The following is a 53,260-nucleotide window of genomic DNA, read 5'->3' on the forward strand; positions in this document are numbered from 1 at the left end:
ATGATGTTTTCTTATTGATAAAGTGAATTTATAGTGGTAATCTGACGTAAATCAGTTACTAGTAATAGAAATAAAACGCCTTTTCAATTAGGTATAATTTGACGTTTAACATTGCAGTAATTGCAAAGGTTTTTCCAAATCATCCATCTCTAGATTTAGCTATAGAATATTGGTGTTCACATATAAACAATGAAGGTTCTTTGCAAGATGGAGACATGCTATCAGCTGAGGGATCGTATACTGTAGCGTATCCACTTGCAGTTTTAGCCAAACTGCGAAATAGAGATGATTTAGCTAAACTTGCAATTAGGCAACTGATGATTGCAAAAGAAAAACTCGCAGATGGTGATAAGTTACATCTAAGGACTTTTTCAGACAATACCCATAGTTTTACTAATTGGGGAAGAGCTTATTCATGGTATATGTTAGGACTGGTGCATACGATAATTGAACTTGATGGTAGATATGATGTTAATGAACTAAAGAAGGAGTTTGTGAGAATATCAGACCTTGCATTATCATTTCAGCAAAAGGATGGACTATGGTGCTGCTTTGTAGATGATGTATCAACGCTTATAGATAATTCTTGTTCTGCAGGGATTGCAGCAGCTATTGCGCTTGGCATAAAAAACAATATACTTCCTAATAAATATTTAATTTTCGTAAAGAGTACACTAGAGGCATTGCAGACATATTTTACTCCAGATGGACTGCTGACTGGAGTGGCTCAAAGCAATAAAGGTGGAGAAGAACTACAAAGAAGTGGTTATAGAGTAATATCACAGATGGCTATGGGGTTAATGGCTTTATTAGTTAGAAATAGTAATGAATGATATATAGTCATTTAGATAATGTATAGTATTTTTTGTAAGCCTTATAATAATTGGATAGATTGTTAAAACCACTTTCCATTGCAATCTCTGTAATAGACTTATGGGTAGTATTTATAAGCTCTAATGCATGATTTATTCTTAATCTGATTATATACTCTTTAAAAGATAAACCTAAAGTATTACTGAAGAATGTAGAGAAATAGCTAATACTCATACATGCTATAGAAGCTCCTTGAGCTAATCTTATATCATTAATATAATTAGAGTTTATAAATTCAAGAGTTGAGTTTAATCGTTCTATCTTACCTTGCTTTATATGAACATCTTCAAAAGCTTTAGTGTTATCCTGAAAATGCCTTATTAGGGTCGTTATTATTTCAAGAAGTTTTGCTTTGAGCATAAGCTTATAACCGATTTGTTTATTTTCATATTCTATTGACATTGATATAAGTAAATCAAAAATATTCTTAGTTGCAGGGTTGTTATGTGGAAGTTTGTTACTAAAATTAGTAATCTTTTTTGAAAATGGTTCTAAATATTGATAATCGAAAATATTAGTTTCTCCAGACCAGATAAGAGAAGAAGAAAATAGTAATACCGGCTGAATCATATTTTCAGGTGGAAAGACTTCCCAGCAGTGAGGTTCTAATGAGTTAACTATTATTACGTCACCAGGTTCCATAATATATTTTTTCCCATTCACAACATAAAATCCACGACCTTTTTTAACATAAGAAATCTCTATGCAATCATGCCAATGGAAGATTGGAGATTCTAAGTGGTCAGGTTCAATTATAGCTGTGTGTATTTTAAGCGGGAAAGTTGAATCAAGTTTTATATTTTCTTTAATTATTTGCATAGAATCACCTTCAAATCACAAATTTTTATCGCTTTATAAACTCAGATGGGTTCATACCTGTCTTTTTTTTGAATAATCGGCTAAAGTAGTATATATCATGGTATCCGACTGTATCAGAGGCCTCACTTACATTGCAGTTACCACTTAGAAGAAGATCACGGGCTTTATTTATACGTATATGATTTTGATATTGTACGGTAGTAAAGCCTGTTATTTTTTTAAAGAGCAAACGAAAGTGTGAAGGGCTAAGGTCAGATAGTTTTGCGAGTTCCTCCACTGAATAATTGTTAGCATGATTAGCTTGAATCATATTCGCTATTTTTTCAATAGTTTGATAGTGAGTTATATCCCAGGAAGCAGAGTTGTTCTCTTTTATAAGGTAATATAACATATCCATTATAAATGATCTAGATTTAATTAAATATCCAGGCCTTTTTCCTGTCCAGGTATTGTTGAGCCCAGACATTAAGGAGGTCATGTGATATGAGGTTGGGGATGATACTATGGGGCTAAAGGATTCAAATTTTGATTTACTCCATTCATCTGCAAATTCAACATTAAATGAAATTGTATAGAAGTGCCAAGGATTTCGTGGATTACTAAAGGCAGTATGCAAAAAACCCTTCTTAAAGAATATGATGTCTCCTTTTTTAACGTTATAACTTTTGTTATTAAATAAATAGGTTGCTTCGCCATCAATGACATAGGCGAGAATATAAAGGTCAGCATGTAATATATTGCTAATTTTCCAATCGGCATTTGGTAACCTTTCAGCTACATGACCAATTGTGGTGACTAAAAAATCATAATCATTTTGAGTTTTCATAAAAACCTCCACGAATGTAGTATTATTAAAACTTTATTTTTCTATTTTTGTAATCTTAAACATTATATTGTTCCTTTACCTTTCTTCATTTCTATACCATGATAAATTGCATTATTTTTTAAGTTTCATATTATTAATGCATGTAAACTTTAAAATAATACACCACATCCTGTATTATTAATATAATAACCTTTACCTTCATAATATTCAATAACAATTACTAAATATGATTTTAAAGATGCTTTAACAGTAAAAGGTGGAGCTGATATGAATATTATGAACATTCATAATTTATTCATAAAATATATAATTTTAACCTTATTATTGTATACTTTACACCTTAACAATAAAGCACTTAGTTATATAATTATATTAAAGTAAACGTAAACAAAATTTAAACATTGAAAGGCGGTTGTTTGTTTGACATCTTCATTGATTAAAAAACAGTCAAGATTGATCCAAACACTATTATAAAAAAACTACTTTTAAAAAAGAATTAAGAAAGAATGGACCATTTTTTATTATAATATTAAAGAATACTTTTCCATTTGTTTTTGTAATTACACTTCTAAATAACTGGGAACTAGATAGAAATGTCTTAGTTGACTTACACAATAAATACGGAATTTGTTCGTACAAGATGGATGGAATCAAGTTTACCTCAAAAGTGGGTGAAGAAAATTTATCTGAAACTAAGAGCAAGAAAAACAATAAATATAACACAAAAAGCAAAGAAATTGTATATGTAATATAATATAATTAGTAAAAAGCATAGAAAATAGTCTTAATTATTTATTTGAGAGGATGGGAATTGTATGACTTATTCAGGATTTGCCGATGAGGCAGGACAAGACATTGAAACGCAGATAAAAGCAACTAAAGATATTGGATGGAGTAATATTGAAGCTCGTGATATAGACGGAGTAAATATTACTGATATGTCTGAGGAAAAATTTGAAGAAATTTGTGGTAAACTTAATGACGCTAAAGTAAATATTCACTGTTTTGGAAGTGCTGTTGCAAATTCAAGAAAAGAAGTAAGAAACGCAGAAGATGTTTTATATTCTAGAGAGGCATTAAAACGTGCTATTCCAAGAATGCAAATTCTAGGTACTAAGATTATAAGAGGTATGGCATTTAAACAAGCTTTAGATGTAATTCCAGATAGCCCAGAGATTGAAAAGATTATATTTGATAACATCAGTTATATGGTAAAAATGTGCGAAGATGCAGGTATTATATATCTATGTGAGAATTGTAGTGATTATTCTGCATTATCTTACCATCATGCATTAAGACTAGTAGATAAAATTAATTCACCTGCATTTAAGCTTATATATGATATGGGCAACACTGTTGGAGCTGATAACCGTATAGGAAACTCTCCTTATGCTAAGCAAAGTGCTTGGGAATTTTACGATAATGTAAAAGAATTTATTTATCATGTGCATATAAAAGATTCATTTATAGATAGTGAATCTAAGGCGAAGATACATACTTTTCCTGGTGAGGGTAGCGCAGAGGTTAAGCGAATTGTAGCAGATCTTATAAAAAGAGGTTATGATGGTGGGTTTTCTATAGAACCTCATATGTATAATGGCAGTGAGGGGTATGTTGAATATGGAAGAAGGTTTATGAATATTATTAAGGAAATTAAGTCTAAGTAGTTTAGAAAATGTTTTCTTAACATTATATAACCATGCAAAGAATTTACTTTGCATGGTTATTTGTTTAATTAACGATTGAATTCACTGAAGTTAATTCAGTTATTAAAACAATAAAAGCTAAGGTGGAAAATAACTCCACCTTAGCTTTAAATATTGTCATAATCTTTGACATTTAACAAATAAAATTCTTTATATATTAAAATAGGGAGGACAATTGTCTATGAAAAAATCATGGGTACAGGACAGCTTGAAGCCGAAATATAAATATTACTATCTAAAAAAATACCCGCAAAAAAGGAGGCCACTGAAAAACTATATAAAAAAGCTGCAGAACTTATTGTGAAACGTATAAATGGTAATTATGAAGGGATTAAACAGATAATAAATTTTGCGATTCAAGGCTAGCGCCTAAGTAACTAAATAAATCTTCCATGGTCTCTTTTGGAATATTAGAAAAATAAGTTTGATTTATAAAATGAAAAAGCATATGCGTATCAGGATCTAGGGTATCCATGGTATAAACACAATTTTCTTCCATTCATATAACTCCCTACAAATACTACCTAATTATCCAGTTTATTTCAAAACAAACTAATTTCAAAATAGCAGTATAGCACAATAATTAGACATTATAAAACAAGAAGACTAAATTAAATTAAGCTATAATTATGGTAACAACATATAAGAAAAATAAATAAGGAGTTGTTATTATAAATAAAAAATATGACTTTTCAGCTGAAATTAAATTCACAAATACCTATAAAAAATATAAAGAAGCCCATATTGCAAATGGTTTGACTGCTTTGCTTAATTCCCTAGTTAAATTGAAATCTGAAATACATGCAGGTGCTGTTCAAAATATGATGTTTTCACCAGAATTATTTAAAAACAATGGAGTTATTATAAAAAGTGTATTAAAGAGCTACTTTCAAAATGGTGGCACGCAAGCAATGATATCTGTAGTTAATAAAAATGATCTTCAGAAGGCGATGATTGAACCAGAAAATTACAGCAATTTGTTTGTTCGTGTGGAAGGTTTTAGTGCTAGGTTTGTTACGTTAGCTCGAGAGGTACAACTTGAAATATTAAGTCGAACACATTATTAAGTTAGGGGATGAATAAATGATTAAAAAAGGTAATATATTTGATATACAAAGATTCTCCTTATACGATGGACCAGGTATACGAACTACGGTTTTCCTTAAGGGATGCCCACTTCGTTGCATATGGTGTCATAATCCAGAATCTTGGCATTTAAAATCTCAACTTATGTTTAACAAGGAAAAATGTACGAATTGTGGGGAATGTTCTTTAGTATGTCCTACTGGGGCGCAAATCATGAAAAATAATATACATGAATTCTTACAGCAAAAATGTAATAAAAGTTTTAAGTGTGTTGATGTTTGTTCTTATGGTGCTTTAAAAATATCAGGTCTTGAAAAAGATGTTCAAGCTGTTATGAAAGAGGTGGCAGCAGATATTACTTATTATGATAATTCTGGCGGTGGACTTACTATATCAGGAGGAGAACCAACTGTTCAATGGGAGTTTACACTTGAACTATTAAAGGTAGCTAAGCAAATGAATATTCATACAGCAATTGAAACTTGTGGATTTGGGCAGCAGGAAGTTTTCAATAAAATTAGAAACTACACGGATCTTTTTCTTTTTGATATTAAAGACACAGGCAGTGCTCGTCATGAAAAATTAACTGGAGTTTCAAATATAAAAATACTTAAAAATCTTGATTTTTTATATAATCAAGGATCAGAAATTATACTTAGATGCCCAATGATTCCAGGAATTAATGATACAACAGAGCATCTTCGTGGAATTTCAGCGTTGTCAAGAAAATATCCCAATTTAAAAGGAATAGAGATTTTACCGTATCATGACATGGGAAGAGGCAAATGGAAAGAGATGCAAGTAAAATATACACTTGAAGGTTTAAAAATGCCAGATGATAAAACTAAGAAGGGTTGGATGGATACACTTATTAGAAAGATGGGTTGCCATAATGCAGTGCTTTTATAAGACGAAAACACCCTCAAATATTGATGGTGTTTTCAATTTTAAAAAATACTTGGTTAAAGGCCTTATATATTTTTCATAAGAATTTCTTTTCTGTAAGCGGATGGAGATGACCCGCTGTAGCTTTTAAAAATTTTATTAAAGTAATTTAAGCTTGAAAATCCTGTTTCAGACATTATTTGTATAATGCTCTTTTTTGAGGTAAGCAAAAGCTTTTCTGCATTTTTAATTCTAACAAAATTCAGGTATTGTATAAAAGTTTTACCTGTTGCAGCTTTAAACAATCTACAAAAATAATGATAATTTAGAGATAATTCTTTACAAGCCATTTCAACCGTAATAGGTTCATAGTAATAATTCTCAACTAATTTTAAAGCTTTATTAAGTTTTGAGAGCATATCTTTATTTTTATTGAGTATATCTAGTGATGAAAAATTAATAATGTTGTTTCTATATAAAATAGTTATAATTCTGTAAAGGCAAGATTTAATATACATTTCATAAGCAATCTCTTTTTTTACGATTTCTGATTGTATTTCAATTATTAAATTTGTTACATTAATATGTTGATGTAAATATTTAATATCAAGTAACTGATAGTCAAAGGTATTTTCGTTCAAAAAGGGTACAAGATATTTATAATCGGAGAGCAAAGTATTTCCTAAAATTAGACATGGGTCAAACTGTAGTAGATACATTTCTACAATGTTCTTGTTATCATTTACTATTGATGAATGAGCTATCATTCCATTTATTAAAAGTACATTACCGCTATTAACCTTAATTGTATCGTTATTTATAACAAACTCCATCTCGCCTTTTGTAACATATACCAATTCCATCTCTTTATGTAAATGAGGACTAGAAGATAAATCTTCCATAGAATTAATTGTAACACTAGCTCTAATTGGGAATTCTGGATCTGAAATTTTTATATATTCTCTTTTAATCTCCATTGATGCACCATCCTTTATAAAAGTCACAATTGATACAATTACTAAGCACAATATGTGTAGAATTATCAGCATATAAGTTTATACTTATATTATATACTATATCATTATAAGATGAAATTTATAATGATAAAAAATATTATATTATAAATAAAAACTATAAGTAAGGATTAAATATGGAGAGAAATGTAGAGGGGAGATTATAATATGAATAAACAAAAATTACATCAATTCACTAATGGTGGGAATTCATGTATTATTAAAAATTCAAAGACACCAAGGTATTGGTCTAATTATCTTTGGAGTGAAAAGGGATATTGCGCTCAAGTATCTCAGATAGGTCATGGAAGAAGCTATTACTTAAATGAAAAGGCTGACATGTGTATGGTTAATAACAATGATGCTAGGTATATTTATTTTCGTGATGAGGATAACAATACTTTTTGGAATATTGGTGAAGGTCCTTTGAATGAAACCGTTGATAATTTTGAATGCGAGCATAGCATCGGGTATACAACTTTGAAGTCTGAAAAAGTAGGAATAACAGCAGAGTGGCAATTGTTTGTACCACAAAATGGCTATAATGAGGTTTGGACATTAAAGATTAAAAATAATACTGATAGAGAAAGAAATTTGAGCATATTTTCAGCTGTGAGTTTTGATCTTGAAGGATTTAACTATCCTAGGTATTATGAAATGTACAGAAGTTTAGAGACATATTTTGATAGTGAACTTAATGGTGTATATTGTAAGTCTAATCATCCGTTTGCTCCTCATAAAAGATATAATGGGTATATATCATGTTCAGAAAAAGTACATGCTTATGATGGTGACTTAGCGAAGTTTCTTGGAGCTACAAGTTCCATAACCAAGCTTGATGCTAGTTCAATTGGACTATTTCAGAGGCCGGATGTTGTTATAAAAGGTATGGATTGTACCAATTCTTTGGCTGCGCTTTTTATACTTGGTGGAGTTTTGCAGAATAAAATTACTTTGGGCCCAGGAGAAGAGAAGGAAATAAGTTATGTTTTTGGAGTTAGTGAATCTCTAGAAGAAGCAAGGGAGGTATCTTTAAAATACTCTAATAAAATAAACCTTCAAAAAGAATTCGATGAAACACAGAAATATAATTATAATAAATACAGTTCAATGAACGTTAAGACTCCGGATGAGAAAATTAATAATATTATGAATAACTGGCTGAAAAAGCAGGTAGATTGTTGTATTGTGGGAAAAAAAGGAGTTAGAGACAACCTTCAAATTTCAGTGGCATTACTTAGTTATAGACAGGAAAAAGCTAAAGAAGAAATAATTGAATGTTTAAGACATCAGTTTAAAGAGGGTAATGCTGTACTTACTTGGTTCCCTTATGATGATACAAGATATTCGGATCAACCTTTTTGGATTATATGGGCGGTTTGTGAGCTAATTAAGGAAACTGGTGATTATGATCTGCTTAAAACAGAGATTGAATACCAAAATGGTGGAAAAGGTACTATGATTGAGCATGTCAAAGCTGCAGTTAATAGACTTATTGAAGATAAGGGACGTAATGGTCTTATTAGGATTTTTGTTGCTGATTGGAATGATGCACTTAATATCACAACAGATGAAGAGGCAGAATCAGTAATGTTATCTGAGCAATTTTGTCTTGCATTAAAGGAATTAAGTGTGTTGATGAAGAAAATAGGGGAAGAGAGTTATGCGGGATCACTTTTGACTGAATATGAAATACTAAAGGATACAATCAACAAGGTTGCCTGGGATGGAGAATGGTACATGCGCGCACTAAGCGAGAAAGAAAATATAGGTTCAAAAGAAAGCGATGGCAGTAAAATATACATTAATGCACAGACATTTGCAGTACTTGCAGAAATACCGGACGAGGAAAGATTAAAATCGGTAATAAAATCAATTGATTCTATGGAACATGACTTTGGTTTTCCATTAAATATGCCAGCATATCCTGAGTATTCGCCTAATGTAGGCCGTATGTCAGGGATGCTTCCAGGACTTTTTGAGAACGGAGGAGTGTATTGTCATGCAACTGGTTTTAAAATAGTTATGGATTGTAAAATTGGGAGAGGAGAGCAAGCATTAAAAACATTAAAAAAGATAATGCCAGACAGTGACTTGAATCCATCAACAAGTTCTGGTGCAGAACCTTATGTTTTCACAAATTGTTATTCAACACATCCTAAATATTACGGAAAATCTTATTGGTCTTGGACAACAGGAACATCTGCTTGGACAATGATGGGACTATACGAGGGTATACTTGGAATTCAAAGAGATTATGATGGATTAAAAATAAATCCATGTATGCCACCACAATGGGACAAAGCTGAGGTAAACAGGGAATTTAGAGGCGATAAGTATCACATTGTTATAGAAAATCCAAAGCATTTATCGAAATCAGATCTAATTGTAACAGTAGATGGTAATAAAATTGAAGGTAACATATTACCATTATTTAAAGACAGAAAAATTCATGAAGTTAACGTAGTTATGAAAGGAAGCATTTAAAAGCTTTAAATGAAATAGAGGATGTGAAAAACTTAGGAATTTGTTTTTCACATCCTTTTTATTATAAAAATTATCTAAATAAAAGAATAACGATTTATTTCAATTAGATACTTTTTCTTCAGTCCATAGTAGGATAATTCCAGATTTAGTCGCAATAGTAACTTCACCATGAGAGGAAACTTTAATTTCATTACCACTCCATAAATCTTTATAAGTGCCTTTTGGAGCTTTTATAGTTATATATTGTTCGTATTTATTTGATTTATTTGGAGCAAAAATAGCCCATAAAGAACCTTTTTCTACTTGTACTGGAATAACAAAAGTATATGTTGAACCTGTAATTGGATAAACCTTTTCCCTGCAGCTACTAGAAGCTCTTTTAATTATATATTTAATAGTAGGCATTGTATCCCAATTATGAACTAATGAGGGTCCCAAAATTCCTCTACAGATGATAATCTTACCTATTCCAAAAGCTCGTTCCCATACGCAGGGTTCTCCATCTTGAACAAATCTTAATTCTTCCCAGGGTTTCCAGCCAGCATCTTCATCAAAGACAGCATCCAATCTTGTTAATAACCATTTGCTAATGGTTATTCCGTTCAAGGAAACCTCATAGCCCTACCAGGAACCTGTGGTAAGTCTTTTCCTTCTACCCATTCAATAGCTTGAGAAGAGGGATCGTATGCTATAAATGATTTTGACTTATAACTACTCCATTCTCCAGTAATATTAAGAGCATACTGTAACCGTTCATTAACTAATGCTAACATTTTACTTCTAGGTGTTGGATTATCATTATCATCTAGCAATCCCCAGTCACCAGCTTCGAAATCCTGACTACGAATATTTAAACACCAACCACATACAGACTCTGCACCGGCAGCAATACATGCAATGAAGAATTGTCCGATTTCACTTGCAGAAGCTTCACAAGGCTTAAAAGCTGAATTAAAGGTATTTCCAGTCTGAACTTCAGTAACCTCAACTCTTTTTACAAAAGAATGAGCGGCTTGCTTTCTTAAACCTGTTGCCATTAAAGCAGGAAATAGCTCTCTATTGGCATATCTAAAATTCCAGGCAGGATGGTAGCTTGCTCCAACTATGTCTACTACTTTTCCCATGCCATCTAGATCAATACCTCCTTCAGCTTGATTGTTCAAAAATGGTATTGGGTTAATGCAAGTCTCAGTGGTTGCATCAAGGCTATGTAATATATCTTTCGCCCAATTTAATTCGCTTATTAACCATTCTGAGCGGCTTATCCAATCGTCTAACCAAGGTCTATAAATATTCCACCAAGATGCTCTATGCACTGGGTTTGGAATATTCTCTGGGAAAGGAACTTCATTAAAATAGTTATAGCCTGTAAGCCAAAGTTTCTTTAAGGTTTCTATACAGGTTTGTTAGTAATATTATGATATCTACCCGGTAATGATATAAAAAGGGTTCCAGCATTTAAATCATAATTGACTTCGTTTTCAGAATAGGTACCTTGTCCTTTCAAGATATAGCAAACTTCAAAAAATGAATGCTTATGAACTAGATTGGTTTTATGGTTAGGTGCAATTCCCCAATATATATTAAAAGCACATTTTTTATCACTAGTTATTTTTATCTTTTGATTCAATATCATTTCAACTTCTTTTGATTTTATAGCTAACATATCTATGCTCCATTCAAATTTTTATATCACAAAATGTATTAATATGCTTTAATTATGAACTGAAACGTTAATTATATCAATATTAACTTAATTAATAAAAATTGGAAAGATTCTATTGAAGTTTATGTCAGTTCCATTTACAATGGTTATAGATAGTTAAAGGTTACAAATTTTATTACGTTAAGTAACAAAAAACATAAACATATATGGAGGAAAGCTAAATGTCTAAGAGAATTACAATGCAAGATGTGGCAAATAAGGTTGGAGTTTCTAAGGTAACAGTTTCCAAAGCTTTGACAGGTAAAGGTGAAATTAGCGAAAGTATGAGAGAGAAAATTAAACAAGTTGCAAAAGAACTTGGATATTTATATAATCACACGGGTAAGAATCTGGGTAATAGTCTAACCCGAAGTATTGGAATTATAACTTCAGAAAGATATTTTGGACAGGATGCTAATTTTTATATAGACATGTACAAAATGATTTCTGATGAATTGGAGAATTTAAACTATACAACTATATTACATATTCTTAGTCCAGAAAATGAAAAGAATTCTATTATACCTCGAATGATTCTAGAACAGAAGATTGAGGGAGTTATAATACTAGGGCAATTGGCAAGGGATTATTTGAAGAAAATAAATCAATATCAATTTCCTATGGTATTCCTAGATTTTTATTATAATAACTTTGATGTAGATTCGGTTATTACAGATAACTTTTTTTCAGCCTATGAAATAACCAGCTATCTTATAGAAAATGGGCATAGAAACATTGGATATGTCGGAAATATAAAGCTTACAAGTAGTATTCAAGATAGATATCTTGGATACTACAAGTCCATGTTAGAATATGATCTTGAAATTAAACCTCAATGGATAATTAGTGATAAGGATGATGATGGAGAGTGGAAGGAAATAGAATTACCAAAAGAAATACCAACTGCGTTTGTATGCAATTGTGATATTGCTGCTAATAATTTAATAGAAAAACTTAAAGCTAGTGGATACAACGTTCCAGAGGATTGCTCTGTAGTAGGTTTTGATGATAGTATACACGCAACATTATCTATACCTCAAATTACTACAATACGTGTAAATCTTCAGGAACTGTCAAAGGTAGCTATAAAAAAGATTATTAAGAGAATAAAAGATTTTCATAGATACAGTAGTAGAGTAATGGTTAAAACCAAGTTGATAAAAAGAGATTCAGTAATAAAAATATTATGAAATCATTCCAATATTAAGCTTGACCAAGAAAATAATTTATAGTAAAATATTTATGTAAGGTAACAAGTAAGGTAACAAATAAATAGGTAAGGTAATTAGAAGTTAGACGAATATAAAGTAGTTGTATTGTATTAATTTAGAATTAATAATTTAAAAGGAGCTGTAAAAATGTTTAAAGAAGTTTATGAACTTGAATTAAAGAAATATAACGACCTTATAATAAGAAAAAATGAAAAAACAGGAGAATATAATGGTATTTATGACCGCCATAAGTATCCAGTTTTAACAAGGCATCATGTACCTCTAGCTTGGAGATTTGACTTGAATGAACAAACTAATCCTCTATTTATCGAGAGATTAGGTATAAATGCAGTATTAAATTCAGGAGCTATTGAGCTTAATGGGAAATTCTATCTTGTGGCTAGAATTGAAGGGAATGACAGAAAATCCTTTTTTGGAGTGGCAGTAAGTGATAACGGAATCGATAATTTTAGATTCTTGGATTATCCTATAGAATTTGCTGATGTGGAACCTAATGAAACCAATGTCTATGATATGAGACTTACAAAACATGAAGATGGATGGATATACGGAGTATTTTGTTCTGAGAGCAAGGATACAGATCCAAATACAACTGATCCCTATGCAGCAGTGGCTGCAGCTGCGATAGTAAGGACTAAAGATTTAATAACTTGGGAAAGGTTGCCTAATATTAAGACTCTTTCACCTCAGCAAAGAAATGTAGTACTTCATCCTGAATTTGTTCAAGGCAAATATGCTTTCTATACTAGACCTATGGATGCGTTTATGGAAGCAGGGAATGCTGGCGGTGTCAGTTTTGGGTTATGTGAAGATATAAATAATGCAGAGATAAAAAATGAGGTTTTGGTAAGCCCAAGACAGTATCATACTATAACAGAAGCGAAAAATGGTTCTGGGTGTGTACCAATAAAGACTGAAAAAGGGTGGATTCATATTGCGCATGGTGTAAGAAATACTGCGGCGGGCTTAAGATATGTGCTATACGTATTTGTTACAGACCTTAAGGATCCAAGCAAGGTTATAGCAACTCCAAGTGGATATTTTATGGCGCCACTAGGAGCTGAAAGAACTGGAGATGTATCTAATGTACTATTTGCAAATGGTGCTATAGCTAGTGAAAATGGTGATGTTTACATATATTATGCATCTTCAGATACAAGAATGCATGTAGCAACCACAACACTTGAGCGCTTAATTGATTATGCTTTTAATACTCCATCAGACCCTCTACGCTCTGTGGATTGTGTAAAGCAGAGAAAAGAATTGATTAGAAGAAATCTTGAATTATTAAAAAAATAAATAAAAAGTTAATTAGCTCCATAACTATATCTGTAGTATAGTTATGGAGCTAATTCTATATACTAAATTCAATTAAATAAGTGAAAATTTAACCTTCGACGATTACCGAAGGATTATTATATTGCAAGGAGGACTTTAATTGTTATTGAAAAAAATATTTATAAGTTTACAATATAAGGTTTTTATATTTAGTTTATTCCTAATTATTATTCCTCTTACAACCATAGGTATAATTTCAACTTTGCAGAATACTAAGATTATTAAAGAAAAAATAGGAATTTCAAATTCAAATACTGTAAGTCAGATTGGAAATAATATAGAGATGATTCTAAAAGATGCACATGGCATTTCACTTTATCTTATTCAGAATGAAGAAGTTCTTAATTTTTTTAAATTAACCGATAAAAATTTAGACAACATAATAGATGAACAAAAGGTGAAAATTTATAATTCATTAGATCACTTAATTTTATCTAAGCCATATATAGAATCAATATATTTTAAGAATTTTAATGGAATAACACTTGATACTAGTGGATATATTAATGAAATTGATAAGAAAACCGAGGAACAGATAACAGATCTTAAGGGAGGATATATTTGGACCTTTAGTACTTTAATAGACCGTGATAATAATAAAAGTAATGTTTTTTCATTAGTGCGAAATGTAAATGATATAAATAGAATTAGTAATCCTGTTTATATTCTTAAAATAAATATAAATACTAGTAAATTAATTGAGTTATATAAAAATAAAATTATAGGAAACAAAGGAGATTTTTTGATTTTTGATAATAACAACACTATCATATCATCAATAGATAAAAGTAAAATAGGGAGTAAAATTCAAAGAGAAATTTCAGACCTAAGTTTATATAAAAATAGTAATGGTTATTTTGAGATTGATATTAAAGGTGAAAATTATCTTGTTAGCTATTATAGTATTAATAATACTGATTGGAAATTAGTTAACATGGTGCCTGTAAGGGATTTGCTAAAAGAGAATATAGTAATAGAGAAAAATATGCTATTAGGGAGTATTATAATATTTTTTCTTTGTTTATTATTTTCCATCATATTTTCTCGTAAAATTATTAAGCCAATAAAGCAACTTATGGGTGAAATGGATACGCTAGAAAATGACAACTTTGATGTAGTTATTGAAACTAAGGGAAATTATGAAATTGCGCTTTTAAGTAGGAGCTTTAATAGTATGGCAATAAGACTCAAAGAATTGATTAATCAGGTCTATATTGTGAAATTAAAACAGCGAGAAGCAGAACTTCAAGCATTACAGGCACAGGTAAATCCACATTTTTTATATAATACATTAGATACAATATACTGGATGGCAAGAGTTGAGAAGGCTTATGAAACTAGCAAACTTGTTGAAGCACTTTCAAAGCTTTTTAGGTTAAATCTTAACAGCGGTAAAGATGTAACAAAGGTAAAATATGAAATAGAGCATCTGAAAAGTTATATTGTTATCCAGGAAAAAAGACATGGTGACTTAATTGAATTTTCATTAAATATAGACCAGTCGTTACTTGAACATAATACAATTAAGCTTGTTCTTCAACCAATAGTGGATAATGCTATATATCATGGAATTGAAAAAAAAGGAGAACATGGACATATAGATGTAACAATTAAAAGTGATAATAACAAACTTATATTTACGATAAAAGACGATGGTATAGGTATAGATACTATTGAATCTAGTAAGTTTCTTCAAAAAGTTGGAGAAAACAATAGAGGATTTTCCATTAAAAATTTAAATGACAGGCTTAAACTATATCATGGGGAAGAATATGGAGTTGAATTTATAAATACAGGGGCTGGTACTATAGTTAATATTTATCAACCCTTAAGTGAGGGAGAAATATAGATGCTTAAATTAATTATTGTTGATGATGAAGCTGTTATAAGAAAGGGAATAATAACATCTATTGATTGGTGTAGTTATGATATAGAGGTGGTAGCAGAAGGTATAAATGGGAGAGATGGAATGGATAAGGTTCTTATTAATGAGCCCCATATTTTAATTACAGATATTAGAATGCCTGTAATGGATGGCCTTGAACTCTCAAGAATTGTTAAAGAAAAACTTCCAACTACGAAAATCATTATTTTGAGTGGATACAGTGATTTTCCTTATGCAAAGGAAGCCCTAAAAATTGGTGTAAATGAATACTTATTAAAACCAGTAGGAGCAGAAGAACTAATAAGCACAGTTGTAAAGCTTAGAGATCAAATATTACAGGAACAAGAGAAAATAAATTTGGAACTTTCCTCATATATATTCTTCAACGAAAATTTACCATATATGCAATCAAGATTTTCAAATGAACTGGTAAATAGTGAGATTCCACTTAATGACTCAACTTATTATGAAGGGAATAAATTTGGTATATCAATAAATGGTCCTGAATATCAAGTTTTAGTTATAGAAATCGATAATTTTGTATTGTTAACTGAAAACTATTTAGAGAAACATAAAAACTTACTTAAGTTTGGAATTATAAATATCATTAGTGAAAATTTAAATTTGATTGCTACAAGTGCCGTTGTCTATGGTGAAGGTAATTCTGTCTTAGCACTAATAAATATTAATTCTGATAACAAAAGGAACATTAAAGATGTTTGTATTGAGATTCAATTTGATATAAAAAAATATATGAAGGTAACAGTCTGCATAGGAATGGGGGGAGTATATGCCAGTTTAAATAATATACCAAAATCCTACGTTGAGGCTAAGAAGGCTTTAAAATCTAAGGTATTTAAAGGGAAAAATCAGGTTATTATATTTGATGAATTAGGGGATGATTTTAAATTCATTTCTATGACTTTCCCAACTCAACATAGTAAACAACTACTTGATTGTATAAAGTCTATGGATTATTTAAATTTAAATCATATAATTGATCAAATATTTATTAAGTTTTTAGAAACAAAACTAAATTATGAATTGATTAAAAATATAATAGTTAAAATAATAATTAATGCCTTAAATTTATTGGAAGAAATAGGTGTAGATTTTGAAAAAGACTTAGGAAAAGCATTTGATCCGTTTATTGAAATTGAAAAACATGAAACAATAGAAGATATACATGTTTGGGTAAGTGGTTTATTTGAACATATTATAGAATTAGTGAAAAAAAGTAAAAGTGAAAGTTACAGAAAAATTATAAATATAGCAATGAATTATGTTAATGAACATTATAGTGAAGATATAAAAATTCAAGATATAACAAAAGGAATTTATATAACACCCAACTATTTTAGTACAGTTTTTAAAGAAGAGGTAGGAGAAACATTTGTAGATTGGCTTAATAGCTTCAGAGTAGAAAAAGCAAAAGCACTATTAAAAGATATAAAACTTAAAACATATGAAGTTGCTGAAAAAGTTGGATATAATGATTATAAATATTTTTCAACTGTTTTTAAGAAATATACTGGTTTTACACCGAAAGAATTTAAAGAGGCTAATAATATTTGACGGATACAAGAAATTTAGATACTTTAGTAGAATATCAAGTTTATTTTTAATTCCATTTATTATATAATTATTTTAAGAGCAAAGGGCCCTTAATTATAGAAAAACTATTTAATATAGGAGGAAAAGAAATGAAAAAAAAATCATCTAAAATATTAAGTTTAGTACTTGGAGCTTCAATGATTATGACGCTTACAGCTTGTGGACCCAAGGTGAGTAAAACTAGTGAAGCTGGCAATAAAAATGAAAAAATAAATTTATCATTCATGAATTTTTTTGTAAGGGATAGTATGGATGGGAATGGTAAAGCTTTTGTAGCACAATTAGATAAATTCAAGGCAAAATACCCGAATGTAACTATTGACGAAGAATCCTTAGCTCCAGCTTCCTATGAAACAAAAATAAAAACTTTAGCAGCAGCAAATGAAATGCCAGATTTATTCTACGTTAAGGGATCTATGGTCCAAAATTTTATTGACAATAAGCTTATTAATAATGTAGATGATATTCTTGCAACGGATAAGGAATGGAAAAACGGATTTGTAGATGGAGCTTTTGGAGATTTTACAGTGGATGGAAAAACTTACGGCATACCTATTTCAATGGTAAGTACACATACAATTTACTATAATAAGAAGTTATTTGCTGATGCCGGAGTAAACGTATTCCCAACAGATTGGAACGGGTTTAAAGAGGCAATTGCTAAAATCAAAGCAACAGGTGTAATTCCAATAGCGCTTGGAAACAAGGACAAATGGGTTGCTGAATCATGTATTCTAAGTACACTTGGGGACAGATTTACAGGAACAGAGTGGTTTAACGGTATAAAAGATAAAAAAGGTGGGAAATTTACGGATCCTGATTTTGTTAAATCACTTGCTGCATTACAAGACCTTTCTAAAATAGGGGCTTTTAATTCAGATTTAAATAGTATTGACAACAATCAACATCAGGCTCTTTATATGAACGGCAAAGCAGCAATGATTATCGAAGGGGGTTGGGCTACTTCTCAATTAATTGATAAAGCCCCGGCAGATGTACTTAGTAATACAGAATTTGCACTACTTCCAGCGGTGGAAGGTGGGAAAGGTGATACGATGACTACATCTGGCGGTTCGGGTTGGGCATTTAATATAAATTCAAAGTTAACTGGAGCAAAAAAAGATGCTGTAATTGAATTGATGAAAATGGGAACGGGCAAGGAGCAAGCAAAGCTTGCAGTAGAAAATTCTTCAACGCCAGCTCAGAAAGCTGAAAATGTAGATAAAACGAAAATACATCCACTATATGCAAAGTATATTGAGTTTATATCAAAGGCTAAATACACCCCTGTATATGATGTTCAGCTCTCGCCTCCTGTTATAGAAGTTATGAATAGTGGTTTGCAAACGCTTCTTTTTAATAAAACTTCGCCTGAAGATTTAGCTAAACAAATTCAGAAAGAGTATGAAAAGAGTAATTAAGATATTAAATATAAAATAAATTTCTCCGGAATGTTTATTTTGGAGAAATTTTACTAAGGAGGATGGTATTACTTGAATAGCACATTATTTAAACCTAAAGCTAAAACGTTAGTGTCATTTCTATCATTGGGGATTATAGTTTATAGTTTTATTATAATTATTCCGCTTGTAATGTCTTTAAGATATAGCTTCTTTAATTGGTCTGGTGGTCCAAATATGAAATTTGTAGGTATTAATAATTATATTGAACTTATAAAGGACATGGACTTTTGGTTATCATTTAAGAATAATGTTATAATCATTGTCTTATGCGTTATTGGTCAAATAGGTACTGCTTTGATACTTACTTCTTTAATGATGTCTAAATTATTAAAATTTAAGGAATTTTATAGGACAACTATATTCATTCCCGTTGTAATATCTACTGTAGTTGTTGGATTTATATGGAATTTAATATACAGTAAGGATTTTGGCTTACTCAATTGGCTCTTAAATTCTTTAAATTTGAAAGCTTTGATAAAGCCATGGCTGGATGACCCAGATATAGTGTTATATTCGGTTACCGCACCACTAGTTTGGCAGTTCATAGGTCTTTATCTGATTATATTTATGTCTGCAATACAAGGTATCTCAAAAGAAATATTTGAAGTTGCTGAATTAGATGGTGCAACTGGTATAAAAAAGGCAATTTATATAACAATTCCTATGCTAAAAGATGTAATAAAAGTAACAATAATGTTATGTATTGCTGGTAATATGAAAGTTTTTGACAGCATCTATGTAATGACAGGTGGAGGGCCAGGTAAAAGTTCTATGGTTATGGCACAATATGCTTACAACAATTCATTTACAATGTTTAAGCTAGGTTATGGTAGTACCATTTCTATAGGAATACTTATCTTAAGTTTTTCTTTTATTTTTATAAGCAGAAAACTAATGGGAGGGAATAAAGATGATTGAAAAAATAATTTCAAAACCGCTTGGGTTTTTAGTAAATGTAATGGTTTTTTTATTTTCAGTTACTTGTGTGTTCCCCCTAATATGGGTAATTTATTCATCTTTAAAAACACAACAGGAATTTAGTTTAAATATAATTTCGCTTCCTAAAGGGTTGCAATTTAGTAATTATATTGAAGCATTTAAAATAGGTAAAATGCAGATCTATTTTTTAAACAGTATGTTTAATAGTATAGTTGCTGTATCGTGTATAATGTTTATAGCCTTTATAACTGCCTATGCTTTGGCTAGATACAAATTTAAAGGACGTGACCTAATATATTCAATGTTTATGGTTGGAATGCTAATACCTATACAAAGTTTACTAGTTCCTGTTTTTGTGGAATTTAAAACTTTTGGACTTTTAGATAATCGTATTACATTATTATTACCGTATATAGCTTTCGGGTTACCTATGGCAATATTTTTGATTGAGAGCTTTATTAAAACTATTCCAATTTATATGAAGGTTCAATGGAGTAACTTATATTGTGATCTAAATAATAAAAATAGTTTTTCCTGCAAAGGATACGATGATGATAATGAAATTCGAATTCGATAATGTGAAATACGTTATTAATATCTAAAGCTATTATTGATGAAAATCAACTGCCAGTAAACAAATAATATTGTTGCAAAATTTCAGTACAAAACGCTTACCATTTCCTGTGAATGGTAAGCGTTTTTTAGCCTCAACAATTATTGGCCTTTTCTCTAAATTCTTTTGGGCTCATTCCCTCAAATTTTTTAAATACTCTGCTAATAGTTAGTCTTATTGAACCAGTTAAAGGTCGGTATAGTTCTAGTTGTGCAAGACTTAACCTAGGGAAAACTGGAGCATACTATAGTGGAAGAATTGCAACATTTGAAGCATTCTCTAGAATTTTATGGGGACTAGTTCCACTAACAGCTGGTGGTTATGAAAGTGGTTCAATTTCTACAAGAGGGCGCGCATATACGTTGTATAATGGATGGTATGGTAGTAATAGATACATTTGACAATGCCTTCTCTAATGGTGGTCCTGTATTAAATTTTGGAGGAATTGCTATCCGATGCATGGTGAGGACAAAAGTTTTATTCAGAAACCTTAAGGTTTTTAATAAGTAGCATAAACATTGGCTTACCCCATTAAAGTTTTGAGTACCTACCAGGAAGAATTCCAACAGTCTTTTTGAATATTTTTAAAAAGTTAGAATAATCATTAAAGCCTGATTGGTTGCAGGCCTCTGTAACAGTACAGCCATTAATAAGAAGCTTCTTAGATAGTGCAATTCTCTTATATATAATATACTCATGAAGAGTGCTGCCTGTATGTTTTTTAAATAACTTGCTTAAATAAAATCTGCTTATGAAGAAATTTTTTTCTAGTACTTCAAGAGATAAATCTTCACATAGATTCTTATCTATATAGTCAAGTATGGGAATTAATTTCTTATGAATGCACATTGGATTAGCAGTAACTTTTGTTTTTGTAAATAGTACATTAATGTAAACTAATAGTTCAATAAAACAATTAAGTTTTAATATATTTATGCCATTAGTAGTAGTTTGTTTTAAATATTCATATCTATGAAATAAATCTAGTAAATCTGAAATCTCCTTTTCAGTGAGGGAGATTTTGTTTTGCTGACCTTTTTCTCTATTAAAAAAACAACTAAGCAAATCATAATCAGAATAATTAAAGGCTTTAGCTAGGTTATAATCAAATTCAATTGTTATCCGCTCATAAATTACGGCTGAGTTAAATGCTGGTTTATGTACTTCGTTATTGTTTGTAATTATCAAATCACCAAATTTTATGGGGAAAATGGTGTTTTCAACAAAGTAGTTTACATCTCCAGAAATTAAAAAATATATTTCACAACCTTCGTGTAAATGAAAATCGACATAAGGTTTTTTTGTCTGTATATGTTGATAGTTAATATTTTTATCTATTTCATTAATAAAGAAATCAAGCATATTATAATCAACCTTTCTTAGAGACCATTTATGGACAAGAAAAACAATAAATATAACAAAACAAGCAATAATATATCTTTAGTATACACTATAAATTAATTTAATGAACTTAACTTTACATAATTATTCACTCCTAGTTTATTTTATTAAGATGAAAATGACTTGGACATATCGGCCTCTACATTATCATTTACTACTTTAACGAATTTTGAAGTTTTTATAAGTTCTTTGAGTTTGTTTTCATATTCGTCTCCATTAAAGGGAACGTCAACTATTTTTCCTGTGAATGAAGAAAGCATAATGCCGTTTGCTAAAGTTACTGACTTGATTCCTTCATTACCATGAGCTACAAACTCTCCTGCGGTGTTAAGTATAACGTCTACAAACTTGCTAGTTACAACGCTATGGCCTTGTGGTTCATTTTCATTTACAGGAATTTCTGTATACCAACATTCAACGTTGCCGAAACTTTCCTTAGTTTCCTTACAAAATTTGAGCATAGATATACGGTTTCTATAGAATACAAGCTTGTTATTCTCGAAAATTAATTTTCCGTTTTCACCTACTATTTCCATACGGTTTGTTCCAGGTGTTTCTCCTGTTGTAACAATAAAGTGTCCTACCATACCATTTTCATGTTCAAGGTATGCTGTAACTTCATCTTCCACTTCGATATCATGGAATTTTCCAATATGTGCGTGACCACTAATTTTATTTGGAACACCAAACATCCATTGATACAGATCCAAATTATGAGGACATTGATTTGTGAGAATTCCGCCACCTTCTCCACCCCAAGTAGCTCTCCAACCACCGCTGTTATAATAAGCCTGAGATCTAAACCAAGCTGTATTAATCCAGGAAACTCGAATTAGTTTACCTAATTCTCCGCCATCTAGAATATCTTTTATCTTTTTGTGTATTGGATATGTTCTTTCTTGAAACATAAGAGCAAAGCCTATATTTGGATTTTTCTCTTTTGCTTTCTCATAAGCATCCATGATTTTCTTTGCATCGTTTATATGCACTGCTATTGGCTTTTCACAAAGAACATGTAGTCCACGATTAAAAGCCTCTACAGCGATTGGGGTATGATCATAATGAGGAACGGCTATAATAACTGCCTCCAGACCCGAATTATCAAAAAGATCTATATAATTATAGTATGCCTTTGTATTACAATCCGCTGCAAACCTATCTGCTTTTTCTTTGATTATGTCACAAACTCCCACAACTTCAACGTTGTCCATCTTTGGTAAGTACTTAATATGTTGACCTGCTCCAATGTTTCCAAGACCTATTAAACCAATTTTTAATTTCTTTTTAGTTTCCATTTAAATTCCTCCTTGTTTGTTTGGTTGTTTATTATTTAATTTTTAAAAATATTGTTTACTTAAATATTTATCACTACAAGAATTATTATAGAATATAAACTAATTAATAATATTGATTAAATTGGTTAATATATTGCTTATCTTGTGATAGCGCTAAAACGTTTTCTAAATTGAATTTTGAAATTAGATGGTATTATTATAACAGCAACAAGATGTAAGACATTAAGACTTAGATATATAAAATTTTTTATATTGAGAAGGGCTACATCCTTTGAATTTTTTAAATGTTCGATTAAAATAGCTAAGGCTTGAAAAGCCCGTTTCAAAAATAACATCAGTTATGGTCATATCTGTAGTTACTAGTAGATTTTCAGCAACGGAAATTCTTACAAAATTAAGATATTGTATAAAAGTATTGCCAGTTGCATTTTTGAAAACTCTACAAAAATAATAGTAATTTATTTTTAATATATCACAGGCTTTTTCTAAGGTTATATCGTCCTTGTAGTTATTTTCAACATAATTTATAACTGGTTCTAGTCTTTTAAAATTTTCTTTTTTCTTATAAAGATTAATCATATTGTTTAGATTAAATATTCCGTTTCTGTAGAGGATTGTTAAAATTCTATAGATAATAGATTTTATTGATAATTCATAGGCAATTGTTTTTCTTGTAAATTCAATTACTATTTCGTTTAAACATTTAGTTAGCTCTTGGAAATCTTTACTAAGTTTTGAATCAATTATTTGATAATTAAGATCACCTTCTTGTAAAAAAGGTGCTAAATATTTAAATTCTGAAAAATGACCTGAGCTGTATATGACATCTGGTTTGAATTGCAAAAGGCACATTTTAACATAAGGGTCAGAGGTAAGCGATGAAGCATGAACAGCCATACTATTAATCAGTAGTATTTTACCTTCATTTACAACTACATCACATCCACTTATCCTAAATGTCATAGAACCTTTAATCATATATATTATTTCAATTTCAGGGTGGACATGATAATTCGCAGCCAGTTTTAAGTTTAAATTGTCAACTATATACGTTTTTATGGGAAATGATGGATCGGGCATTTGAATAATCTCAGTTTCTATATACATATATAATTTCTCCTTATGAAATTTTATTAAAAGTCAAAATTGTACAAGTGAGTATCAAAATAGGGCTAGTAGTAAAATCTTTAGTGGAATATAATAATATTATATATGTAGTATTGTTAAATAACAATATACATTAAACTAAAATACTGAAAAAGGAGAGATTAAGATGAACAAAGATGCAACGAAAATACTTACAAGACATCCTCAAAATCCACTATTACATGTAAAGGATTTTCCAGGAGTAGCTCAGATATACAATCCATCTCCAGTTAAATTTGGCGATGAAACAATTCTTTTAGTATCAGTAGTAGAACATGCTGCAACTAAAGGATATGGAAGAGATGTTGGACAAACTAGAGTGGCAAGAAGTAAGGATGGAATTAATTTTGAACTAAGTTCTGAAAATTTCATAGACACTCAATCAGAGGAATATCCATTCCCTTTATATCATCATTTTATAGATAATAGAATTACAAAAATAGATGATACTTATTATATAATCACTCCAGTTATGGTTAAGGGATTTGATTCACCAGTTGGAATGCTTGGTAAAACTAAGGATTTTATAACATATGAAAGAATTGAGATAATTACAGCTCCTAAAAATAGAGGCGCATCATTATTTCCAGAAAAGATAAATGGTAAGTATTATAAATTAGATAGACCAGGTGGCGGAGATGGAAGTGGTGGCGACATATGGATTAGTGCATCACTAGATCTAATACATTGGGGAGAATTTAAACCAGTAATTGCAGCTGGATATAGATTTTGGAATGTAGGTAAAATAGGACCGACACCTCCAATTAAAACAGATAAAGGTTGGCTAGACATAACTCATGGAGTATTTTCTCCAGCGGGTGGAACTTACTATTATGTAGGAGCTATACTTCTAGATCTTGAAGAACCGTGGAAGGTAATAGGAAAAACAAACAGTTATATCTTAGCACCACAGGAAGAGTATGAAAAACATGGTAACTGTGATAATACAGTATTCCCATGCGGGGCAATTGCAGACTATGAAATTGATCAAATTAGATTATATTATGGTTCATGTGATAACTTCATTTGCCTTGCAACGGGATGTTTAAGTGAACTTGTTCAAGCTTGTATTGACGGTATTTAATAAATAAAATGGGTCAGTTCATTGGTAGAATTATCAATGAACTGATCCATTATCTTTCGAGTTGCACTATTTATTTAATGTTACTTCTCGTCTAAATTAAATTTTATTTTAAATTGTTTAGGCGAGAGGTTTTTATAATGCTTAAATTGTTGGATAAAATAGCTAGAAGTTGTATAACCAATTTCCATAGCGATCTCAGTAATATTTAAGTTAGTGCAAAGTAATAGTTTTTCTGCCTCTGTTATTCTTACGTAGTTTAGATATTTACTGAAAGCTTTTCCAACAGAAGCTTTAAAAAATCTTGAAAAGTAGCTATAACTCATGTTGAATTTAGATGCAACAGACTCAGTTGATATATCAGACATGTAATTTTTATCAACGTAATCAAAAATTGCTTGTAATTTCTTTAAAGTATTTTCGTTTATATTTGTATTTATGTTTAAATCAAGACCTTTATCATACCAATTACGAAGGATTAATAAAAATACACCACCAATATTATTTCTTATAGCTAATTCAAAACCATAATTTTTATTGTAATATTCTGTAAAAATTCCATGAAGAAGTTGTGGTATATAGGTATCTTTGATTTCGTCACTCGTAAAAACTTTTTGATGGGTTGATTTGTTTAAAGTAAAGGGAAAAACATATTTAGTTTCAAATACAGTTATAGATGTTGAATATAAAACATTTGGATCAAATTTTACCACGATATATTCAACGGCATCCTCTGACGTTTTATAAACAGAGTGTACTTCTCTTGAATTGATTAGAATCATATCACCTACATAAAAATTATAACTTTTACCTGCAATAAACACCTGTGCTTTACCGGATATACAATAGAGTAGTTCAATGTAATAATGATAGTGGGCATTAGCAAGAATGCCTTTACCTAAACCGTTTTGAACGTGACATTCAAAGGGATATAGTACACCTTCATTTAAATAAGTCTGCTCTTCATAAAAAGTTTCCATAAAAATCACCTCTTTTATTATGACAAATATTTGATACTTTTATTGCAAATTTATTATATCATATAATACCTTATTGTGTTAATTTATAAGCATAAGAAAATAATATTTAGATAAGTTATAGGAGGACAATATTATGCAAAGCGAGAAGAAAATAAGAATAGGAATTATAGGATGCGGTGGTATTGCAAATGGAAAACATATGCCAGCACTGAAAGCGTTATCAAATGTAGAAATGGTTGCATTTTGTGATTTAGTATTAGAAAAAGCAGATAAAGCAGCAAAAGAATATGGTAGTGTTGGTGCAAAGGTCTATACGGACTATAATGAATTATTACAAGATGAAACTATTGATGTTATTCATGTCCTTACTCCCAATAAATCACATGCAAAATTATCAATTGCTTCTATGAAAGCAGGTAAACATGTTATGTGTGAAAAGCCAATGGCTAAAACATCAGTCGAGGCATTAGAAATGGTTAATGTAGCTAAGGAAACAGGTAAAAAACTAACAATAGGATATCAACACAGACATAAAGCAGAAAGTACGTATTTAAAAAAAGCTATAGATCGTGGAGATTTAGGAGAAATATATTTTGCAAAAGCTACTGCAGTTAGACGTCGTGGTACACCTACCTGGGGAGTATTTTTAAATGAAGAAGAACAAGGCGGGGGTCCTCTTATAGATATCGGTACTCATTCACTTGACCTTACGCTTTGGCTTATGAATAATTACAAACCTAAAATGGTAGTTGGTACAAAATATAAAAAAATTCTAGACCCTGATTGTGGTAATCCTTGGGGACCATGGGATATAAAAGAAAATACTGTAGAGGATTCTGCTTTTGGGTTTATTGTAATGGAAAATGGCGCTACTATTATACTTGAATCAAGTTGGGCGCTTAATACCATAGAACCTATCTCAGAGGGAAGTACTGTTCTTTGTGGATCAAAAGCAGGAGCACAAATTAAAAACGGTCTTAGCATAAATAAAGATGAGTTTGGTAAGCTTATTGAGATTAAACCAGATTTAAGTGCTGGTGGAGTTGCTTTTTATGATGGAGTAGCTGAAACACCTTCAATAGTTGAGGCTAAACGGTGGATTGATTCCATTTTAAACGATACTGAGGTTGTAGTAAAACCATATGAAGCATATATTGTTTCCAAAATTCTTGAAGCGATATATGAATCAGCAGAGGCAGGTAAAGCTATATACTTATAATATAAGGAGGATAAGAATATGTTAAATAAATTATCAGCACAGCTTTGGTCTGTACAAGATTATACAAGTAAAGATTTTTTTGGAACACTTGAGGAAATTTCTAAAATGGGGTATACAGGGGTTGAATTTGCAGGATATAAAGATATCTTGGCAAAGGATATGGATAAAAAACTTAAAGAGGTTAATTTAATTGCTTTGTCAGCACATGTTGGAATAAACAGCCTTAAAGAAAACCTAGATGCTGAACTTGAGTATCTTAATACTTTAGGTGCAAAATATATAGTATGTCCACATGCAGAAATAAATACAGTAGAAAGTGCAATGAAGCATGCAGAATTATTTAATAAGATAGGAGAACAAAGTGCAAAAGCTGGACTAATATTTGCTTATCATAACCATGCACATGAATTTAAGATGGATGATGGTCAGTATCCATTAGAAGTTCTTTTCAATAATGTAGATTTAAGATATGTAAAACAACAACCAGATGTATTTTGGGTTGCATATGCGGGACTTGATGTTAATGAATATATGAAAAAAAATATATCTCGTTGCCCTGTTATCCATTTAAAACAATTAGAAAATAATGAAACAAAAAGAAATGTAGATGCAGGGAGTGGGATAATTGATTTCAAATATCTTATAAATCTATCGCCAGATGCTGATTATGTATATGAACAAGAAGAATTTGTAGGTACAAGCTTAGATAATATGAAAAAATCATTTAAAGATATAATGAATAGGTAGGTGTATTAAAAATGTTTAATTTAGGGATTATAGGGTTTGGAGGTATGGCTGAGTATCATTTCAAATCTCTTAAAGGATACGAGAGGCTAAATATAAAAGGTGTATTTGATATAAATCCAGAAAGATGTGAGTTTGCAATAAAGCAAGGTCTTAAGGCATATGAGTCAAAAGAGGAGTTATTCTACGATCCTGATATTGATATAATTCTTGTTGCTACAACTAATGAGGTGCATAAAGAACTATTAATTGAGGCAATGAAAGCTGGAAAACATGTTATTAGTGAAAAACCTGTAACTTTAACGTCCATAGAACTTGAAGAAGTAATTGCGGCGTCTATCAAATATAAAAAAATATTTACTATTGATCAAAATAGAAGAACAAATAAAGACTTTGTTTTGATGAAAAGAAGTGTTGAAGAGGGACTCCTTGGAGAAGTGTATGCTATAGAATCTAGGGTTGAGGGTTCGAGAGGAATGCCAACTGGATGGAGAACTATCAAAAGGCTTGGTGGAGGCATGATGGTAGATTGGGGAGTACATTTAATTGATCAAATGCTGTATATGATTGATCAAAAAGTTACTAATGTATTTTGTAAAATGTATAACATTGAGTATAGTGATGTGGAAGATAACTTCCGTCTTACACTGACATTTGAAAGTGGTTTAACAGCTCATATTGAGGTATCTACAAACAACTATATAACACATCCAAGATGGTATGTCCTAGGGAAAAAAGGCACACTTCAAATAGATAATTGGGATTGTGATGGAAAAATAGTAAGATGCATAGATAAAGAATGTGTTTGGGTGGATGAAATTGTTTATACAAAAGCTGGACCTACTAAAACTATGGCACCTAGAAACGCAAACTCTATAGAAGAAATAATTTTATCAGAACCTATGGATGTTGTAGATAATTTAACAGTTGTATATGATGGTTTAATAGATGCTATTGAAGGAAAAGCACCGCTTAAAATAACACCTGCAGAGGCGATGCGTGTTATGAAAGTAATGGAAGCAGCATTTGTTTCTAGTGAAACTTCATGTGCGGTTAATGTTGAAATATAGAAAAGCTTTAATCTAAAAAGTGGAGGAATAATATATGAAGATTGCAATGATAAGCTCTTGGCATGTGCATGCTAAAGACTACGCAAAACAAATTATGGAATTACCACAATGTGAAATAATAGCAGTGTGGGATGAAAATAAAGAAGTAGGACTTCAATGGGCAAATGAATTAAATTGTGAATTTATTGAAGATTATGATATGCTCTTAAGCGATGATTCTATTGAAGGTGTTGTTATCAATTCTCCAACCGTTAAACATACAGAATTAATTATTAAGGCTGCTACTGCTAAGAAACATATTTTCACAGAAAAGGTTCTTGCGTTTACAGTAGATGATTGTATAAAAATAAAAGAAGCAATTGAAAGAAACAATGTTAAATTTTCAATTGCATTTGTTCATAAATGCAGGGCAGAAATGATTTTTGCAAAGCAAATGGTTGAAAGTGGAGCATTAGGCGATATAACATATGCCAGGGTACGCAATGCACATAATGGAAGCACCGCAAATTGGTTGCCTGAGAGTTTTTATAATAAAGAAAATTGTGGTGGAGGAGCGATGATTGATTTAGGTACTCACACTGTATATTTATTAGAATGGCTCTTAGGTAAAGCAAAAAATGTTAGTGCAACTTTTACAAAAATAACTAATAGACAAGTTGAGGACAATGCAGTTTCATTATTTGAATTTGAAAATGGTGCTATTGGTGTAGCTGAAACAAGTTTTGTTTCTGTTTATACACCCCTAACTCTTGAAATTAGTGGAACTACAGGTTCGCTTATGATAAGAGATGGTGTTAGTTATGCAAATGCAGATACAGATGGAAAATGGATTGCTGAGAAAAACTTACCGCAATCACTTCCAAATCCACTAATACAATGGATTGAAGGAGTTACTGAAAATAAACAAATACACTTAGGAATTGATGAAGCAATTTCTTTAACTAGATTATTAAGTGCAGCATATAAATCAGAAGAAACTGGGCAAAAAGTTGAAATAAACTATTAAAAGAAGGAGGGGATTATGATGAAACTAGGATTTGTTAGTGCTATATTGGGAGAGTTAGGTTTTGAGGAAGTAATTAATTATGCTTCTGAAAATGGATTTTCTTGTGTTGAAATGATGTGTTGGCCAGTAGGAAAGGCAGAAAGAAGGTATGCTGGTGTAACACATATCGATGTTGATGGTATGGATGAAAAAAGAGCGGCGTATATTAATGACTATACGAAATCAAAAGGAGTTGAGATATCTGCACTTGGGTATTATCCTAACCCTTTAGACCCTGATGCTGAAAAGAGCAAATTTTATGGAGAGCATATTAAAAAGATAATTAAAGCAGCAAATATACTTGGAGTTAAAACTGTTACAACATTTATAGGTAAGGACAAAAATAAGACTGTAGAAGAAAATCTTATTAAATTCAAGGAGGTTTGGACTCCTATTATCAATTATGCTCAGGAAAATAATGTTCAAATAGCTATTGAAAACTGTCCTATGATTTTTACAAAGGATGAATGGCCTGGTGGATTGAATCTGGCCACAACTCCTGATATATGGAGAAAGATGTTTAAGTTAATACCAAATCTTAACTTTGGATTGAATTATGATCCATCTCACTTTGTATGGCAACAAATAGACTATATAAAACCTATATATGAATTTAAAGATAGAATATTCCATGTGCATTTCAAGGATATAAAAATATACAAAGATAAACTTGATGACGTGGGTATTATGGCTACGCCACTACAATACATATCACCTAAACTTGTAGGACTGGGAGATGTAGATTGGGGTAAATATGTATCAGCTTTAACGGACATCGGATATAGAGGATTTGCTTGTATAGAAGTAGAAGATAAGGCATTTGAAGATTCGATTGACTCAATAAAAGAATCAATAACTATAAGTAGAAATTATATGAGACAATTTATAATTTAAGGCTTTTAAAAACATAAATGGGCTGTTATAAAATTTTAATTTTATAACAGCCCATTTATATTAAATTATAAAGTAAAAATTGTTTGCATATGTTTCCGAATTTTAGAAACAAAATCTGGTAAGAATCAAATATGAGGCTTATATCGAATTGCACCTCCATGCACTAGGAGAAACTCCCATAAGTTTTTTAAAATGTCTATTAAAGCTTGAAATCCATGGAAAACCTACAGTGTTTGAAATGTTTAATATGGAACTCGAAGTAGATTTTAATAAAGAACAAGCCATTTGTATCCTGAATTTAATTAAATACTCTTGTGGTGATGAATTAAGATTTTTAACAAATAATCTTCTAAGATTTCTATCACTAGTATGGCAAAGATCCCCTAAAAAAGTAATATCGATATTATTCATATAATTGCTCGATATGTATTCTAATGCAGGAACAATAAGATCAAAATTTTGCCTTGAGTATTGCACATTATCGATAATATAATTACTAATTCTGTTTATTTCAATTATTAATTGCCATACTAAAGATTTCACATAAGATTTATAACCTAAGTGTTTATTATCCAATTCGAAAATTAAAGCTAAGATTAATCGGCAGATATTTGGATTTAATGAAGGAGTCAATATATTATTAAAAGTATTTACATTAGAAAGTATAGTAGCTAAATTATTTATTTCACCTAAAGGTAAATCTGATAAAAGCATTTTTTTGTCAACAAATATAAATTTCCACTTACTTACATTGTTTGAATCGCTTTGGGCAATATGTACTTGATTTTTAAAAATAATTGAGATATCACTAGCAGAAAAGTGAAATATTTTACCTTCCACAAAAAATACACCACATCCTTCGTAACAATAACCTATTTCCATGGAATTATGAAAGTGCATAGTAGATATTGGTTCAGCACTTGGACTATGGGTTAGTGTATCAGGAAAAGATATAGGAAATTCTTTGGGTGGATTGTCTGGAATATAGAGTACTTCTAAATTATTTGTCCGATTTCGCATATAAATTGCCCCTTTTCAAGTGGAATAGCATCTATGGTTCTATTATAATTGAAGTATAAGAAAATTAAAAGATATTTACGAATTTTAAAATAATGGAGGGTTACTATGTCTGGATGGACAACATTAAAAAATTTGGTAAAAGGAGAGATAAAGCAAAGAGAAGAAGAGGGTTGTAATGTAGAAGGATTCTATGAAAGATTTGAAAAAATAGGTGAGGATGAAAAGCAGCTTATGTCTTTTTATAATGAATTAGCTTGTTTAGAAATATCTAAGGATTTTCCTTTTTATGAGCCAATAGAGTTAGAAGAAATTAGAAAAAGTAGAGACGCAGGAACAAGGAAATTTAATATTTCAGAATCAGAAGATCAACTCAAAGATAGATTCAATGGTGCATGGCTGGGACGTTCTATAGGATGCGCTTTAGGTAAACCTATAGAATATGGTGATTATATGGGTGGTAGTAATGGAAGACCAGGGTGGAAAAATGTTGAACTTTGGTTTAAAGGTGCAAATGCTTGGCCTATTTCCAATTATGCACCAACTACATCTACAGCTAAAGAAGAATTTGGTTTAAATATTAGCATGGAGAGTAAAGACAGTCTACTAGAAAATATTAAATTTATGGAAACAGATGATGATATAAGATATACTGTTCTTGGACTAAAACTCCTTGAAGAAAAAGGTCTTGACTGGGATAGTTGGGATTTAGGAAAATTTTGGCTCGAAAATCTTCCCTATCAAATGCTTTGTACAGCTGAAATTCAAGCATATTTAAATTTCTCTACAATTACAAATCATTCCGAGGTGAAACCGGACAATTGGAAGGAACAGATAAATTGGGTTAGAACTCATATTAACCCATACAGAGAATGGATTGGTGCTCAAATTAGAGTAGATGGTTATGCTTACGGTGCAGCAGGTAATCCTGAACTCGCAGCAGAACTAGCTTATAAAGATGCAGCTTTCTCTCATGTAAAGAATGGAGTTTACGGAGCTATGTTTTTTAGCGCTGTGATTTCAGCAGCCTTTGTTGAAAAGGATATAGATAAGCTTATTGAAATAGGATTAAGCCAAATCCCAAATAACTCTAGACTGTATCATGATTTAAAGAAGGCTATTAAAATTGGAAAAGAAGCTAAAGACCAACTTGAATTAGCAGACAATGTATACGAAGCCTTCAAACACTATCATTGTGTTCATACAAATAATAATGCTGCCTTATGTGTAGCTTCATTAGTGTTTGCTAAAGGAGATTTTGAAAAAGCTATAACTACGGCTGTTATGGGATGGGATACAGACTGTAATGGGGCTACCGTTGGGTCGATTATGGGAGCGCTTGTAGGAGCAAAAAATATTCCTGAAAAATGGAGTAAACCATTAAATGATACTTTATATTCAGCAATACTAGGTTTCCATCCAATTGCTATTTCTGAGTGTGCTCAAAGAAGTTATAATGTATTTAATAAGATAAGGAATTCTAGTTCAAATAGACTTATATAACTTAATAAATAAATTGGTTAATAAATAAAATATAAAGGGCTGTAAATCTGCCCTTTATATTTTTTGCTTTAATTTACATATTTAAAAAGGAGTATTTCTAAATTCGCTAGGAGTTACACTTGTATTATTTTTAAAACAGGTTGTAAAATTTGATTCAGAGTTGAATCCTGTAGTAAAAACTATTTCTTTAATTGGTATATGCTTCCTGAATAGATCAGAGAATATAATTGTTTTAAGCAAAGTTCAATATTTAAATTTGAAAGATTCAAAATCTTTATATTACCTGGGAAATCTGTGGTATGACAAAAAACAATATGATTTAGCAGCGAAGTGCTAGGAAAAATCTAGAGAAATAGATGATAAGTTTCCAACAGTTCATCGTAATTTAGCATTGGCTTATTACAATAAACAAAATGATTTTGAAAAGGCGAGAGTATCTTTGGAAAAAGCATTCGATCTTAATAAGATGCATGCACGGGTATTTTTAGAGCTTGATCAGTTATACAAAAAGCTTGGAGTTAGCCAAGAGAAAAGAAATGCAACCTTTGTATATCCACATAACCTTGGAGAAGGTAAGCTTCCGGGAGCTCAAGAAAACAATGCAAATTATTTTCTAGGGTGTGCTTATGAATCCCTAGGTAAATTAAAGGTTGCAATGGAATTTTATAATAAAGGTTCTGTAGGACTTGATGAACCAGCGGGAATGATGTTCTACAACGACCAACCAGCTGATATGATATTTTATCAAGGACTTGCATTTTTAAAGATTGGGTACAACAATATAATAAAGGATGAAAAAGTTGAACTTTTATTTGAAAGTGCGATATTACCATATATCTATAAAAAAGTCATATATCTAAAAGAACAAGGATTATTTGTTGAATATGAAATTGAAAATAAGGGGCAGTAAATCTGTCCCTTATATTTTTGTTTATTATAATCTCAAAATCTTGTATGTTGTTATAACCTCAAATATGTATAAGGAAGCATTTCTTTGTTAGTTCTAAATTCACCAGGTGACACCCCTAGATAACCTCTAAATACTTTTATGAAATGATTTCCATTGGCTGGCGTATCCAATGGTTTTTGCAATTTCGTCTATATTCAGATTTGTATTGTGTAGAAGTTCTACTGATTTTTGAAGACGAACTTTAGTTATATATTTTGCAAGGGTTATTCCTAGGGTACGCGAGAAAAGTCTAATAAGATAAAACTTGGAAACTCCTATTTTCACAGCAATATCTTCTATTCCATATATCTTATAATAATTTTCAGTGATGAGCTGAATTGCTTTATCGATTAGGTTAGGATATTCTTGAACATAGTTTTTCTTTAATGAATGGTACAATTCCATTAAAAAACAGTAAGCGAGTGAAGAAGCCTTATAACAATCTAAAGAGACAATTATGATAAACAATGGACTTAACTGGGGGTAATATGTTTATTATTGATGACTATATAAATTGTGAAGGTTTGATGATTATTAAGGAAGCTCCTACAGCTTTAAGTGCTATCAATAGGAAGTGTAATGATTTATTTATAAAACCAGGGGAAAATGTTCAATTAATTGGTACAGGCATAGATTATACAAAATTGTCAATTGATTATTATACACCTTGTTATGGGAGCACTATAGGCGATGTACAATGCACTATAAGCCGTAAGAAAACTGAGGCAGGAATAATAGCTTTTGCAGCCAAAGGGGGTCACAACGAAGAGCACCATAACCACAGTGATATAGGTAACTTTATTTTAAATGTAAATGGAGACTCATTAATAGCCGATTTGGGAATGGGTAAATCACTAATGGTATAGTAATTTACCTATTTTGATTTACAGTATAAAAGATATTTTATTTTCTTTCCTATATTTGCCAGGTGATATTTTGAAATAACATTTAAAAACATGATAAAAATGGCTTAGATTTTCAAAACCAGATTCGAGTGCGATATTAATTACTAATTCATCACTATGAAGTAGTAGATTTGCAGCATAAGTAGTTTTTAATTCATTTACATAATCTGTTGGAGTTTTGCCTACGCATTTTTTAAATACACGACTTATATGTTCGGGAGTTCTGCCTGAAAGTTTTTCTATGGCTTTTAGACCATCTCTTATGTTTTCTGATCTTGACATTTCTGTCAATGTAAATTTGAGCCACTGTGGCATTGTATTGTCTTTTTCGTAATTAGTATAATTAAAGTATGTTGTAATTAATTCAATGAGTAAGATTCTAAGACGAGTTTTAATTATTTTTTTATCTATATCTGAAATAATAAACAAAGATTGAATTTTTTTGCTAACAAGTATTCTTTCTGATGGAGAAAGAAGGACAACTTGTGGAAGACTACTTTTTAATAGATTATCAGAATTAAAACCATCACCAAGGTAACTAAAAAGAGCTTCAGTTGTAGATGAAGGAAAAGCTAAGTTTATTAGCTGATTTTGCGAATTACTATATTTTTCGTAGAAATGAATATCATCAGGACGAATAAAAACCATAGATCCTTCAGACAGTCTTTGGGATAATCCGTTTATATTATGAATAACATCTCCCTTTAAAATTATGAAAAGTTCAAAAAAATCATGACAGTGTACAGGGCAGGCATTCTCTATATTGTTTATAATATGATAGTTAGCTTCAGCCTCTAAGTCAATTATATCTTTAGCAAATAATTTATCTATTTTCATAATAAAACAGCTCCATATTAATTATTTTACAATATCATTATAGCACAATTATTATATCATGCTTAAACAAGTAAAATAAATTGAAATGATTTAATATTAATACATAAGATAAAAGTGGAGGTTAAAGTATGAAAAATAAAAATAGATTTGAAAATGAAATAAATTTTACAAAGATTTATAACGAACACATGAATGATCATGTAGCTTTACGAGAAATTATTTGTAATAAAGAAATGTTTTCACATACACTTTGTGATGTGAGAGAAGAGGATATATTCGCAGGCAGGGATAGTTATGGAGCGATAGGGTTTACTCCTGAAATTGGTGGCAATGGGGGGTATTGTTATTACTGCGGAGAAGCAGAAATTAAAGAGGAACTAGATAAAGAGGACCTAGATATAGTGTATAAGAAAGATCTTCAAAGTACCTTAGAATTTTGGAAAAATGAGGCTACAAAAGTAAAAGTGAGAAAGTCTTATTCTGGCGATATGGATAAAGTATTGCCAAGTGATAATTATACTGGAGAACCAGGAGTGGCTTTCCCATTATATCGTATGGGTGGTATATATATCAATTATGATAAACTAATGAAGCTTGGAATCTCAGGTATTATGCAAGAGGTTAAACAAGCAAGCAACGCATGTGAAGATAAGGAACTTTTTAAGGCTATGGGAATGTCCTTAGAGTTCATGAGTGAAACTTGCATTAAATATGCAGGTCAAGCGCGAAAATTAGATAAAATTGAGATGGAAGATGCTTTGATAAAAATAAGCTCGGAGGCACCTCAGACGTTAAGAGAAGCTATTTCACTTATGTGGATTTATACAATATTATCTAAAGGATTAAATTGCGGAAGAATGGATGTATACTTAGGAGATTTTTATGCAAGAGATATAGATTCTGGACTTCTTACAGAAGATGAGGCTCTTCAATTAGTAGTTGGTCTTTGGAAGTTAATTGCAGAAAGAAAGACAACTTGGAATGGCAGAGTTATTATAGGCGGAATGGGAAGAAGAAATGAAAAAAATGCAGATAGATTTGCACTTGTGGCAATGGAAGCAAGCAGACTTGTTTTAGAAATTGAACCACAGCTTAGCTTAAGGTTTTATGAAGGTATGGACCCAGAGCTTATGGAGAAAGCAATTGAAGTAATAGGAGAAGGAAGAACTTATCCTATGCTTTATAATGATGATGTAAATGTAGTGGCAGTTCAAAAGGCCTTTGAAATACCATATGAAGAAGCATTGCAGTACGTGCCATACGGCTGTGGGGAATATATTATTGACCATAGAAGTTATGGGACTCCTAGTGGTGTTATAAACCTTTTAAAAGCTCTTGAAATAACTATGTATAACGGTAAAGATCTTTTAAGTGGAAGGCAGATGGGACCTCAAACAGGTGAATTTGAATCTTTTAAAAAATTTGATGATTTTTATGAAGCCTATAAAAAACAGGTAAAATATTTTGCACTGGCTTTAGCAAAACAAGAGGATTTGGAATATAAAATTACTGCTGAAAATGCATCTTTCTTATATTTAAGTATGCTTTATGATGGGTGTTTGGAAAGTGGTAAATCTATTTTTAACGGTGGTATAAAGTATCTTGGTGGAACATTAGAAACTTACGGAAATGTAAATACTGCTGACAGTTTAACGGCTATAAAGGAGTTAGTTTTCGATAAAAAAATTATAAGCAAAAGTAAGTTGTTAAAAGCGATGGAAGCTAACTTTGAAGGATATGAAATAGAGCGAAACATGCTTTTAAAAGCTCCTAAATACGGAAATGATGATGAGGTTGCAGATTCAATGGTTATAGATCACCATAACTTCGTGTGTAATACGATTAAAGCTGCAGGAAAGAGAACTAATCTTCATTCGTATTTGGGCGTTATTATTAATAATAGTGCTAATACAACATTAGGACAATGGACACTTGCGTCAGCTGATGGAAGGAAGGCATATGAACCTATGGCCAATGCCAATATGCCATCTGCAGGGAGTGATAAAAAAGGAATAACTGCAGTACTAAACTCACAGGTTAAGCCTGATCCATCTATACACGCTGGGGCAGTACAAAATATGAAATTTAGTAAAGATTTATTTACAAAGAGCACAAATACAGTAAAGTCACTTTTAAGTACCTACTTTAAAAAAGGTGGAACACAAGCAATGATTACTGTAGTAAATAGAGGAGACCTTGAAAAAGCAATGATAAACCCAGAAAAATTCAGCCATATATTTGTACGGGTTGGAGGATTTAGCGCCAGGTTCATAGAACTTGAGATCGCGGTGCAAAAAGAAATTATTAGCAGAACCACTTATTAAAACTATTCTTTAACTTAAGAGCAAATTTTCCACATTACACTTATTGGAACAATATAACAATAGTATTTTATTATGAACAGGACTAACATCAGATTTTCATATCATGTTAGTCTTTTTTGTGCGCCTTCTTAATTAAAAGCATTAGGAGGAATGGGAACAGTCAGATAAAATTAATCTTTATTTAGAAAAAGTTAATATTCACCACCTTTTGTTAATATAGTCTACTTACAATTAGAGTGTAATGTGTCATAGTTATATAGTAGGGAGAAATAATATGGGGATTTTTACGAGGAATGAAAATAAATTGATGTGGAAGTTTAATGGAGAAAAGTTAGTTATTGAGCCGTGGGGTGAGAATAGTTTTAGGGTTCGTTCTACTGTTATGGGAGTCGAGATTACAGGCTAACAGCATCTTTTGAATCAAACGAAAATGAAAAACTTTATGGAATGGGACAATATCAACAAGAAATTATGAATATAAAAAATTGTAACTTTGAACTTGCTCATCGAAATTCGCATGCTACCAATAGATGTAATCGTATGCGACTTTTTTCATTGGCCTAAAATGGGAGATTTTCGTTTTGATGAAGAATTTTTTCCGGATGTTAAAGGTATGGTGGATGAACTTAAAGAAATGGGAATTGAGCTTATGGTTTCTGTATGGCCTCAGATTGCATTAGATAGTGAAAACTTTGATGAAATGAAGCAAAATGGGCTTTTGGTAAAATCTGAGATGGGTATTAATGTGTCCATGCAGTTTGGAGGGGATAGTGTATTCTATGATGCTACTAATCCTGATGCAAGAAAGTATGTTTGGGATAAATGCAAAAAAAATTATTATGATAAAGGAATTAAAATATTTTGGCTTGATGAAGCAGAACCAGAATATGGAGTGTATGACTTTGATAATTATAGGTATCATATGGGTACAAATTTACAAATAGGAAATATTTATCCACAACTTTTTTCTAAAACATTTTATGACGGCATGAAGACAAATGGCCAGAAAAACATAGTAAATCTCGTCCGCTCTGCATGGGTTGGGAGTCAGCGGTTTGGAGCCTTGGTTTGGTCAGGTGATATTCATTCTAGTTATGAAGATTTCGGAAAACAGGTTTGTGCAGGGCTACATATGGGTATCTGCGGAATACCTTGGTGGACAACGGATATAGGTGGTTTTGGTGGAGGAGATCCTGATGATGAAAACTTCAGGGAGCTGCTTGTACGATGGTTTCAGTATGGTACATTTTGCTCAGTTATGCGTCTACATGGAGATCGCAAACCTTGTACAAAATTATATGGAAAGGATGGTCGCTCGGCACTCTTTACTGGTGGAGATAATGAAGTCTGGAGTTATGGTGAGAAAGCCTATGATATTTTAGTTAAATACATGAATATAAGGGAAAAGATGAGGCCATATACAAGAGAATATAATTCCTATATTTATTAAAAATGGCGATGTGTATAGAATACTTATAAACAATTAAGAAATTAATACTAGATTACAAGGAGGTAATTAATATGAAACAAGGGATAGCTTTAACTCCTCCCATGGGCTGGAATAGTTGGGATTGTTATGGAGCATCTGTCAACGAAGAACGGCTAATAGGTAATGCGGATTACATGGCACTTAATATGAAGGAATTCGGATGGGTATATATTATATGTGATATTCAGTGGTATGAGCCCGAAGCAAAATCTACAGAATATAATAACTTTTATCCACTTCAAATGGATGAATATTCACGTTTAATACCAGCAGTTAACAGATTTCCATCCGCAAGTGGCGGATTCGGATTTGAAAAGATTGCAGGTTATATTCATGGATTAGGATTAAAATTTGGAATTCACATAATGAGGGGCATACCAAGGCAAGCTGTTCATGCAGCCTCACCAATTAAAGGATGCACGGCAACTGCGAGGGATATCGCGTCAAGTTATTCTATATGTTCATGGAATACTGATATGTATGGTGTAAATCCTGATGCAGAAGGTGCACAGGAGTATTATAATTCTTTATTTCAATTATATGCGAAGTGGGGAGTAGACTTTGTTAAAGTTGATGATATTTGTAATACGGAATACAAACCGCTTGAGCCTTACTCCGCGAAACGTGAAATTGAGTTAATACGTAGTGCAATTGGCAATTGCGGTAGAGATATGGTGTTAAGTCTGTCACCTGGACCAGCTGTCCTAGATGAAGCCAAACATCTTTGTGATAATGCAAATATGTGGAGGATTACAGGTGATTTTTGGGATAATTGGGATCAGCTATATGCTATGTTTGAACGGTGTAAAGACTGGAGCCCTTATGTAAAAGAGGGATGTTGGCCAGATTGTGATATGCTTCCACTAGGACATATTGCCATAAATACTCCGGGTCATAATAAATTTTCTAGGTATACCAATTTTACAAAAGATGAGCAGATTACTATGATGACCTTATGGTGTATTTTTAGGTCTCCGCTGATGCTTGGAGCAGAACTTCGTGATAATGATAAATGGACCTTATCTATTATAACAAATCCAGAAGTTTTAAGGTTATTAAAACATTCGTACGGAGCTAAACAAATTCAGCGTACCCATGATACAGTTATATGGGTTAGTAGCGATGAAGATGGAAGTAAATATGTAGCCTTTTTTAATACATCATTTACTAAAACGGAGCCCGCAATAAGTTTTATGAATCTTGGGATTAATGGCACATATAAAGCAAAAGATTTATGGACACATGAAGTTATTGGAGAATTTGAATGAAGAATTGGTGCAAAAGTAAATGTTCACGGTGCGGTTATTTACAAACTTATTAAAATTGATTAGAGCTTCGAAATAGTATTAATTGTTTAAAGCGGGATGGTCCATTTAATGGATTTATTCCGTTTTGTTTTATTTTATTAGAAACTATATTTTTAAATTCACGAATGATATAGCTTTATGAATGAGCCAAACAACATGTAAATTAATTTTGGTATATTATTTAAATTAATGTTATAATTGAAATTGTTTACAGAATGCTCATAAATTAAACTTCAAACTGACATAAATAAGTGATATTATGACAATGGTTGAATTATTTATGAAAAACAATTGAAAAATTATGCTTATAGGGGTGAAGAAAATTGATAGAAATGGAAAATGTAACAAAACGTTATGGGGATCAGGTGGCAATAGATGGACTTAATCTTGTTGTAAAAAAAGGCGAAATATTGGGATTTCTTGGACCTAATGGTGCTGGTAAATCTACTGCGATGAATATTCTCACAGGGTATATCTCTGCTACTGATGGTAATGTAAGAATTGATGGCATTGACATACTAGAGAATCCTGAAGCTGCAAAGAAAAAGATAGGATATCTTCCAGAAATACCGCCATTATATTTAGATATGACTATTGAAGAGTACCTTAAATTTGTTCATAAGATAAAAAAAGTTAAGTCTGATAGGATTGAGGCGAGCATGACAAGAATAATGTCACTTGTTAAAATATTAGATGTTAGAGGAAGACTTATAAAAAATCTTTCTAAAGGGTATAAACAAAGAGTAGGGCTAGCACAAGCTTTAGTTGGAGATCCTGAGGTGCTTGTTTTAGACGAACCTACAGTAGGACTTGATCCAAAACAGATTATAGAGATAAGAAATTTAATTCAAAAGATAGGAAAAACATGCACAATTATATTAAGTTCACACATATTATCAGAAGTTAGTGCAATATGTCATAGAGTTATCATTATAAATAAGGGGAAAATTGTTGCTTCGGGAACTCCACAAGAATTAGCTAAAAAAGCAAACAATAGTAACAAAGTCCTTTTGAGGGTTAAAGGAGCAAAACAGGATGTATGTAAAAGGATTAAGGCATTAGAAGAGGTTAGATTAGTCAAAGAGGAAGGGGTTCATGAACTAGGTACAGTAGACTTGTTAGTTGAGGCTAAGAATGATTTAGACATACGAGAAACGTTATTTGTTTCACTGAGCCAAGCTGGGTTTATTATCTTAATGATGAAGTCAAAAGAAATAGATCTTGAGGAAATATTCTTGGATGTTACCACAAGCAATAAAGGGGGAAACATGTAATGTTAGCTGTGTTTTTAAAAGAACTTAGATCATATTTCACTTCAGCTATTGGTTATATTTTTATAGGTACATTTCTATTAATAACAGGAATCTTTTTTACAATGTATAATTTGTTATCAGCAAGTCCTGCATATAATAGTACATTGCAAAACTTGATTACGATATTTTTGTTTATAATACCTATATTAACAATGAAGATTATTTCTGAAGAAACTAAAACTAGGACAGATCAATTATTATTTACCTCACCATTAAAAATAAGAGATATTATATTGGGTAAATATTTTGCAGCCCTAACTATTTTCACTATTTCACTTTTAATAACAGTTTTATACCCATTAATCTTAAGTATGTTTGGAGTTGTTTCGGCGTCAGAAGTCTTTACGGGGTATATTGGTATGTTTCTACTCGGAGCAACTTTAATATCTATTGGTTTATTTGTGTCAAGTTTGACAGAAAATCAAGTTACTTCTGCAGTGTTATCATTTGGAGTATTACTTTTTATATTTTTAATAGATAGTATACAACAGGCACTTCCAAGTACTAGAACCTCTAGTATAATTTTTGTTGTAATTCTGGTGGCTATATTTGCAATTGGTGTATATTTCTCAACCAAAAACATATATGCAGCGCTTATTACCGCAATAGTAGGGGTAATTATAATTATAGGTATATATTTGGCTAAAAAGGAAGCTTTTGATGGTTTGCTTCAAAAGGTTTTCGATTGGTTTTCTTTAATTAAGCGTTATAACCTATTTTCACAAGGTGTATTAAGTTTGAATTCTGTGGTATATTATTTATCATTTATTGTGGCATTTGTATTTTTAACTATAAGAATGGTTGACAAGAGAAGATGGAGCTAAGGGGTGGATGAATATGAAAAAGTTAGAAATAAAAAAAGCTTTTAAAAGTAATAAGTTTAGATATGGTGGTTATGCAACATTAATAACATCTATGGTACTTGTAATATTATTAGTTGCTAACTTAATAGTTGATAAATTGGATTTAAAATATGATATGACAAAGAATAAATTATATTCATTATCAGATCAATCCTATAAAGTTATGGACAAGCTAAGTAAGAATATTAATATTATTATATTTTGCAAACAGGGTAGTGAAGATCAAGGAATTTCAGAAATAATAAATAAATATCCTGATAAGTCTAAGAAAATAACACTAAAATATATAGATCCGAGTACTAATCCTCAAGTTGCAAAAAAATATAGTAGCACTGAAAGTGCAATTGCAAATGGGAGTATAGTAGTTGAGAGTGGAAGCAAATTTAAAGTCATTAATGAAAGTGAGTTATACAATACAACTCAAGATCAAACTACAGGGGAGACATCTGTGCAGTCGCTTGCAGTGGAACAAAAAATCACAGGAGCTATAATGTACGTAGTAAGTAATACGAATTCAGTTATTTACAATTTACAAGGACATAAGGAACAAGCATTATCTACTGAAGTTTCGCAAGGTTTAAGTAATCAAAACTTCACGGTAAAAACGATAAATTTATTAACAGGTGATTGGAAACCAGCGTCTGGAGATATGCTTCTTGTTAGTTCTCCATCAGTTGACATAACCAAGGACGAATTAACTAAGTTAAAAGGTTTCTTTTCAAAGGGAGGTCATGGAATATTTTTAGTGGATGTACAAAAGGTAAAACTTCCAAATCTTAATGAACTAATGAGTAATTTTGGAATTCAAATTGAGCAATCTATAATACTCGAAGGGGATGCAGCAAACTATTATCAGCAGCCAGTGTATCTTGTCCCTAAAATGAACACTCATGCTATTATAGATCCTATGGTTTCTGCAAATTTACCTATTCTTTTTCCAGTAGGACAACCAATTAATCAATTAAAGGTTAAGAAAGCTTCGCTAAAAATTGAGCCTTTACTTACAACGTCTGATAAGTCTTGGGGAAAGAAAGATATAAATAGCACAACTACTGAGAAAGAAGCTGGAGATATAGATGGCCCGTTTGATGTAGCAGTTGCGATAACAGATACTCAAGAAACAAATTCTGCTAAAGTTGTTGTTTTTTCATCTTCAGGATTTATCAATGTAGCAGGTGGTGGTAACATGGACCTATTCATGAATAGCATGAATTGGGTTCAGGACCTTAAGGAGAATATTTCTGTTACTCCAAAAGATTTAACAACGGAGCCTTTACAAATTACTAAGGGACAAACACTTGGAATTTCCGCATTGGTTGTAATAGTAATTCCAGCTATAGTTCTAATTGCAGGAGTTGCTGTATGGCTTAGGAGGAGACATCTATGAAGAAAGCTAAGGGTATTGTTACATTAGTTGTTATTTTACTCTTATTATGTGGAGCATATTTTTATGTTTCCAAACATCCTAAAACTGTTGAAAAGGATTCGAGTTCTACAAGTGAAAGCGTTGCTAGTGTTGAAGTTTGGAAACTCGATAGCACTAAAATTTCAAAGATAATTGTTACTGGAACTAATAGTGGGAATACCTTTGTGAAAAAAGCGAAGGTATGGTCCATTGAAAATTATGATCATAAGCTTAACCAAACCGCTATTACTAGTGTTACAGACCCATTAACAAATTTAACAGGAACATTGGTGGAAAATGATGCAAAAGATATGAAAAAATATGGACTTGATAAACCAATTATAAATGTAGCTATATCTGGTACCGGTTTAGATAAAACGCTATTAATTGGAGATAAAAGTGCAGATGGAGCCAATTATTATGCAAGTGAAAAAGGTATTAAAAGTGTATATCTTATACCTGTTAGTACTGTAGACAGTCTTTCTTTAAAGCAGTCAGCTTATAGAGATAATACATTAACTGCTATAGATGCTGCATCGCTTACTTATATGAAAATTGCACAAGCCGGAAGTTCACCAATTGTTATTACAAAAAATACTGGCCTAAGCGCAGAAGAGATTCAATATAATGTAAACACTTGGATGCTTACAGGAGCATATAATGTACCGTTAGGTGTAGATTCTGAGAAAATCACTACGGTGACTGCGGCTATTGCTAATCTTGTAGTTAGTGACATAGCTGAAGATAACCCAAAGGATTTAAGTAAGTATGGATTAGACAAACCATCTATGGAACTTATACTAAAAGATAGTAAAAATACATTGCATCTTTTTATAGGTAAAAACAAAGATGAGAGTAGTGTGTATTTTAAAACTGCTGAAGCTAATACTGTGTATATAATGGATAAGACAGTAATTGATACATTTAAGTTAAAGCCTTTTGATGTGATAAGTAAATTTGTATACATTGTAAATATAGATTATGTTGATAAAATTGTAGTTGATGCAAATGGTAAAAAGGACATAGTTTTACTTTCGAGAACTTCTGTAAAGGCAACAAAAGCAGGAGATCCAGATGTTGTAACTACTAATTCTAAATTAAATGGTAAGAGTATAGAAATAAGTAAATTTAAGACTCAGTATCAAGAAATAATAGGTCTTACAGTAGATGCTGAAAATGATAAAGAACTAAAAGATAAGCCTGAAATTAGCATTACTTATAGTATTAATAAGGGAAGTAAAAAACAAGAAGTCGTTGATTTTGTACCTTATAATGATGATTTTTATGCTGTATTTAGGGATGGAAAATCTGATTTTGTAATTACAAAAGATAAAGTAAATAAAATGATAACTAGCTTAAGAAATTTAAAATAGGATTATTAGAAGACTATACTGTAAAAAGGTATAGTCTTTTTGACGTTGTAAATTTTAATATCATAGAAAATCATAGTTTTTCATAGGATATTATTGTATACGTTTACTTATTTCTCTGATAAACTTATATTGTAGATAACAAAGATTTGTTTAAGTTAATATTTAAAATGAGGGGGATTTAAGAAATGAGTAAAAGTCTTAAGAAATTTCTTGCAATTGCAACCTGTACTACCTTAATTGTTTCCGCATTAATTGGTTGTGGCAGTTCAGGAACTACTTCTAGCACAAATGCAAAAAATACTAAAAAAGGCCCTGTAACTATAACTTATGCAATTTGGGACAAGAATCAAGAACCAGGAATGAAGGCCATAGCTGATGCCTTCCATGTAAAGAACCCTAGTATTACAGTGAAAGTTGAAGTTACACCTTGGGATCAGTATTGGACAAAACTTGAAGCAGCAGCAACGGGGGGTGCTTTACCAGATGTTTTTTGGATGCATATTAATAATTTTTTAAAGTATCAAAGCAATGGAATGATCATGGACATTACTGATAAATTAAAGAGTAGCAAAGATGTGGATTTAAATAATTTTCCTAAAGGGCTTGTAGAGCTATATAAGGCAGATGGAAAAAATTACGGTATACCAAAAGATTACGATACAATAGGTTTGTGGTACAACAAAACTATGTTTGATAATGCTAAGATTCCTTATCCTGATGCAACTTGGGATTGGAACAAGTTAGTAGAAGTTTCAAAGAAGTTAACTGATAAATCAAAAGGTGTATATGGATTTTTAGCTCCATATAGTGATCAAGAGGGTTTCTGGAATGCCATATACCAAAACAAGGGATATGTTACATCGCCGGATAAGACAAAGTCAGGTTATGACCAAGCAGCAACTAAAGAAGCAGTACAATGGTGGGTAGACTTAAGTAATAAGCATAAAGTATCGCCAACAGTACAACAATTTGCAGATACCTCAACTGCCCAATATTTAGAATCAGGAAAAGTTGCGATGGCTTACTTTGGATCTTGGATGGTAAGTGAATTCAAAGGTAATGATTATGTAAAAGCAAATTGTGACGTAGCTGTTATGCCTCATCAAAAGGGAAAAGCAACCATATATAATGGATTAGGTAATGTTGTTGGAGCTAAGAGCAAAAATGCAGAAGAATCATGGAAATTTTTGGAGTTCATGGGAACTAAAGAAGCTAATGAACTACAAGCTTCAAATGGCTCAGCTATCCCTGCATATAAGGGAACAGAAAAGGGATGGGCAGAGTTTAGCCCAGAATTCAATTTAAAGGTATATCCTGAAATGCTTGATTATGGTGTTATATATATGAATTCAAAAACAGCTCCAAAATGGCAAGAATCACAAAAGACATTAATTACAAAAATTTTAGCAAATCAGATAACTGTGGAAGAGGGATGTACTACAATTGCGAAGGAAATGAATGAGTTTTTGGCTACTGAAAAATAATTAATTATAAAAGGTATGCAAGTTCAAAGTCAGAAACTTAAATATTAGTGGATTAGCTTTGGACTTGTATATGTGTTTATGTTATTTTGGGTAAGGGAGTGAACAATAAGGAGGTTGCATAATGAAAACTAATATAAGCAAAACTGATATTTCAGACATTTTAATTAAAAAAAATAATATAGGAAACAGGAAATACAAGGACTATGCTTGGGGTTATTTGATGGTTGCACCAACTATTATAGGACTCATAATACTAAATATATGGCCTATTTTTTACACCTTAAACTTAAGCTTTCACAAAAATGGTGATTTTGGAGGGGCTGGAAAGTTTGCAGGATTACTTAACTATAAACAATTACTTAGTGATGTTAGTGTAGCTCATGCGTCTTTAAATACTTTTGCATATGCATTAGTTTCTGTTCCAGTGGGTATACTTCTGTCGTTAATAGCAGCAGTTTTATTAAATACTAACATAAAAGGGAAATCAATATATCGTACAATATATTTTTTACCTATGGTTTCGGCTCCGGCTGCAATAGCTATGGTTTGGAAATGGCTTTATAGTACTGATTATGGCTTAATAAATTATATGTTATCACTCATTGGTATAGAAAATGGACCAAATTGGATTACAAATCCCAAAACAGCGCTAATATCCATAATTATTATAGGAATATGGAGTGGGTTAGGTTACAATATGATTATTTTATTAGCGGGACTACAAGGTATCCCTAAAACTCTTTTTGAGGCTGCAGATATTGATGGTGCAGGTCCCATACGTAAATTTTTTTCAATAACAGTTCCATTAATATCTCCAACCATGTTTTTTGTAGTTATTACAAGCATAATAGGTTCATTACAGGTATTTGATTATATATTCATGATTTGGGGAACTGGAACAATAGGTATTGAGTATACTCAATCCTTAGTATTTTTATTTTATAAAAATTCGTTCCTGCTAAATGATAAGGGTTATGGATCAGCTATAGCAATGTTATTATTGGTAATAATTTTTATAATTACTGCAATTCAACTAAAACTACAAAAAAAATGGGTTCATTATCAATAATCAAGGGGGTGTATTCAATGAAAGGAAAAACTAAATCTAACCCAAATCTTATCTTAGTTCATGTTTTGCTTATAATAGGGGCCGTAGCTATGCTACTTCCATTCATATGGATGTTTATAACATCACTAAAGACTCTCACGGAGTCTACAACAGTGCCTCCTACATTGATACCTAGTAAGTTTATGTGGAGTAACTATTCAGACGTATTTAATCTATTACCTTTTGGAAAATTTTATTTAAACTCTGTTTTAATGATAACATTTAGAATTATTGGTTCTGTTTTTTTTAGTGCGATGGCTGCATATGCATTTGCTAGAATAAAGTTTCCAGGAAGAAATATTTTATTTATGATTGTTCTTATTCAGATGATGGTTCCAGGGCAAATATTTATAATTCCACAGTATTTACTGGTTTCTAAATTAGGATGGTTAAATAGTATAAAGGCTTTAGTTTTACCTGGGGTAGTAAGTGCGTATGGTACATTTCTACTTAGACAGTTCTTTATGAGTCTTCCTGATGAGCTAGAAGAGGCGGCTATTTTGGATGGATGTAATAGATGGCAGATATTTTCAAAAATTATGATGCCTCTAACAAAATCGGGTTTAATAGCAATGGGAATATTCACAGCATTATTTGCTTGGAAAGACTTAATGTGGCCATTAATTGTAAATATGTCAGTTGACAAGATGCCATTATCAGCTGGACTAGCATCCTTACAAGGGCAATATTCAACAAATTTTCCTCAACTAATGGCAGGATCGATGATTGCTATCTGGCCAATGTTAATAATCTTTATGATCTTCCAAAAACAATTTATTGCGGGCATTGCAACTACTGGTTCAAAAGGCTAAGTAAATTAAATATTACCCCATAAATTAATGTTAATGATATCTCAGAAGGGAAGTTTCCTATATATAAGTAGGAAACCTTCCTTTTGAAGTCGTTAATATTTTAGATCCTCAGAATATGATTTAAAAAACTTACGTAGAGGATAATTAAACATTCTAATTCATTATATAGATATGGTATAATTGCAATTAACAAAGCAAATGTATTATTATGTAAATCGTTAAGGGTGTGTATAAAATGATCAAAATTAGTCGTTTGTGAAAGAGGTGTGAGGAATGTTTAGGTATTTTAAAGTTAGAAAAATTAAATTTAATTTTAATATATTTTCAAAACTTATATTATATTTTTTAAGCGTTGCATTAACAATTCTTTTGCTTGTGAATATAATTTCCACTAAGATTACAAATAATGAAATGAGGAAACAGTTTATAGCATCAACAGAACAGGGGTTGACCCAAACAGGTGATTATGTAGATTCATTGATTAAATCTGTAGACACTTATTGTTATCAATTGCTATCGGATTCTGAATTCTATGGACTTTTAACTAAAAAAAATACGGACTTTAGTACTTATAATGATAGTCTTATGAGTGCACGAAAAAGATTAGATAGTATTGTATTGTCCGATAATCTAATTGATCGAATACAAATAATTAATCCAGGTCGTGTTTCTTTATCATCACCTGGGATACCTCTAAACTCAAGTATTTATGCATTATCTGAGGAAAGAGTTAAAAATATAACTGGAACGGATTTTTATAAAAAGGCAGAGAGATTCCATGATAAAAATTTATTTCTACCTCCACATAAGGATATTATTAATGATTCTGATGAAAATGTTGTTATAAGTTATGTAAAGTCATTAAATTTCTTGTTAGAGGATAATAAATCAGCAGTAATGATTATTAATATAAAACCAGATAAAATTCAAGAAATACTATCAAAAGTTAAAGTAGGTACCCATGGATATATGTTTATAGTTGATCAAGATGGATATATAATATCGCATCCAGATAGCAAAATGTTAGGCAAAAATGATAACAAAGAAGAATATATCAGTAAAATGCTAGATAAAAATAAAGGACAATTTACATATGAAGATAGAGCGACAAAAGAAGAGATGGTTGCCATATATTCATCATCTTCATTTACTGGATGGAAGTATATTGCGGTAGTGCCGGAAAAAGAACTGACAAGCGCAGCGTTGAAAATAACAAAAAGTATATTGTATGTAAGTATATTATCTTTAATTTTAACTATTATTGTTACACTTATAATATCACTATCAATTTCAATACCGATTAAAGAAGTTATTAAAGCAATGGCAAAGGTTGAGAAAGGTGACTTGAATGTTGAGGTAAACTGTAAGTCTAAAGATGAGCTTGGAAAGTTAAGCCAAGGATTTAATTATATGGTGGAGAGAATTAGTAACCTTATTGATGAGGAATATGAATCACAAATATTAATGAATAAAGTTAAGTTAGAGTTACTTCAGATGCAGATAAATCCTCATCTACTATATAATACATTAGCAATGGTTAGTTATACTGCTAAAAAAGAAAATAACATCCTAATTGCTGAATTAGTTAATAATCTATCAAATTTTTACAAAGGTATTTTAAGCAAGGGGAAGACTATATCAACTTTTAAGGAAGAGATAGACATGATAAATATATATGTGTATTTGATGAGAGAAGTATATGGAATTCATATTGACACGGTTTTTGATGTAGATGAAGCTGTGTATGGGTTATATACTCTTAAGCTTTTATTACAGCCGGTAATAGAAAACGCAATAATACATGGGATTAGACCTAAAAATGGAGGGACACTTGTTTTGAGTGTGAGCCTTGAAAAGAATATAATACAGGTCTTAATTTCAGATGATGGTATGGGGATTGAAAAGGATATAGTTGATGAGTTAAACAGTATTACTTCTTATAAGGATGTTAAAAAAGGTTATGGAGTGGGTAATGTAATTAAGAGAATAAAGCTATTTTTCGGGAATGAATATGGAGTAAGAATTGAAAGTGTTTGTGGTGAGGGAACAAATGTAATTATGAGATTACCAGTGATTACAAATATTGACTTAGATTCGTTAATAAAGAAGAATATATTAAATTAGATAAAATTGAATAGAGGTGTGTGCTCATGTTTAATTTATTGATAGTAGATGATTTTGCTATTGACAGGCAAAATGTGCGAGTGATTCTTACTGATTTTAATGAGATTATTAATATTGTAGGAGAATGTGGGAATGGTAAGGAGGCTTTAGAGTTTGTACATGAAAATAATGTAGATATTATTATTAGTGATATTGAAATGCCTTTTATGAATGGGCTTGAACTTGCTAAAAATATCAACATGCACTTTCCAAATATTAAAATTATTTTCTGTTCTCTGTATGATGAATTTGAATATGCAAGAAAAGCACTAGTCCTTAATGCTTATGGTTATATACTGAAGCCTTTAGATAAAGAAGAATTGTTTAAATGCCTCATGAGTGCTATTTCAGAAATAGAGGAGAGTGCTGGATTAAAAAAAGAATTTGATAAATTAAAGAATATTCTAGAGAATAGCAAACCACAACTTTTGGAAAATTTTATAAAGGAAATCCTTTATAGTGAAGCTACTGATGAAGAAAATATGTGGGAAAAGGCTGAATATTTGGAATCCAAACTTGAAAAAGGATTTTTTAAATTAGTTTATATAGAAATCGATGAATATGAAAGTCTCACAGAAGAAAAAACGGTAGAACAAAAGCAGTTTTTTACAATTAAAGTAAATGAGAGGTTTAGGGATATTTCAGTAAAATTCGGCGGGGTTCCAATTATTATGCTTGATGATTCACATTTCGTTTACATAGTAAATTCAAGCATATGCTGTTCTGTAAATGAAAAATGTACTGATTTTTCAGTCGAAGTAGTTGAGAAATTTAAGTTATCAGATATAAGTGTCACAGTATCGATGAGTGATATATGTGAAAATATATCAGATATTAGAAATCTTTTGCAACAATGCATGTATTTAATGAGATATAAATTTATTCTTGGAAATGGAAAAGTAATAAAGACTGGAGATGTTCCTAGTGGAGTTGATAGTTGTTAAACGTCAAATTATAACTAAGTGAAACGTCATTTTATTTCTATTATTAGTAGGTAATCTACGTCAGATTATCTCTGCAAAATCACTTTATAAATAAGGAAAAAGCAT

Annotated in this window: 49 protein-coding genes and 1 pseudogene; 35 read left to right on the top strand and 15 right to left on the bottom strand. The window is 31.1% G+C overall.

Annotated features, from left to right (window positions below; translation table 11 throughout):
- Nucleotides 1-98: 98 nt before the first annotated feature.
- Complete coding sequence (locus tag KPL55_RS17195) at nt 99-833, top strand: glycoside hydrolase family 88 protein (protein WP_216307978.1); 735 nt, start codon at nt 99-101, stop codon at nt 831-833.
- A 7-nt stretch (nt 834-840) separates the two neighbouring features.
- On the opposite strand, the gene KPL55_RS17200 is transcribed toward KPL55_RS17195, so the two are convergent.
- Together KPL55_RS17200 and KPL55_RS17205 are read right to left on the bottom strand one after the other, a co-directional pair.
- Nucleotides 841-1,692 carry an AraC family transcriptional regulator gene (locus KPL55_RS17200; protein WP_216307979.1) on the bottom strand — a complete coding sequence of 284 codons (852 nt, stop codon included), beginning with the start codon at nt 1,690-1,692 and terminating at the stop codon, nt 841-843.
- A gap of 25 nt (nt 1,693-1,717) precedes the next feature.
- Nucleotides 1,718-2,518, bottom strand: coding sequence for an AraC family transcriptional regulator (locus KPL55_RS17205; RefSeq protein ID WP_216307980.1), 801 nt, complete (start codon nt 2,516-2,518; stop codon nt 1,718-1,720).
- A gap of 815 nt (nt 2,519-3,333) precedes the next feature.
- On the opposite strand from KPL55_RS17205, the gene KPL55_RS17210 reads away from it, so the two are divergent.
- Nucleotides 3,334-4,185 (top strand): sugar phosphate isomerase/epimerase family protein, encoded by an 852-nt coding sequence (locus KPL55_RS17210; RefSeq protein ID WP_216307981.1) that lies wholly within the window; start codon nt 3,334-3,336, stop codon nt 4,183-4,185.
- A 370-nt stretch (nt 4,186-4,555) separates the two neighbouring features.
- Here KPL55_RS17210 and KPL55_RS17215 read toward each other — a convergent pair whose 3' ends face one another.
- Nucleotides 4,556-4,723, bottom strand: a complete 168-nt coding sequence (locus tag KPL55_RS17215; protein WP_216307982.1) for a hypothetical protein — start codon at nt 4,721-4,723, stop codon at nt 4,556-4,558.
- A 256-nt stretch (nt 4,724-4,979) separates the two neighbouring features.
- On the opposite strand from KPL55_RS17215, the gene KPL55_RS17220 reads away from it, so the two are divergent.
- Entirely contained in the window at nt 4,980-5,291 is a 312-nt protein-coding gene (locus tag KPL55_RS17220) for a glycine radical domain-containing protein (protein ID WP_281418868.1), read from the top strand.
- A 16-nt stretch (nt 5,292-5,307) separates the two neighbouring features.
- On the top strand, nt 5,308-6,219 hold the full coding sequence (locus KPL55_RS17225) for a glycyl-radical enzyme activating protein (protein ID WP_216307984.1): 912 nt from the start codon (nt 5,308-5,310) through the stop codon (nt 6,217-6,219).
- A gap of 62 nt (nt 6,220-6,281) precedes the next feature.
- Here the strand turns inward: KPL55_RS17225 and KPL55_RS17230 are convergent, their stop codons facing one another.
- Nucleotides 6,282-7,172, bottom strand: a complete 891-nt coding sequence (locus KPL55_RS17230) for an AraC family transcriptional regulator (protein ID WP_216307985.1) — start codon at nt 7,170-7,172, stop codon at nt 6,282-6,284.
- 204 nt (nt 7,173-7,376) lie between these two features.
- Here KPL55_RS17230 and KPL55_RS17235 point away from each other — a divergent pair, with 204 nt between their 5' ends.
- Nucleotides 7,377-9,695, top strand: a complete 2,319-nt coding sequence (locus KPL55_RS17235; protein ID WP_216307986.1) for a GH36-type glycosyl hydrolase domain-containing protein — start codon at nt 7,377-7,379, stop codon at nt 9,693-9,695.
- 99 nt (nt 9,696-9,794) lie between these two features.
- On the opposite strand, the gene KPL55_RS17240 is transcribed toward KPL55_RS17235, so the two are convergent.
- From KPL55_RS17240 to KPL55_RS17250, 3 genes are all read right to left on the bottom strand, one after another.
- The gene (locus KPL55_RS17240; RefSeq protein ID WP_216307987.1) at nt 9,795-10,301 is read right to left on the bottom strand and encodes a hypothetical protein; all 507 of its coding nucleotides are present in this window, start codon (nt 10,299-10,301) and stop codon (nt 9,795-9,797) included.
- Nucleotides 10,298-11,011, bottom strand: a complete 714-nt coding sequence (locus KPL55_RS17245) for a hypothetical protein (protein ID WP_216307988.1) — start codon at nt 11,009-11,011, stop codon at nt 10,298-10,300. Before KPL55_RS17245 ends, KPL55_RS17240 begins: the two co-directional genes overlap by 4 nt.
- Nucleotides 11,012-11,088: 77 nt before the next feature.
- Nucleotides 11,089-11,361: an AraC family ligand binding domain-containing protein gene (locus KPL55_RS17250; protein WP_216307989.1), complete on the bottom strand. Its 273-nt coding sequence runs from the start codon at nt 11,359-11,361 to the stop codon at nt 11,089-11,091.
- 221 nt (nt 11,362-11,582) lie between these two features.
- Between KPL55_RS17250 and KPL55_RS17255 the strand changes: the two genes are divergently transcribed.
- The 8 genes from KPL55_RS17255 to KPL55_RS17290 all read left to right on the top strand — a co-directional run bounded on the left by KPL55_RS17255 (nt 11,583) and on the right by KPL55_RS17290 (nt 20,885).
- Nucleotides 11,583-12,590 (top strand): substrate-binding domain-containing protein, encoded by a 1,008-nt coding sequence (locus KPL55_RS17255; RefSeq protein WP_216307990.1) that lies wholly within the window; start codon nt 11,583-11,585, stop codon nt 12,588-12,590.
- A gap of 168 nt (nt 12,591-12,758) precedes the next feature.
- A complete protein-coding gene (locus tag KPL55_RS17260) occupies nt 12,759-13,931 on the top strand; it encodes a glycoside hydrolase family 130 protein (protein ID WP_216307991.1) in 1,173 nt (390 codons plus the stop codon).
- 139 nt (nt 13,932-14,070) lie between these two features.
- A complete protein-coding gene (locus tag KPL55_RS17265; RefSeq protein WP_216307992.1) occupies nt 14,071-15,819 on the top strand; it encodes a sensor histidine kinase in 1,749 nt (582 codons plus the stop codon).
- Complete coding sequence (locus KPL55_RS17270) at nt 15,820-17,430, top strand: response regulator (protein WP_216307993.1); 1,611 nt, start codon at nt 15,820-15,822, stop codon at nt 17,428-17,430.
- Between the two features lie 128 nt (nt 17,431-17,558).
- Nucleotides 17,559-18,890: an extracellular solute-binding protein gene (locus KPL55_RS17275; protein WP_216307994.1), complete on the top strand. Its 1,332-nt coding sequence runs from the start codon at nt 17,559-17,561 to the stop codon at nt 18,888-18,890.
- 72 nt (nt 18,891-18,962) lie between these two features.
- Complete coding sequence (locus tag KPL55_RS17280) at nt 18,963-19,850, top strand: carbohydrate ABC transporter permease (protein WP_246599583.1); 888 nt, start codon at nt 18,963-18,965, stop codon at nt 19,848-19,850.
- Nucleotides 19,843-20,448, top strand: coding sequence for a carbohydrate ABC transporter permease (locus KPL55_RS17285; protein ID WP_216307995.1), 606 nt, complete (start codon nt 19,843-19,845; stop codon nt 20,446-20,448). Before KPL55_RS17280 ends, KPL55_RS17285 begins: the two co-directional genes overlap by 8 nt.
- 140 nt (nt 20,449-20,588) lie before the next feature.
- A complete protein-coding gene (locus KPL55_RS17290) occupies nt 20,589-20,885 on the top strand; it encodes a DUF2264 domain-containing protein (RefSeq protein ID WP_216307996.1) in 297 nt (98 codons plus the stop codon).
- A 130-nt stretch (nt 20,886-21,015) separates the two neighbouring features.
- Here the strand turns inward: KPL55_RS17290 and KPL55_RS17295 are convergent, their stop codons facing one another.
- The 3 genes from KPL55_RS17295 to KPL55_RS17305 all read right to left on the bottom strand — a co-directional run bounded on the left by KPL55_RS17295 (nt 21,016) and on the right by KPL55_RS17305 (nt 24,287).
- Nucleotides 21,016-21,846: an AraC family transcriptional regulator gene (locus KPL55_RS17295; protein WP_216307997.1), complete on the bottom strand. Its 831-nt coding sequence runs from the start codon at nt 21,844-21,846 to the stop codon at nt 21,016-21,018.
- A gap of 146 nt (nt 21,847-21,992) precedes the next feature.
- Complete coding sequence (locus KPL55_RS17300; RefSeq protein WP_216307998.1) at nt 21,993-23,180, bottom strand: Gfo/Idh/MocA family protein; 1,188 nt, start codon at nt 23,178-23,180, stop codon at nt 21,993-21,995.
- 222 nt (nt 23,181-23,402) lie between these two features.
- The gene (locus KPL55_RS17305; RefSeq protein WP_216307999.1) at nt 23,403-24,287 is read right to left on the bottom strand and encodes an AraC family transcriptional regulator; all 885 of its coding nucleotides are present in this window, start codon (nt 24,285-24,287) and stop codon (nt 23,403-23,405) included.
- Between the two features lie 166 nt (nt 24,288-24,453).
- Here KPL55_RS17305 and KPL55_RS17310 point away from each other — a divergent pair, with 166 nt between their 5' ends.
- Entirely contained in the window at nt 24,454-25,410 is a 957-nt protein-coding gene (locus KPL55_RS17310) for a glycoside hydrolase family 130 protein (RefSeq protein ID WP_216308000.1), read from the top strand.
- An 80-nt stretch (nt 25,411-25,490) separates the two neighbouring features.
- Here the strand turns inward: KPL55_RS17310 and KPL55_RS17315 are convergent, their stop codons facing one another.
- Nucleotides 25,491-26,387 carry an AraC family transcriptional regulator gene (locus KPL55_RS17315; protein WP_216308001.1) on the bottom strand — a complete coding sequence of 299 codons (897 nt, stop codon included), beginning with the start codon at nt 26,385-26,387 and terminating at the stop codon, nt 25,491-25,493.
- A 133-nt stretch (nt 26,388-26,520) separates the two neighbouring features.
- Here KPL55_RS17315 and KPL55_RS17320 point away from each other — a divergent pair, with 133 nt between their 5' ends.
- From KPL55_RS17320 to KPL55_RS17340, 5 genes are read left to right on the top strand one after another with little or no spacing between them, the layout of a single operon-like run.
- Nucleotides 26,521-27,606, top strand: a complete 1,086-nt coding sequence (locus tag KPL55_RS17320; protein ID WP_216308002.1) for a Gfo/Idh/MocA family protein — start codon at nt 26,521-26,523, stop codon at nt 27,604-27,606.
- An 18-nt stretch (nt 27,607-27,624) separates the two neighbouring features.
- Entirely contained in the window at nt 27,625-28,353 is a 729-nt protein-coding gene (locus KPL55_RS17325; RefSeq protein ID WP_216308003.1) for a sugar phosphate isomerase/epimerase family protein, read from the top strand.
- A gap of 11 nt (nt 28,354-28,364) precedes the next feature.
- A complete protein-coding gene (locus tag KPL55_RS17330; RefSeq protein WP_216308004.1) occupies nt 28,365-29,420 on the top strand; it encodes a Gfo/Idh/MocA family protein in 1,056 nt (351 codons plus the stop codon).
- Nucleotides 29,421-29,454: 34 nt separating this feature from the next.
- Nucleotides 29,455-30,426: a Gfo/Idh/MocA family protein gene (locus KPL55_RS17335; protein WP_216308005.1), complete on the top strand. Its 972-nt coding sequence runs from the start codon at nt 29,455-29,457 to the stop codon at nt 30,424-30,426.
- A gap of 18 nt (nt 30,427-30,444) precedes the next feature.
- Nucleotides 30,445-31,359: a sugar phosphate isomerase/epimerase family protein gene (locus tag KPL55_RS17340; RefSeq protein ID WP_216308025.1), complete on the top strand. Its 915-nt coding sequence runs from the start codon at nt 30,445-30,447 to the stop codon at nt 31,357-31,359.
- Between the two features lie 138 nt (nt 31,360-31,497).
- On the opposite strand, the gene KPL55_RS17345 is transcribed toward KPL55_RS17340, so the two are convergent.
- Nucleotides 31,498-32,379, bottom strand: coding sequence for an AraC family transcriptional regulator (locus KPL55_RS17345; protein WP_216308006.1), 882 nt, complete (start codon nt 32,377-32,379; stop codon nt 31,498-31,500).
- 105 nt (nt 32,380-32,484) lie between these two features.
- Between KPL55_RS17345 and KPL55_RS17350 the strand changes: the two genes are divergently transcribed.
- On the top strand, nt 32,485-33,879 hold the full coding sequence (locus tag KPL55_RS17350) for an ADP-ribosylglycohydrolase family protein (protein ID WP_216308007.1): 1,395 nt from the start codon (nt 32,485-32,487) through the stop codon (nt 33,877-33,879).
- Between the two features lie 81 nt (nt 33,880-33,960).
- Here KPL55_RS17350 and KPL55_RS17355 read toward each other — a convergent pair whose 3' ends face one another.
- On the bottom strand, nt 33,961-34,119 hold the full coding sequence (locus KPL55_RS17355; protein WP_216308008.1) for a helix-turn-helix domain-containing protein: 159 nt from the start codon (nt 34,117-34,119) through the stop codon (nt 33,961-33,963).
- Between the two features lie 151 nt (nt 34,120-34,270).
- On the opposite strand from KPL55_RS17355, the gene KPL55_RS17360 reads away from it, so the two are divergent.
- Entirely contained in the window at nt 34,271-34,789 is a 519-nt protein-coding gene (locus tag KPL55_RS17360) for a tetratricopeptide repeat protein (RefSeq protein WP_216308009.1), read from the top strand.
- A 126-nt stretch (nt 34,790-34,915) separates the two neighbouring features.
- On the opposite strand, the gene KPL55_RS17365 is transcribed toward KPL55_RS17360, so the two are convergent.
- Nucleotides 34,916-35,233 carry a helix-turn-helix transcriptional regulator gene (locus tag KPL55_RS17365; RefSeq protein WP_216308010.1) on the bottom strand — a complete coding sequence of 106 codons (318 nt, stop codon included), beginning with the start codon at nt 35,231-35,233 and terminating at the stop codon, nt 34,916-34,918.
- An 83-nt stretch (nt 35,234-35,316) separates the two neighbouring features.
- Here KPL55_RS17365 and KPL55_RS17370 point away from each other — a divergent pair, with 83 nt between their 5' ends.
- Nucleotides 35,317-35,694 carry a heparinase II/III family protein gene (locus tag KPL55_RS17370; RefSeq protein WP_216308011.1) on the top strand — a complete coding sequence of 126 codons (378 nt, stop codon included), beginning with the start codon at nt 35,317-35,319 and terminating at the stop codon, nt 35,692-35,694.
- 18 nt (nt 35,695-35,712) lie between these two features.
- On the opposite strand, the gene KPL55_RS17375 is transcribed toward KPL55_RS17370, so the two are convergent.
- The gene (locus tag KPL55_RS17375) at nt 35,713-36,570 is read right to left on the bottom strand and encodes an AraC family transcriptional regulator (RefSeq protein WP_216308012.1); all 858 of its coding nucleotides are present in this window, start codon (nt 36,568-36,570) and stop codon (nt 35,713-35,715) included.
- A 128-nt stretch (nt 36,571-36,698) separates the two neighbouring features.
- Here KPL55_RS17375 and KPL55_RS17380 point away from each other — a divergent pair, with 128 nt between their 5' ends.
- From KPL55_RS17380 to KPL55_RS17435, 13 genes and pseudogenes are all read left to right on the top strand, one after another.
- Nucleotides 36,699-38,894, top strand: a complete 2,196-nt coding sequence (locus tag KPL55_RS17380; protein WP_216308013.1) for a pyruvate formate lyase family protein — start codon at nt 36,699-36,701, stop codon at nt 38,892-38,894.
- A 274-nt stretch (nt 38,895-39,168) separates the two neighbouring features.
- Entirely contained in the window at nt 39,169-39,300 is a 132-nt protein-coding gene (locus KPL55_RS26795) for a hypothetical protein (RefSeq protein ID WP_376770462.1), read from the top strand.
- Nucleotides 39,288-40,314 (top strand): annotated as a pseudogene (locus tag KPL55_RS17385) (TIM-barrel domain-containing protein); the annotation flags it as partial. The gene KPL55_RS26795 and the pseudogene KPL55_RS17385, both read left to right, overlap by 13 nt.
- Before the next feature lie 101 nt (nt 40,315-40,415).
- Nucleotides 40,416-41,651 carry a glycoside hydrolase family 27 protein gene (locus tag KPL55_RS17390; RefSeq protein ID WP_216308014.1) on the top strand — a complete coding sequence of 412 codons (1,236 nt, stop codon included), beginning with the start codon at nt 40,416-40,418 and terminating at the stop codon, nt 41,649-41,651.
- A 371-nt stretch (nt 41,652-42,022) separates the two neighbouring features.
- Nucleotides 42,023-42,964, top strand: a complete 942-nt coding sequence (locus KPL55_RS17395; protein ID WP_246599585.1) for an ABC transporter ATP-binding protein — start codon at nt 42,023-42,025, stop codon at nt 42,962-42,964.
- Nucleotides 42,964-43,827: an ABC transporter permease gene (locus KPL55_RS17400; RefSeq protein WP_216308016.1), complete on the top strand. Its 864-nt coding sequence runs from the start codon at nt 42,964-42,966 to the stop codon at nt 43,825-43,827. The genes KPL55_RS17395 and KPL55_RS17400 overlap by 1 nt, the downstream gene beginning before the upstream one ends.
- 13 nt (nt 43,828-43,840) lie before the next feature.
- Nucleotides 43,841-45,253 carry a GldG family protein gene (locus KPL55_RS17405; RefSeq protein ID WP_216308017.1) on the top strand — a complete coding sequence of 471 codons (1,413 nt, stop codon included), beginning with the start codon at nt 43,841-43,843 and terminating at the stop codon, nt 45,251-45,253.
- Nucleotides 45,250-46,644, top strand: a complete 1,395-nt coding sequence (locus KPL55_RS17410) for a DUF4340 domain-containing protein (protein WP_216308018.1) — start codon at nt 45,250-45,252, stop codon at nt 46,642-46,644. Before KPL55_RS17405 ends, KPL55_RS17410 begins: the two co-directional genes overlap by 4 nt.
- A 185-nt stretch (nt 46,645-46,829) precedes the next feature.
- The gene (locus KPL55_RS17415) at nt 46,830-48,128 is read left to right on the top strand and encodes an ABC transporter substrate-binding protein (RefSeq protein WP_216308019.1); all 1,299 of its coding nucleotides are present in this window, start codon (nt 46,830-46,832) and stop codon (nt 48,126-48,128) included.
- Nucleotides 48,129-48,249: 121 nt separating this feature from the next.
- A complete protein-coding gene (locus KPL55_RS17420) occupies nt 48,250-49,197 on the top strand; it encodes a carbohydrate ABC transporter permease (protein ID WP_216308020.1) in 948 nt (315 codons plus the stop codon).
- A gap of 17 nt (nt 49,198-49,214) precedes the next feature.
- Nucleotides 49,215-50,048: a carbohydrate ABC transporter permease gene (locus tag KPL55_RS17425; protein WP_216308021.1), complete on the top strand. Its 834-nt coding sequence runs from the start codon at nt 49,215-49,217 to the stop codon at nt 50,046-50,048.
- A 273-nt stretch (nt 50,049-50,321) separates the two neighbouring features.
- Nucleotides 50,322-52,172, top strand: a complete 1,851-nt coding sequence (locus KPL55_RS17430) for a sensor histidine kinase (RefSeq protein WP_216308022.1) — start codon at nt 50,322-50,324, stop codon at nt 52,170-52,172.
- A 26-nt stretch (nt 52,173-52,198) separates the two neighbouring features.
- The gene (locus KPL55_RS17435; RefSeq protein WP_216308023.1) at nt 52,199-53,155 is read left to right on the top strand and encodes a response regulator; all 957 of its coding nucleotides are present in this window, start codon (nt 52,199-52,201) and stop codon (nt 53,153-53,155) included.
- Nucleotides 53,156-53,260: the final 105 nt, after the last annotated feature.

The sequence above is a fragment of the Clostridium lacusfryxellense genome (assembly GCF_018861735.1).
Taxonomy (GTDB): Bacteria; Bacillota; Clostridia; order Clostridiales; family Clostridiaceae; genus Clostridium_AD; species Clostridium_AD lacusfryxellense.

Coding starts and splice junctions, on each gene's coding strand:
- KPL55_RS17400 (WP_216308016.1), top strand. CDS start 42,964: ATGTTAGCTGTGTTTTTAAAAGAACTTAGATCATATTTCACTTCAGCT.
- KPL55_RS17200 (WP_216307979.1), bottom strand. CDS start 1,692: ATGCAAATAATTAAAGAAAATATAAAACTTGATTCAACTTTCCCGCTT.
- KPL55_RS17295 (WP_216307997.1), bottom strand. CDS start 21,846: ATGCTTGATTTCTTTATTAATGAAATAGATAAAAATATTAACTATCAA.
- KPL55_RS17345 (WP_216308006.1), bottom strand. CDS start 32,379: ATGCGAAATCGGACAAATAATTTAGAAGTACTCTATATTCCAGACAAT.
- KPL55_RS17260 (WP_216307991.1), top strand. CDS start 12,759: ATGTTTAAAGAAGTTTATGAACTTGAATTAAAGAAATATAACGACCTT.
- KPL55_RS17350 (WP_216308007.1), top strand. CDS start 32,485: ATGTCTGGATGGACAACATTAAAAAATTTGGTAAAAGGAGAGATAAAG.
- KPL55_RS17285 (WP_216307995.1), top strand. CDS start 19,843: ATGATTGAAAAAATAATTTCAAAACCGCTTGGGTTTTTAGTAAATGTA.
- KPL55_RS17325 (WP_216308003.1), top strand. CDS start 27,625: ATGTTAAATAAATTATCAGCACAGCTTTGGTCTGTACAAGATTATACA.
- KPL55_RS17315 (WP_216308001.1), bottom strand. CDS start 26,387: ATGGAAACTTTTTATGAAGAGCAGACTTATTTAAATGAAGGTGTACTA.
- KPL55_RS17335 (WP_216308005.1), top strand. CDS start 29,455: ATGAAGATTGCAATGATAAGCTCTTGGCATGTGCATGCTAAAGACTAC.
- KPL55_RS17275 (WP_216307994.1), top strand. CDS start 17,559: ATGAAAAAAAAATCATCTAAAATATTAAGTTTAGTACTTGGAGCTTCA.
- KPL55_RS17435 (WP_216308023.1), top strand. CDS start 52,199: ATGTTTAATTTATTGATAGTAGATGATTTTGCTATTGACAGGCAAAAT.
- KPL55_RS17420 (WP_216308020.1), top strand. CDS start 48,250: ATGAAAACTAATATAAGCAAAACTGATATTTCAGACATTTTAATTAAA.
- KPL55_RS17225 (WP_216307984.1), top strand. CDS start 5,308: ATGATTAAAAAAGGTAATATATTTGATATACAAAGATTCTCCTTATAC.
- KPL55_RS17390 (WP_216308014.1), top strand. CDS start 40,416: ATGAAACAAGGGATAGCTTTAACTCCTCCCATGGGCTGGAATAGTTGG.
- KPL55_RS17310 (WP_216308000.1), top strand. CDS start 24,454: ATGAACAAAGATGCAACGAAAATACTTACAAGACATCCTCAAAATCCA.
- KPL55_RS17320 (WP_216308002.1), top strand. CDS start 26,521: ATGCAAAGCGAGAAGAAAATAAGAATAGGAATTATAGGATGCGGTGGT.
- KPL55_RS17305 (WP_216307999.1), bottom strand. CDS start 24,287: ATGTATATAGAAACTGAGATTATTCAAATGCCCGATCCATCATTTCCC.
- KPL55_RS26795 (WP_376770462.1), top strand. CDS start 39,169: ATGGGGATTTTTACGAGGAATGAAAATAAATTGATGTGGAAGTTTAAT.
- KPL55_RS17370 (WP_216308011.1), top strand. CDS start 35,317: ATGTTTATTATTGATGACTATATAAATTGTGAAGGTTTGATGATTATT.
- KPL55_RS17255 (WP_216307990.1), top strand. CDS start 11,583: ATGTCTAAGAGAATTACAATGCAAGATGTGGCAAATAAGGTTGGAGTT.
- KPL55_RS17380 (WP_216308013.1), top strand. CDS start 36,699: ATGAAAAATAAAAATAGATTTGAAAATGAAATAAATTTTACAAAGATT.
- KPL55_RS17210 (WP_216307981.1), top strand. CDS start 3,334: ATGACTTATTCAGGATTTGCCGATGAGGCAGGACAAGACATTGAAACG.
- KPL55_RS17340 (WP_216308025.1), top strand. CDS start 30,445: ATGAAACTAGGATTTGTTAGTGCTATATTGGGAGAGTTAGGTTTTGAG.
- KPL55_RS17215 (WP_216307982.1), bottom strand. CDS start 4,723: ATGGAAGAAAATTGTGTTTATACCATGGATACCCTAGATCCTGATACG.
- KPL55_RS17300 (WP_216307998.1), bottom strand. CDS start 23,180: ATGGAAACTAAAAAGAAATTAAAAATTGGTTTAATAGGTCTTGGAAAC.
- KPL55_RS17410 (WP_216308018.1), top strand. CDS start 45,250: ATGAAGAAAGCTAAGGGTATTGTTACATTAGTTGTTATTTTACTCTTA.
- KPL55_RS17330 (WP_216308004.1), top strand. CDS start 28,365: ATGTTTAATTTAGGGATTATAGGGTTTGGAGGTATGGCTGAGTATCAT.
- KPL55_RS17425 (WP_216308021.1), top strand. CDS start 49,215: ATGAAAGGAAAAACTAAATCTAACCCAAATCTTATCTTAGTTCATGTT.
- KPL55_RS17270 (WP_216307993.1), top strand. CDS start 15,820: ATGCTTAAATTAATTATTGTTGATGATGAAGCTGTTATAAGAAAGGGA.
- KPL55_RS17365 (WP_216308010.1), bottom strand. CDS start 35,233: ATGGAATTGTACCATTCATTAAAGAAAAACTATGTTCAAGAATATCCT.
- KPL55_RS17235 (WP_216307986.1), top strand. CDS start 7,377: ATGAATAAACAAAAATTACATCAATTCACTAATGGTGGGAATTCATGT.
- KPL55_RS17250 (WP_216307989.1), bottom strand. CDS start 11,361: ATGTTAGCTATAAAATCAAAAGAAGTTGAAATGATATTGAATCAAAAG.
- KPL55_RS17415 (WP_216308019.1), top strand. CDS start 46,830: ATGAGTAAAAGTCTTAAGAAATTTCTTGCAATTGCAACCTGTACTACC.
- KPL55_RS17375 (WP_216308012.1), bottom strand. CDS start 36,570: ATGAAAATAGATAAATTATTTGCTAAAGATATAATTGACTTAGAGGCT.
- KPL55_RS17230 (WP_216307985.1), bottom strand. CDS start 7,172: ATGGAGATTAAAAGAGAATATATAAAAATTTCAGATCCAGAATTCCCA.
- KPL55_RS17405 (WP_216308017.1), top strand. CDS start 43,841: ATGAAAAAGTTAGAAATAAAAAAAGCTTTTAAAAGTAATAAGTTTAGA.
- KPL55_RS17395 (WP_246599585.1), top strand. CDS start 42,023: ATGGAAAATGTAACAAAACGTTATGGGGATCAGGTGGCAATAGATGGA.
- KPL55_RS17430 (WP_216308022.1), top strand. CDS start 50,322: ATGTTTAGGTATTTTAAAGTTAGAAAAATTAAATTTAATTTTAATATA.
- KPL55_RS17205 (WP_216307980.1), bottom strand. CDS start 2,518: ATGAAAACTCAAAATGATTATGATTTTTTAGTCACCACAATTGGTCAT.